The following is a 55587-nucleotide window of genomic DNA, read 5'->3' as shown; positions in this document are numbered from 1 at the left end:
GGCGCGCGGGCTTGCCAGATACAGGATCTGGTCGGCGATCTGCTGCGGCGTGACGTATTCCTTGATCGAGGTGTGCGAGAACGCCTCGCTCTCGGCCTGCTCGAAGTCGATGCCCCGGGCGTCGGCGCGCGATTGCAGCACCCGCCGTTGACGCTCGCCCGCGACCAGCCCGGGCAGGATCGCGTTCACCCGGATGCCGTCCCCGCCCAGTTCCATCGCCATGGACCTGGTCAGGCCGATTACCCCCCACTTTGCCGCCGCATAAGGGCTGCGCAGCTTGAAGCCCAGGCGTCCGGCCAGCGAGGAGATATTGACGATCGAGGGGTTGGCGCTGCTGCGCAGATGCGGGACGGCCCGGCCCGTGGTGACGAACTGGCTGGTCAGGCAGATGTCAAGGCATTGCCGGACGGCGTCCAGCTCCAGTTCCTCGATACGGCCGGTCGGCCCCGCGATGCCGGCGTTGTTGACGAGGCAGTCGAGCCCTCCCAGCGCCGCGATGGCATCGTCCATGAAGCCTGCCAGCGCGCCCGCGTCCTGCACGTCCACGCGGCGGCGGAACACACCTTCGGGAAGCGTCGCCAGACCCGCCTCGTCGATGTCGCAGGTGGCGACCTGGGCGCCCTCGGCAAGGAAGGCGTCCACGATGGCGCGGCCGATGCCGCCCGCGCCTGCCGTGACGATGATGCGGGCCTTGCCCAATGAAAGATCCATGTGCGTTTTTCCTTATCGGCCCGTGAAGACCAGCGAGAGCCAGGGCAGGAAGCTGATGATGGCCAGGTCGACCAGCAGGATGATCACGAAGGGCACCACCGCCCGGGCGATCTGCGGAATGCCGATCCCTGCGATCTGCGAAGCGATGAACAGGTTCAGGCCGACGGGCGGCGTGAACATCCCCATCGCAAGGTTCACCACCATGATGACCCCGAAATGCACCGGATCGATGCCGAAGCTGAGCGCGATGGGCAGCAGGATCGGGGTGAAGATCAGGATGGCGGCGGCCGCTTCGAGGAACATGCCGACGAACAGCAGCAGGATGTTGACGAGGATGATGAACATCCAGGCGCTGTCGATCGCACCGACGACGAACTCGGAAATAACCGTGGGCACCTGCAGCGACAGGATGATCCGGCCGTAAAGCCCGGCCGCCGCGATGATCGACAGCACGACCGCAGAAGTGATGGCGCTGTCGCGCAGGATCAGGGGAATCTCGCGCAGCGGCAGCTCGCGATAGATGATGCCGCCGACCAGCAGAGAATAGACGACCGCGACGACGGCGGCTTCGGTCGGGGTGACGATGCCGCCGTAGATCCCGCCGAGGATCAGCGTGGGCATCAGCAGGGCGAGGATGGCCGAGCGCCCGGCGCCCAGCACGTCACGGACGCCCGTCACCTCCTCGACCGGCATGTGAAGGTTGCTGGCGTGGATGCGGGCATAGATCAGAAGCGAGGCCACGACCACGAGGCCCGGCAGGAAGCCGGCCATGAACATGTCGCCCACCGACTGGTTGGCCGAGATGGCATAAAGGATCATCGGGATGCTGGGCGGAATGATGACGCCAAGCGCCCCGGCCGCAGCCTGGTTCGCGGCGGCGAAAGGCTTGCCGTAACCTTGGGCGGCCATCGCCGGGATCAGGATGGCGCCCACGGCGGCCGTGGTGGCTGCGCCCGAACCCGAGATCGCGGCGAAGAAGGCCGAGGTCACGATCGCGACCATCGCCAGCCCGCCCGTGGTGCTGCCGACCAGCGTCTTCGAGAAATCGACCAGCCGCTTCGAGATCCCGCCCGCCTGCATCAGGTTTCCCGCAAGGATGAAGAAGGGAATCGCCAGCAGCGGGAACGAGTTGACCGACCGGATCATCTCCTGCGGGGCGATCAGCAGGGGCATGATGTCGCCCTGCCAGATGGTCACGACGGCCGCGAGGCCAAGTGCAAAGGTGACGGGAACGCCGATCAGCAGAAGCAGAAGCAGAAGTCCGAACAGAAGCGCGATCATGCTGCCGCATCCTTCTTGCCAGAAAAGTCATCCGCGATGATGGCCAGTGCGTTCAGGAAGATCAGCGCCGCCCCCGCAGGCATCGCCCCGTAAAGCCAGGCCATCGAGACGCGGGTGCTGGGCGCGGTCTGTGTGGCCACCCGCTCGGTGATCGCCAGCCCGTACTTGAGCAGGACAAAGGCGAAGGTGCATGACGCCAGCGCGATCAGCAGGTGGACGACCCGGCTGACCTTCGGCCCCGACATGGACGTCAGCAGATCGACCGCGATCAGCGAGCCCTGCCGATAGGCATAGGCCGCCCCCAGCATCGTCATCCAGACCATCGAGAAGCGCGAGACTTCCTCGGAAAAGGTCAGCGAGCTGCCCATCACGTACCGGGCAAAGACCTGCCAGCTGATCAGGACCGTCATCACCAGCATCAGCGCGGCGAGAAGCCAGCCGACAAGCCAGTTTATGCCGTCCACCGTGCGGACGACCTTGCGCAGCGCATCACGCATCTGCGACCTCCTGAGGGAATGTAGGAAATGGGGGGCTTTCGCCCCCCTTGTCGTTACTGCGCCGCTTGGAAGTTCGCAGCGGCGTCGACCAGCTCGGTTCCGACAGTGTCCTTCCACTTGTCGATGACCGGCTGGACGGCCTCGCGGAAGGGCGCGAGATCGGGACGGGTGACTTCCATTCCCAAGGCTTCCAATTCGCCCACCAGACGCTCATCCATCTCGCGCGAAGCCGCACGCTGGACCGGAGTCGCGATCCTGGCGGCTTCGAGGACAATGGCCTGATCCTCGGGCGAGAGAGAGTCGAAAAGCTGCGCGCCGATCATCAGCGGCGCCGGCGAGTAGACGTGCTGGGTCATGGCCAGGTAGTCCTGAACCTCGTTGAACTTGACGTCGTAGATCGTCGGGATCGGGTTCTCCTGGCTTTCCATCACGCCCTGCTGCAGCGCGGTGAAGACCTCGGTCCAGGCCATGGGGGCGGCATTCGTGCCAAGCGCCGTCCAGGTATCGACCTGCACGCTGCTTTCCTGCGTCCGGTGCTTGATGCCCTTCAGGTCCTCGAGCGCATTGATCGGGCGGACGCTGTTGGTTTCGTAGCGGAAGCCGTTTTCCATCCAGCCGATGATCTTGACCCCGGCCGCTTCCTGCAGCCGCTGGGCCAGCGCGTCGCCATGCTCGCTGTCAAGGAAGCCGTGGGCATGGGCGTGGTCGCGGAAGATGTAGGGTAGGTCGAACAGCAGGAACTCGCTCGTGAAGCCGCCCATCGGGCCGGTCGAGGTGACGCCCATGTCGATCAGGCCAAGCCCGATGCCTTCGACCACCTCGCGCTCGGCGCCCAGCGCGTTGTCGTAATGGGGGCGGATCTTGAGCCGCCCTTCCGACAGGCGCTCCAGTTCCTCGCCGAACTTGTGGACGCCGACGGCATGATGCGACTGCGCGCCAAGCGCCAGGCTGACGTCGAACGTGCGGCTTTCCTGCGCCAGCGCCGTCGAGCCCAGCAGAGCCATGACGGTAGTGATTCCCATGATGTTGAAGTGCCGCATTTTCAGGACCTCCCCTCCTTCAAGCTGCGTAACAGGGCTCGTCAAAGCCCCTCATCTGTGATCTCAGTTACGCTAGTTTCCAAACCTCTGCCCCGTCAACCCACAAATATATTCATTATTTGCTGGACATTACTTGGGCCGAGGATCAGTTTGCGCCGAAACTGAGATCACACTCTGGTGGAGGAGACATGATCCGGGGCAGTGAATCAGACAGCTGGTCCCGGCTGGGACCCCTGACCTTCGACGAAGGCACGACGGCCCAGGCGCAGGTCTATGCGCGGCTGCGGGACGCCCTGATCAGCGGCTATTTCCGCCCGGGCGAGGAAATCAGCCTGCGCCGCGCCTCGACCGCGCTCGGGACCAGCGTGACCCCTGTCCGCGAGGCCCTGCGCCAGCTGGAAAGCGACGGCGGGCTCGAGGTCTTCGGCGGCAACCGCGTGCTGCGCGTGCCGGTCCTGTCGGAAGCCGAACTGATCGACATCCGCGACATCCGCATCAACCTGGAAAGCCTTGCGGCCGCCCAGGCGCTTGACGGCATCGGGCCTTCGCAGATGCGGCTCATCTCGAACGCCTGCGCCGTCATGCAGCGGGCGGCCGACACGGGCGACGCCGACCTCTATCTGGAAAGCAACTGGCGCTTCCATTCGCTGATCTACCGCGCGGCCGCGCGCCCGATCCTGATGGGCGTGATCGAACGGATGTGGCTGCGCGTCGGCCCCCTGATCCGGCTGGCGGTCACGGCCCCTAACCACTTCGGCCGCTCGATGGAAAGCCACCGCGCCGCCGAGCTTGCCCTGCGCAAGCGCGATGCCTCGGCCCTGCAGGCCGCCATCATCCGCGACATTTCCGATGCCGCGTCCGATCTGGGCCGGACGCTGTGCGACTACGGTCCGGCAAAAGTTGCCGGCAAGGCTTGAGCCCTGGAACGGGAGAAGGATCGATAACATGGCAAGGACCGTTTCCATCATCGGCTGCGGCCTGATCGGCAGAGCCTGGACAATCGTCTTTGCAAGGGCGGGACTGGAGGTCCGCGTGTGGGACGCCGACCCCGCAGCCCTGGCAAGCGCGAGGGACAGGCTGCAGGAGACCTGCGTCGAGGCGGGGGAAGACCCCTCGATCCTGGCCCGCGTCACGCTCGCCGCGGACATGCAGTCGGCGCTGGAAGGCGCGGAATGGGTGCAGGAAAACGGCCCCGAGCGGATCGAGATCAAGCGCCGCATCTATGCTGATCTCGACCGGCTGGCCGCGCCCGAGACGATCCTCGCCTCCTCCAGCTCGGCCCTTGTCGCCTCGCAGTTCGCCGAAGGGCTCGAAGGAAGGCACCGTATCCTCGTCGCCCATCCCGTGAACCCGCCCCATGTGATCCCGGTGGTCGAGCTCTGCCCTTCCCCGGACACGGCCCCCGAGGTCATGGACCGCGCCGAAGCGCTGATGCGGGACGTCGAGCAGGTTCCCGTGCGGCTGTCGCGCGAGATCGACGGCTTCGTCCTGAACCGCCTTCAGGCAGTGCTGCTGGCCGAGGCGCTTTCCCTTGTCGAACAGGGGATCGTCTCGCCTGAGGGCCTGGACGATACCGTCTGCCACGGCTTGGGGCGGCGCTGGACGCTGCTGGGGCCGCTCGCGACGATCAACCTGAATGCACCGGGTGGGGTCGCGGACTACCTCGACCGCTACGGCCCGACGATGGCGCGCCTCAGCGACAGCGCCGCGCGGGGCGAGGCCTTCACGCGCGAGGCCGGAGAGATCACCGCCGCCGCCCTGCCGGGCAGCGACCGGGTCGCCGAACTCAGCCGCAGCCGCGACAGGAAGCTGGCGGCGCTGGACAAGTTTCTGAAGTCCCTGAAGGAAGAGAAGTAAGCATGGCTGCCAAACGCAAGGTCATCATCACCTGCGCCGTCACGGGCGCGATCCATACGCCCTCGATGTCGGAGCACCTGCCGGTCACGGCCTCGGAAATCGCCGAAGCGGCGATCGGGGCTGCCGAGGCGGGCGCAGCCGTCGTCCACCTTCACGCGCGCGATCCGCAGGACGGCCGCCCCGACCAGACCCCCGAGGCCTTTGCGCCCTTCCTTCAGGTGATCAAGCAGCGCACGGACTGCGTGGTCAACATCACCACCGGCGGTGCGCCGACCATGACCATCGAGGACCGGGTGCGCCCTGCCGCGACATGGAAGCCGGAACTGGCATCGCTCAACATGGGCTCGATGAACTTCGGCCTGTTCCCGATGCTCGCGCGCTTCGAGGGTAAGCTGAAGCACGAATGGGAACGCGAATACCTCGGCAACAAGGGCATCCTGTTCCGCAACACCTTCGCGGACATCGAGCACATCATCACCACCCTGGGCGCGAACGGCACCCGCTTCGAGTTCGAGTGCTACGACACCGCGCATCTTTACAACCTCAAGCACTTCCACGATGCCGGGCTGGTCAAGGGTCCGCTGTTCATCCAGACGGTCTTCGGCCTGATGGGCGGGATCGGCGCGCATTACGACGACGTCATGCACATGAAGCGCACGGCCGACCGTCTGTTCGGCGACCAGTACCGCTGGTCCGTCCTGGGCGCCGGCAAGAACCAGCTTCCGGTGGCGGCGATCGCGGCGGCGCTGGGTGGTCACGTCCGCGTCGGGCTCGAGGACTCGCTCTGGGCCGGCCCCGGCCGCCTTGCCATCAGCAACGCCGAACAGGTCACCGCGGTCCGGCAGATCATCGAGGGCTTGGGCCTCGAGATCGCGAGCCCGGACGAGGCGCGGGACATGCTGGCGCTCAAGGGCGCTGACACGGTCGGCTTCTGACCCGCGACAAGGCCGGCCTGCCCGTCAGGCCGGCCAGTTTGGGGTTCGGGCACTTTGAGGCTGCCTTGGCCAATGTTCCGAACCTGGCACAGGGCTGACCAAGTTCCGAGCCGACCGGCATCCCGTGATCATGGCTCTGCTCTTTGTGCCTCGGCCGATCCACAGCGACGTGCTCTCGCGCTCATGCCTCCGGTCGAACAAAGCTCTGCGGCCCGCCCTGCCCTTGTTCCCGCCTCGCAAATTCCGGCGACAGCAGATCAACTGACTGGCGGGAGGCCGCCTCCTTTGAAGGTGCCGAAGCGATGCTCGGGGTCGGCGGTGGGATGAAGGACCTGCCATCCATGATGCCAACTTGGCACACCTTCTTTCCACGTTTCCCACTCACGATCCCATCGACGAGTACGGGCGCACGGACCTGACGGCTCTGACCGTGGCGGTGCTGTTCCTGCTGGCGACTTTCCTGGCACCTTCCGGATCGGTCCCCGCCGCGACATGGATCGCCGCCGCGCTGTTCGTCATGCGCTTCGTCTTCTTCGCCGAAGGCTGAGGCAGGAAGCGCCGGTGGGCGGATCGATGTTTCGCCTGCCGGGACCTCGGATGACTGCAGCCCCAAGGCGCGTTGGGGTCAGGAGCTTCGCCGCTGCGCCGGGATGATGCCTGAATGTGTAATGCTTCACTCAAGCAAGAAAAGCATTCCTCAGGCATGAGCCTTGAGGTCTCTCCTATGCCGACGCGCGTTCATGCTGAGGCTGGTCGACCCGATCAATCATTCCCGGACGAGCGAAGTCTCGATCAAAGCTCGACTCCGGCGCCGCGCGCTGTGTTGCGGACGTGATCGTGCATCCTTTCCCTTGCCGCCTGGCTGTCGCCGCGTTCCAGCGCCTCGACGATCGCCCAGTGCTCGGCGATGGATTGCAGCATCCGGTCGGGGTTCGTGTTCGGGATGGGGTGGCGCTGGGTTTCGGTCACCAGTTGCTGGACGGTCCGGTAGAGGTTCGTCAGCATCCGGTTGGGACAAGCCGTGGCGATGCCGAGGTGAAAGGCCAGGTCCGCCTCGACATGCGCCACCAGGTCACCGGCGGTCCAAGCCTCCTCGAAGGCCTGGGCGGCGGCGTTCAGATCCGCAAGGACCGAGGGCGTCATGGCCGTCGCGGCCAGGCGGCACAGTTCCGCCTCGATCAGGATGCGGGTCTGGAAGACGTCGCGCAGGTCATGCGCGTCGTCATACCGCCAGGCAGGCAAGGCCGGGCGGGACGCAGGGTCCAGCACGAAGGTGCCGCGCGCGGGCAGGGTCTGCACGAGGCCCAATGTTTCCAGCGTCAGCAGCGCCTCGCGCAGCGAAGGGCGCGACACGTTCAGCTGGTCCGCCAGCACCCGCTGCGAGGGAAGCTTCTGCCCCGGCTTCAGTTCGCCTGACCGGATCATCTGCTGCAAACGACGGGCAATCGCCTCGGTCAGCGGACCCTTGTCCCACATCATGTCCGTCATCCCTTCCTGCGGCACTTCCGGTCCCCCCTGCTGGCCCTTCAACATAAATGTTGCAAAGCCTTCCTGCGCATGGCTCAATACTGGTCAGACCGGTTTGCCCGGTCAAACCAAAAACAAGCACAACGGGGAAGTATCATGCGCGGGAACAGAATGCGACGGCTGGGACTGGCACTGGCGCTGCTGGCGGGCTCGGTGGGGGCTGCCGTGGCCCAGGACAAGCTGACGGTGGGCGCCAACATCGGCAACGTTCCGTGGGAGTTCCAGGACGACTCGGGCAAGTTCGTGGGCTTCGAGATCGACCTTGTCGCCGCCATCGCCGAGCGCCTGGGGGCCGAGGTCGAGACGGTGAACATCCCCTTCAACGGCCTGTTCTCGGCCGTGCAGTCGGGCCGCATCGACATCGCGACCTCGTCCATCACCATCACCGACGAGCGGCTGAAGTCGGTCAGCTTCGCGCAGCCCTATCACGACAGCGACCAGTCGCTGACCGTGGCCGAGGGCGGCCCCGCCTCGCTTGACGAGATGAAGGGCAAGGTCGTGGGCGTGGACACCGGCTCGACCGGCGACATGTGGGCCAGCGCGCAGCAGGGCACCTACGGCTTTGCCGAGATCCGCCGCTACGAGGGGCTCGCGCCCGCCATGCTGGATCTGACGGCAGGGCGGATCGACGGCTATGTTTCCGACATCCCAGCGCTGCTTTACTACGTCAAGGACAAGCCGAACCTGAAGGTCGTGGCACGGATCGAGACGGGCGAAAAGTACTCGATGATGTTCGCCAAGGACGCGGAACTGGCGACGCGCGTGAACACGGTGCTGGACGAACTGAAGACCAGCGGGTTCATGGCCGAACTGCACGAGAAATGGTTCGGCGTGGCACCCGACGCGGGCTCCTCGACCGTCACCGTGCTGCCGATGCCTTCGCTGAACTGATCCGGCGCGCGCGGGTCCGGGGGACGTCCCCGGGCCCGGCCTGCGGAGCACCGGCATAGGAATTACATGGATCTTTTCGACACCTTTCTGAACGCCGAGGTCATGCGGCGCAGCATGCCCATGCTGATGCAGGGCCTGTGGATCACGCTGCAGCTTGGTCTGGCCAGCATCGTGGCGGGACTTGCCCTGGGACTGGGGCTGGCGATGGTCCGGCTTTACGCCGCCGCCCCGCTGCGGGTGCTTGCGCGGGTCTACATCGACATCTTCCGTTCGATTCCGCTGCTGGTGCTGCTGATCGTCGTCTATTACGCCCTGCCCTTCGTCGGCCTGCGCTTGTCGCCCTTCGTGTCGGCCATGTCGGCGCTGACGCTGGTGTCGGGCGCCTATACGGCCGAAATCTTCCGCGCCGGAATCGAGGCGATCCCCAAGGGCCAGTTCGAGGCCTCGGCCGCCCTGGGGCTCAGCCCGACGCAGACCATGGTGGACGTGATCCTGCCGCAGGCGGTCAAGATCGTGATCCCGCCGCTGACCAACAACTCGATCAACGTGGTCAAGGATACCGCGCTGGCCTCGGTCGTGGCGATGCCCGACCTGCTGAAGCAGGCGACGCAGGCGCAGGCCCTGGCTGCGAACCCGACACCCCTGATCGTGGCCGCCGTGATCTACGTGGCCTTCCTGTGGCCCCTGGTCGCCGCCGTGTCGCGGATGGAACGCCGCTTTGCCGCAAGGAGGCGCTGAGATGACCGGCTTTGTCAGCATCCGGAACCTGCGCAAGTCCTATGGCAGCTTCGAGGTCCTGAGAGGCATCAACCTTGACGTCGCCAAGGGCGAGGTGGTCTGCGTAATCGGCCCCTCGGGGTCCGGCAAGTCCACGCTGATCCGCTGCATCAACCGGCTGGAAGGCTTCTCGCCCGAAAGCGAGATCCTCGTGGACGGCATCCCCGTCGCCACAGGCCGCGCGCTTGCCCGCGTGCGGGCCGAGGTCGGGATGGTGTTCCAGTCCTTCAACCTGTTTCCGCACCTGACCGTGCGCGAGAATGTCATGCTGGCCCCGCGCCGGGTGCGCGGCACCTCTCGCGCCGATGCCGCGCGGCGGGCCGACCAGCTTCTGGCCCGCGTGGGCATCGCCAACCAGGCCGACAAGTACCCCGAGCATCTGTCGGGCGGCCAGCAGCAGCGCGTCGCCATCGCCCGCGCGCTGGCCATGGACCCACAGGTGATGCTGTTCGACGAACCCACCAGCGCGCTCGACCCCGAGATGGTGGGCGAGGTGCTGGACGTGATGCGCGACCTCGCCCGCACCGGCGTCACCATGATCGTCGTCACCCACGAGATGGGCTTCGCCTCGCAGGTCGCCGACCGCGTGATCTTCATGGACGCAGGCCAGATCGTCGAGCAGGGCCCGCCCGCCCAGATCCTTTCCAACCCCGTCGAGCCGCGCACCCGGAACTTTCTCGGCGCCGTGCTGAACCATTGAAGGCAAAGAACAGATGACACCTTTAGACATGGACCATGTCCGGTCCCGGTTCCCCGGGCTGCGCGACGACTGGGCCTTCTTCGACAATGCGGGCGGGTCGCAGATCTGCCAGCCGGCGCTGGACCGGGTGGTCGAGTTCCTGACCCACCGCAACGTCCAGATCGGCGGCAGCTACGCGGTCTCGCAGGCTGCGGCCGAGGCCCTGCAGATGGGGCGCGAGGCCGCCCGGGTGCTGGTCAACGCCGCCCGCCCCGAGGAAATCGTCTTCGGCCCCTCGACCACGGTGCTGCTGCAGAACCTCGCCACCGCCATGCGCAGCCAGTTCCGCCCGGGCGACGAGGTGATCGTCACCATGGCCGACCACGAAAGCAACATCGGCCCCTGGATGCGGCTGAGGGACTTCGGCGTGACCGTAAAGGTTTGGCCGCTGAACCCGCAGACTCAGGACCTTCAACTGTCGGACCTCGCGCCCCTGATGACCGACCGCACGCGGCTGGTCTGCGTGACCCATGTGTCGAACATCCTGGGCAAGGTCCATCCGGTCGCCGATTTCGCCCGCTTCGTGCATGAGCGCGGCGCGCTGATCTGCGTGGATGCGGTCGCCTACGCGCCCCACCGGCTGATCGACGTTCAGGCTTGGGACGTCGATTACTATGTCTTCAGCCTCTACAAGGCCTATGGCCCTCATGGGGCGCTGATGTACGGGAAATACGACCTGCTGGCCGAGCTGGACGGGCTGTATCACTATTTTTACGGCAAGGACAAAGTCCCCGGAAAGCTGGAGCCCGGCAACCCCAGCTACGAATCCGCCTACAGCACCGACGGGATCGTGGACTACCTGACCACCCTTGCCCGCCATCACGGCGCTACCGGCGACCGCCGCGCGCTGGTCGCCGCCGCCTATGAGCTGATCACGGCGCAGGAGGACCTGCTGACCGACCGCCTGCTGTCCTGGCTGTCCTCCCGCAACGACTGCCGCATCATCGGCGAGGCGGCGAACCAGGGCAGCACCCGCGTCCCCACCATCGCCTTCAAGTTCGACGGCCGGGATTCGGGCGAGATCGTCCGCGCGGTGGACGACCACGGCATCGCCATGCGCTTCGGCGACTTCCACTCGCGCCGCCTGGTCGAGCACCTGGGACAGGATCACGCGGGCGGCGTCCTGCGCGTCTCGATGGTGCATTACAACACGGTCGAGCAGGTGGACCGGCTGACCGAGGCGCTGACCTCGATCCTAGCCCGGGCGGCGGCATGACCGCGCTGGACCTCGTCGTCCGAGGGGGAACGGTCGTCACCGCCTCGGACAGCTACCGCGCGGATGTCGGCATCCGCGACGGGCGCATCGTCGCGATCGGCGAGGCCCTGACGGGGGCCGAGGCGATCGACGCGGACGGCCTGCTGGTGCTGCCCGGCGGGATCGACGCTCATGTGCATCTGGATCAGCCAACTTCGGACGGCACGGTCATGGCGGACGATTTCGCCAGCGGCACGCGCTCGGCCGCGGCAGGCGGCAACACGACGGTCCTGCCCTTCGCCCTGCAGATCAGGGGCCAGTCCCTGCGCGCCTGCGTCGAGGACTATCACCGCAAGGCCGAAGACCGCTGCCACACCGACGTGTCCTTCCACTTGATCATCAGCGATCCAACGCCCCAGGTGCTGGGACAGGAGCTGCCGGCGCTGGTCCGGGACGGCTATACCTCGTTCAAGGTCTTCATGACCTACGACGACCTCGTGCTGAACGACGCCCAGTTGCTGGACGTCTTCGAGGTCGCCCGGCGCGAGCGCGCACTGGTGATGGTCCACGCCGAGGGGCACGACGCCATCAAGCACCTGACCCGCCGCCTGGAGGCCGAGGGCCGGACCCCCCCTTTCTTCCACGGCCAAGCCCATGCCCAAGTCGCTGAACGCGAGGCCACCCACCGGGCCATCAGCCATGCCCAGCTGATCGACGTGCCCATCGTGATCGTCCACGTCTCGGGCCGCGAACCGATGGAGCAGGTCCAGTGGGCCCGGGCACGCGGGCTCAAGGTCCACGCCGAAACCTGCCCGCAGTACATCGCGCTGACCGCCGACGACCTTCGCGGGCTGAACATGGATTTCGAGGGCGCGAAATACGTCTGCTCGCCCCCGCCGCGCGACGCCGACAGCCAGGCGGCGATCTGGCAAGGGCTGCGCGACGGCACCTTTGACCTTTTCTCCTCCGACCATTGCCCCTTCCGCTTCGAGGGGCCGGCGGACACCGGCAAGAACAATCCCCGCGCCCGAACCTCGTTCCGCTGGGTGCCGAACGGCATCCCCGGCGTGGAAACCCGCTTGCCGATCCTGTTTTCCGAGGGCGTGTCCAAGGGCCGCATCACCCTGCAGCGCTTCGTGGCCCTGACCTCGACGAATCCCGCGCGGCTTTACGGTCTGTATCCGCAGAAGGGCAGCATCGCCGTTGGTGCGGACGCCGACCTGACGCTGTGGAACCCGACCCTGACCCGCAGGATCCGGCAGGCCGACCTGAACCACGGCTGCGACTACACGCCCTACGAAGGGCTGGAGGTCACCGGCTGGCCAGTCCGCACCCTCCTGCGCGGGCGCACCATCGCGCTGGACGGCGTCCCGGTTGCCGAACCCACGGGGAGCTACCTGCCCCGTGGAACCAGCGAGGCATTTGCACAAGCAGGACATGGACTGGCCCCGGTCCTCTGAACCGGCAGACGACCCTCGGCTACGCTGCGTCGGACCCTGCCCCTCCGCCTGACCGCAGAGGCAGCGGAACGATGACTGTTGCCCTTGGCGAAGGCGGCGAAGCGCACCCTGCCCTCCTCCGGTTCGCTCTGAGCCGGGCACGATATTGTCCTGCCTGGTCAGGCGTCAACGAACGCCCTCTCCTGAAAGTTCATCGCCGCGCCCTGCTGAGGAACAGTCGCCGTGGTGCCTGCCGGAGGTAGACCCAAAACGTCGGAAAGCGTTCCATCACGGTCGGGAACTCGTCCCAGTTCTGCGCGCCCATGCAGTCAGCCGAGCCGAAATGGGCAGCGGTGCCCACCGGAGCCACGCGCTGCGAAAGTGCGATCGTTCCTCTCATCGTCCTTCAGCACCGGGCCGTGCGGGGCAGCGGCGATGATCAGTCCTTGTAGGGGTCGAACTCATTCCCTCCGGCCATGCAGACGATCAGCGGCCTGAGGGTGTGGATGATCCGGACGGTGCTGCCATGATGGGCCAGAACGTCGCCCAGCTTCTTGTAGACCTCGGGCGCCTCGTCAGCGCCCGCGCCGCGAAGATGGGTGCCGGATTGCGCGATCCTGAGCCGCACCGCTTCGAAGTCCACCGCTCCACCCTCGGTATACCACTCGGTGATCTTCTTGATCCTGCCGTCCGGCTGCCTCTGCTCGACGATGCGCTTGCGCCGTTTGCCGGCAGCCCTGGTGCGCGACATGATCCGTCCCGCGCCGTGGATGGTCGAATAGAAGGCCGCGCGTGACAGTTCGCTGTCCACGCCCTCGACGATGACCGACACGTCGCCCATCGAGGACCCGATGAAGCTGCGCTGACCGGGGAAGGCCGGGGTGGCGCCCTTCCGGACGACCCAGTAGCTCTCTCCGCCGTGGGTTTCCTGCCATGCGAAGTTGTGGTGGTTGTGGACTTCCTCGATGATCCTGCCGCCCAGGATGCCGACCACGGTCTCGCACACCCAGTCCCGACCGGCATAGGCATAGTCGCCCGCAAGCCGCATCGCCCGGATGTAGTCGCGCCCGTGGCGGCTGCCGACATCCAGCGTGTTCGGGGTCTCGTCCACGATGTTCGGGTTATCGCCGGCGCGCTTCATGAAATGCGTGGCAATGGCGTGGCCCAGCCCGCGCGACCCGAAATGCGCCCCGACCCAGATCCGGTCCGCCTCGTCGGCAAAGACGTCAACATAATGGTTGCCCGAGCCGATCGTCCCAAGCTGGTCCAGCGCCTTCTTCTTGAGATCAGGGTTGCTCTTGAGGAACCCGACCTCGTCCCAGGCCGGATCGTCGAAGACACGGTGAACGACAGGCGTGGCGTTCTTGCGCCCGATGCCGAAGGACAGGCTTGCATAGATCTCGTCGGCAAGCCGCGAAAGGCGGCCCTCGATGTCGCCGAGGCTGAGGTTCGTCAGGACGGCCTTGTTCCCGCAGGCGATGTCGAACCCCACGCCTGCGGGCGGAACCTTGTCCTTGTAGACTGCGACACCGCCGACGGGCATGCCGTAGCCCTTGTGGTTGTCGGCCATCAGCAGCATGGCCTCTGCCTCGACGGCGCAGCGCTCTGCCTGGGCGAGGGTGGCCGGGTCGGCCTTGCCGAAGACCCTGACCGTCATCGCCCGCGGCCCGCGCGCCTGGTTCCGTTCCGGGGTTCCCTCGGCATCCTCGGTCCTCGCTTCAAGTCGTCCCGACGTTCAAGTGCAGAGGCGCTGAACGGTTCCCCGGTCGAGCAAGCCGGTATGCCCATCGGCGGGCAGGATCTGGATGCGCCTCCTGGCCTTCGACCTCTCCCGCTGCACGGCTGGCGGACATGGCGACTCAGACGACTGAAGCCTGGAAATCTGATAAATCTAAGCTGCCGGCACCTGTTACGCCGGAGTTGGAGGGTTGATCGTGCTGAAAGTCCTGCTGCTCGGAGGAGTCGGGATCATGCCCCTGCTCTGCCCGGATGCCGTTGCCGCGGCCCCCTCGGTTGCGCGCGGCGAATACCTGGTCACGGGTCCGGCAGGTTGTGGCAACTGCCATACGCCGCTTGGTCCCGAGGGACCCGATTTCTCCAGAGCGCTCGGCGGACGTCTGGTGGACGAAAACCCGGCCTTCACCGCCTATGCACCAAACATCACGCCCGGCGGGCGGATGGCGCGCTGGACCGACGAGGAACTTGTCCGCGCGATCCGCGAAGGGCGGCGGCCTGACGGAACACTGATCGGGCCGCCGATGCCCTTCGCGCTTTATCGCGGGCTGTCGGACGATGACGTGCATTCCATCGTGGCCTACCTCAGGACGTTGCCGGCCGTGGAAGGCGAGCAGCCGGACAGTGTCTACAACATCCCGCTTCCACCCGACTACGGACCGCCGGTCGTCAGCGTCGCCCATCCCGAAGAGGGCGTGACGGTGGACTATGGCGCCTATCTCGCCGGACCCGTGGCCCATTGCATGGAATGCCACACACCGCATGGTCCGCAGGGGCCGATGCTCGAAACCCATGCCGGGGCCGGCGGCTTCGAGTTCCGCGGGCCATGGGGCGTTTCGGTTGCCGCGAACCTGACGCCCCATCCGGAGGATGGCATTGCCAGATACAGCGACGAGCAGTTGAAGGCGATGATCACGCAAGGCGTCCATCCGGACGGAACGCCGATGATGCCCCCGATGCCGTATGCCTATCTGGCAAGGATGACCTCGGACGATCTTGATGCGATCATACTGTACCTGCGCAGCCTGAAGCCGCTGCCGCTGCATCATTGACGCAAGTATCGCCGCAAAGACTGACACGGCGAGGAAGTCATCGCGGGGTCATCCGTCCTATTCGGGCGTTCCCGCCTCCCGCAGCGCATCCCCCAGCAATGTCCTCAGCGTGGCGTCCGTGAAGGGTAGCACCGTAAAGAATCTTTGCAGGCTTGCGCCGGGGTAGCGGGTGCGCAGGACGGCCTGCCAGGCCCGGGCGCCGGAACTGTCCCCTGCCCGCTGGCAGACCGCCACAGCGATCATCAGCATGGCAATGTGGGCATGGGGCGCCCGTGCGCCCCTGTTCGCCCAGACGACCGCCTCGTCAGGGCACCCCGCGGCAAGCAGGGCCACGGCCTTGCAGGCCTGCATCGCGCAAAGCATCGGGTCGAGCGGGCTCAGCGCGATGGCATGGTCCATGTCGGCAAGGCAGTCGGCGGTCCGGCCGGCCAGCATGGCGGCGAAGCCGCGCGAGTAATAGCCCTTGGCATAGCTCGGGCTGAGTTGCACGGACCGGTCGAGCCACGGCCTGCCGTCCTCGGGCCGGTCGAGCAGCAGGAACAGGCGTCCTTCGGCAAGATTTGCGAAGGGGTCCAGCGGGTCGAGATCGAGGCTGCGTTCGGCATGGGCCTGCGCCTGTGCCACGGCCAGGGGGCGGTCCTGCGTCCATCTCATCGCCGCCGACTGGTAGCTGGTGAAGGACAGGGCCGCGAAGGCGCTGGCGAAGTTCGGGTCCAGGCGCGTCGCGCGCTCGAAGTAGCCGGTGGCGATGGCATTGTCGGCTTCGGTGAAACGGAAGATGTGCTGCAGCCCGAGGTGATAGGCTGCCCAGGCGTCCAGTTGCTCGGTCGGGCAGGACCGGGCGCGCAGGGCCTCGTTCAGGGGGATCTGGATTTCCAGCGCGGCCAGAACGGCGGACGCGATGTCCGCCCGCGTCTGGTGGATGTCCTCCAGGCTGCCGTGAAACTGCTCGGCCCAGACGACGGCCCCGGATCGGAGGTCCGAAAGCTCGATCGAGGTCACGATCTTGCGGGCCACATGCTCGATCGTCCCCGAAAGCGCATAGGTCGCGCCCAGTGCGAGGGTGCTGGACTGCGGCGATTTCGTGCCTCGCAAGCGGAATGTCGTTTCCTGCGCCAGCACCTGAAGCCAGCGCAGACGCGACAGGCCGGCGATCAGGTCGGCCGGCACCGCGTCCGCGACAATCCCGGACCCGCCGGATGGCCCCACGTGGCGGAACGGCAGGATGGCGAGGCACGGCCTTGAACCACCCTGTCGGGCCTCAGTTGCCGCGCCGCTCTCCTCTGCAATCCGGGGCCGCCCCGCAGCCGGCTGGTTCGACACATCCGCCACGAAGCGGAAACCCCGTCCGCGCATCGTGCGGATGAACCGCTGCGCCGCGCCGTCGTCGCCCAGCGCCTTTCGCAGGGACTTGAGCACGGTCGAGACCGCCGCATCCGAGATGAAGCGCCCACCCCAGACGGCCTCGATCGCCTCTTCCCGCGTGACGAGCCGGTCCCGCCGTTCCACGAGCAGCAGCAGCAGGTCGTAGGCCTTGGGCTCAAGCGCGACCGGGCCGTGGGGTCCGGACAGTTCCGTGCGGCCCGTATCAAGGGAGAACTCGCCCAGGCGGTAGATCATCGCCCCGGTCCTTTGCAGGCCCCACGATCTTACCACGAAATCCCCACGCTGTCCTCAAGCACGGCCATAGGGCGACAGCTATCTTCGGCCCCGGTCCAGGACCCCGACAGACCGGTCCCGGACGCAAAGCCACCCCTTGGAGGACTCAGGCATGAACATGACATCGACCGCTCCCGACGTCTCCCATCCCGATTATGCCGCCATAAAGACCCGCCAGCAGGCTGCTTGGGCGTCCGGCGACTACGCCCGCATCGGCGTCACCCTGCAGATCGTGGGCGAGACGCTGGCCGAGGCGATGGACCTGCCCGCGGGCGCAAGTGCGCTGGACGTGGCCGCCGGCAACGGCAACGTGACCCTTTCGCTCGCCCGGCGCGGGGCGGCGGTGGTCTCCACCGACTACGTGCCTGCGCTGCTGGATCGGGGGCGCCAGCGCGCCGAGGCCGAAGGGCTGCCCATTGCCTTCCAGGTTGCCGATGCCGAGGCGCTTCCCTTTGCTGACGGCAGCTTCGACGCCGTGACCTCGACCTTCGGCGTGATGTTCGCCCCCGACCAGGACCGGGCTGCGGCCGAGATGCTGCGCGTCTGCCGCCCCGGAGGCCGGATCGGGCTGGCCAACTGGACACCCGACAGCTTCATCGGCGAGGTGTTCCGCACGCTCGGCCGCTACATGCCCCCGCCTGCGGGCCTGAAGCCACCGTCTCGCTGGGGCGACCGCGCCTGGATCGAGGCGACCTTCGGCCCGGCCGCCAGCGCGATCACCTTCACCCCGAAGTCATTCGTCTTCCGCTACGCCTCGCCGCAGGACTTCCTGGACGAGTTCCGCCGCTTCTACGGCCCGATCCACAAGGCTTTCCTGGCGCTCGATGCGGCAGGGCAGCAGGGGCTCGAGCACGACCTGCTGGCCGCGATGGCGCGCTTCAACTCGGCCACGGATGGCACCCTGCGGCTGCCTTCGGAATATGCCGAGATCGTGGTGACCAAGGCCTGACGAGCCACGCGTCTCGCGGCGCTGTCAGGCTGGAGCCCGGCACCTGTGCCAGGCGCTTCGTGTGGCGGACCAAGCCACCCAGCTTCCCAAGAGGACCGCCTTTGCCCGGCCCGGTTCACTCAGGGACAAGATGGGCAGCACGGTCCGTCATCCCGGCGTTGAGATTGAGGGCGCGGTGAGCCGTTTGGGTGGCATCGACACTTGCACACAGGACGACCGGCGGCCCTCCGCCGGTCGTCTTTCTCCGTGCACAGGGGTTCGGCATCTGCCGAGCTGTGGCGCTCACGAAGGATGATATCTGCGGTGTCAGCGCGGTGCTTCGAAACCGCGCGGCCACTGCCCTCAGCAGTAACGCTCGACGAAGGCCATCTGGTGATCGCCGTAGCGGTCGCCATGGGCAAAGCCGACCGGAAGGACGCGCTCGATCGCTGCAATGTCGGCGGCGTCGAGACGGGGAACCTGCCAGTCGTGCAGATGCTCCGCCTTCCGCGTGCCGGGGATCGGAATGATGTGATCCCCCTGCGCCAGAACCCAGGCAAGCGCCGCCCCCGGGACCGACCAGCCCCGCGCGGCGCAAAGGGCGCGGAAGGGCGCGATAGCCGCGAGGTTGGCCGAGAAGTTCGGCTCGGTGAAGCGCGGGTTGGTGTCGCGGAAGTCGATGCCGGCGCGGAAGGCACGCTTCAGGGGCTCGCGCCCGAACATCCCGCGGCCCAGCGGAGAGAAGGCGACAAAGGCCACGCCCAGTTCCCTGCAGGCCTGGATCAGGCCGAGCTGCGGCAGGCGCGTCCAGAGCGAGAACTCGTTCTGGACCGCAGTCACCGGATGCTCGGCATGGGCGCGGCGCAGGGTCGAGGGCGCGACTTCGGACAGGCCGTAGCCGCCGATCTTTCCCTCGTGAACCAGCCTGCCCATCGTCCCGGCGAGATCCTCGACGGGGATCTCGGGCTGGCGGCGGTGGATGTAATACAGGTCCACATGTTCGCGCCCGAGCCGCCGAAGCGAGGCCTCGAGGCATTGGCGGATGTAGGACTCGTCGTTGCGGACCGTCCGCGGCGGCCCGGTGACGATGCCGCACTTGGTGGCCAGATGGATGTCGCGGCGCCCCCACCTGCCGATGATCCGTTCCGAGATGCCCATGCCGTAGATGTCGGCCGTGTCGAAATGGGTGATGCCGGCATCCGCCGCCGCGTCGAGGCAGGCCAGCGAGGTCGCCTCGTCCGTAGGGCCGAAGATCCCGCCAAAGCTCATGGTGCCGAAGCCGATGGCCCCGACGTTGCGGGTACCGAGCCGTCTTTGTTCCATCTGCGCCTCCTCTTGCCGGGACGCGGCAGGGAAGCGTGCCCGGTCCTGCCCGTCAAGGGACGGCGGCCGCATCGCGCGCATTTGGCATTGCTCGGCAATCGGCCGTCCAGACGGCGCAGAGCGGATTTCCCAAATGAGCTATCCACACTGACACACCGGAAGGAAGCTGTCGATGGCATTCGCCTTGCGGGACGCGATAGCCCGCCGTGACAGGTTCCACCGTGCGGGAATGACAGAGTGTGGATGCCGGACCCGTCTTCGGTCCCCGTTCACAGCCTGGAGGGCAGCGGCCTGAGAGGGCGTATCGAGGTCCTGCTCGGGCCGAAACCGCCGCTCTGCCCGGGACCTCCGCGCGGGACCCTCGTCGTTCAGGCGCGACATCGGCTGCCTGCCTTCGGTCCTCCCCCGCGCCGCCTGACGCGGAGAAGATTGCAGCATGAGTGCTGCCGCTTATTCGAAATCGTCGCCGCCATCGTCGAAGCCGGCCTCGTCATAGCCGGCCTCTTCCTCCATCGGCTCCTCGGCGGGGGGCTCGGATGCGGCCGCGTCGCCGGCGAACATGCTGCCGATGGCGTTGCCCAGCAGCACGCCGCCCGCCACGCCCATGGCGGTCTGCGCCGCGCCCGCCATGAAGCCGCCGCCACCGCCTACCGGGCGGCCGCTGCTCCAGGGTCCGGCCCCCTGCCTCGGCAGGGGCGACTGCCCGTATCCCTGCCGTGCACGCGGCGCCATCGGCCGCTGCGGCTGGCCGCCGCCGAACAGGCGCCCGAACATGCCGCCGCCCTGCTGGGGCTGGCGCTGCATCTGCTCCAGCTCCTCGATCTGCTGCTGGGCCGAGTTCAGGGCGTGTTCCTGCACGATCACGGTCTGGGCCAGGTAGTAGGCCGCGCCGGGGTTGCGGGCGATCAGGTCGGCGATCAGGGCCTCGGCTTCAGGGTCGCGATGCGGCTGCGCGCGGCTGGCCTGCGACAGCTTGCCGAACAGACCCTCGATGGCCTGCCTGTCGTTGTGATCCATGACGTCTTCTCCTTCTTGTCTTGCGTCACTCGTCCTGCTGGCCGGTCAGGCTCAGCAGAAGCTGGAAGATGTTGATGAAGTTCAGGTACAGCGACAGCGCGCCCATCACGGCCAGCTTCTGCTGCGTCTCGGCGTCGTGATGCTCGGCATAGGCAAGCTTGATCGACTGCGTGTCCCAGGCGGTCAGGCCGACAAAGACCAGGATGCCGATGATCGAAATGGCGAACTGCACCGCCGAGGAGCCCAGGAAGATGTTGATGATGCTGGCGATGACCACGCCGATCAGGCCCATGATCAGGAAGCTGCCGAGCTTCGACAGGTCGCGCCGGGTGGTGTAGCCGTAAAGGCTCATGCCCGCGAACATGGCGGCCGCGCCGAAGAAGGCGCGCGCGATCGAGGCGCCGGTGAAGACCAGGAAGATCGAGGCGAGCGACAGCCCCATCACCGCGCAGAAGGCCCAGAACAGCGTCTGCGCCGTGGCGCCCGAGACGGTCTCGATCCGGAAGGACAGGAACATCACGAAGGCCAGCGGCGCCAGCATGACCACCCACTTCAGCGGCGTGCCGAAGATCGGCACGTAGATCGCCGGGACCGAGGCGACCAGCACGGCGACTAGGCCCGTCACCAGAAGGCCGAGGCCCATATAGTTGTAGATGCGCAGCATATGCGCGCGCAGGCCGTCGTCGCGGACGGCGGCAGGTGCGAAGCCGGCGCTGTGGCGGGTCTGGCGTAGGGGTTGCATGGCAAGCTCCGAAGATTGGGATCAGTAAAGCGTGTCCGACAGGCCCTGCGAGGCATCCAGCAGCGCCTCTGCCCGCCCTGCCCCGGCGATCAGGACATGGGCCGTTTCGCCGATCTGGAACCAGGTGATGCTCTGGTCCGCGGCCTCGTGCGCGCGCGGCATGGTGACCTGAAAGCCGCCCGTGCGCACCGCGAAGTGGCTGACCTGCCCCAGCCTGGGGGTGTCGAAGAGGATCTCGATCCCCGGCCCTTGGGGCGAGGGAAAGACCTGCGCGTCCCGCACTGTCCAGGACGGATCGAAGCCCGGCAGGCGGATGCCGGTTGCGGCGCGCAGTTCGTCGGGGTCCAGAAGCGCGCTTTCGGGCTGCGAGGACATGGCCGCGCGCAGAAGGCTGACCTCGTGCGCGGACAGGGCCGCCGTGACCATGGGCGGCGTCGGCGTGGAGGCCTGGCTTTCGCGCACCGACAGGGGCGTCAGCCCGGCATGGGCCAGCCAGCCCAGCGATACCAGCATGACTGCCGGGACAAGGCGCAGCATCCGGCGCAGCCGGGCGTCGCGCCGCCGTGCCCGCGCCAGTCGACGCCCGGCCTTCAACAGGGTCGGCGGTGCGGGTGGGGGCGCCAGCGCCCGGCGCAACTCGCGCTGCAGCGCCATGTCCCGCATGACGCGGGCCGCAGCCTCGGGGTTCCGGCCGAGGTGCGCCTCGATTTCGCAGCGCTGCAGGTCGGACAGCTGGTCATCGACATAGGCATCGAGGTCCAGTTCGGTGATCTGCGGATCATCTTTCAGCATCCTGACCTCCCACCAGCCTGAGCGAGGGCCGTGCGGGCGCCTCGCCTTCCTCGTAGGCCCGCAGCCGGGCGCGGGCGCGCGAGACGCGCGACATCACCGTGCCCGGCGGGACGCCCATCAGGGCGGCCGCCTCGGCGTAGGACAGCCCCTCGATGGCGATAAGCTGAAGCGCCTCGCGCTGGTCGTCCGGCAGGTCAAGGAAGGCCTGCCGCAACTGCGACAGACGCAGGACGCTGTCCTGCGGCGCCTCGATCGCGCAGGGGCTCAGTTCGGCATAAGCCGCCTCGCGGCGGCTGACGCTCTGGCTTTGGCGGCGTCGGTCGAGGAAGCGGTTGCGCAGGATGCCCCGCAGCCAGGGCCCGGGCGCCTGCCTCGCCGCCAGTTGCCGCCGCTGCTCGTGCCCGCGCAGAAGCGCATCCTGCACGAGATCATCGGCCTCGGCCCGGTCGCGGGTCAGGGCGAAGGCATAGCGCCGCAAGGGCGTCAGAAGTGCAAGGATCGGGTCGCGTCCGGTCATCTTGGAAAGATAGACGGAACAGACGGCGGCTTTCTTCCCGAGGGCCTAAAGATATTTTCGGACGCTCGGCGTCCCTTGCAACACGGTGGCTGCAACCGGCGTATGAATGGCGCCTGCCTAGCAGGCCGGAGGATGCTTGCGCGCGGACCGGTTGCAGAGACGCCCGTCACAGCCCGCCCACGCAGCGTTTCAGGCGCTTGAAGGTGTTTCCCGCCCCTGTCCGGGCCTTGAGAAAGCGCAGCTTTCCAGAAGGCGAGAGGGATGCCGCCCCGCTTAGCGCCGCCCGTTCACCACATGAAACGCAGCGTGCGCAGCACCTCGAACCAGTCGCTGCGGATGAAGCGAAGGCGGCGGGGCTCGGGATAGTCGACGCCGGGGAAGAAGCTGCCGCGATAAGCGTCGCGCGGGGTCGCGAACTCCACCTCGACCTCCCATTGGTCAGCCAGCGGGGGATGGCTGCGGGAAGGCAGGTCGGACAGGGCCGCCGCGACGCCCTCGCGGATCATTTCACGGGCGCGGACAGGGGTCACCGAGGAGGTGGCGGGGCCGAAGCCTTGGCTGACGGGAACCGTCACGATCCCCGGCGCCAATCCTGCCGCCGCCGCGCAGATGCCACTGTCGCCCGACAGGAAGGCCGAGGGCACGCCCAGCGACGCCGCGGTCAGCGCATTGACAGTGAATTCCGAGGCAAGCGCGCCGTTGATCGTCAGGCGCATCACCTTGCCGTTGAAGCTGTGCGCCAGCGGATTGCTGTCGGTGCCGGCCGCGTCGTGATAGCCGGTATAGATCGCCGCCGCGCAGTCGCCGTCGATGCCGAACATCATCGAATGCGGATGGCCTGCCCAGTCCCGGATGATCCGCACCTGCGGCGGCAGCCGGTCCACCAGCAGGTTGCGGCCGGTGTGATGTGCGTCCTTGATGACGATCTCGGTCGCGCCCGCCCGCAGGGCGCCCTCGCAGGCGGCGACCACCTCGGCGGTCATCAGTTCCTGGAACTCGGGATATTCAGGCTTGTCGCGCTCGGTCTCGGGCCAGCAGGTGATGCCTGCGGTGCCTTCCATGTCGGCGCTGATGAAGACTTTCATTCGTGGGCTCCCCGCCTTCGGCGAGGCGCGAGGCTGTGCCGGAGCCGCTGAAAACACAAGAAGAATTTTTCAGAGAGTTTCCTTGCCACCTCCGCGCCAACGGCTAACCTGCCCCGGACAGAACATCCCGGAGGATCAATGGGCCCGGTTGCGGATCTCGTCCTGAGAGGCGGCACAATCTGGTGCGGGGCGGGTTTGCCGGTCGCGCAGGCACTGGCGGCTTGGGGCGGCAGGGTTCTCGCGGTGGGAAGCGAGGCCGAGGTCGCGCCGCTGATCGGGGCGGACACGCGGGTCGTGGACCTGGACGGGCGCTTCGCCATGCCGGGGCTTTACGACGACCACCTGCACCTCATCTCGACCGGGCTGGTGCTGGGCCATGTCGATGCCTCGCCCCAGGCCGCGCCGACGCTGGACGCCCTGCTGGACGCGGTCCGGGCGCGGGCGGCCGTCACCCCCAAGAGCGAATGGATCCGGGCGCGGGGCTACGAGCAGCAGAAGCTGGACATCGGCCGCCACCCGCACCGGACCGAGCTGGACGCCGCGGCGCCCGATCACCCGGTGTGGCTGACGCGCGCCTGCGGCCATGTCTCGGTCGCCAACAGCCGCGCGCTGGAGCTGGCGGGCGTGACCGCCGCCACCTCCGCGCCCGAGGGCGGCGTGGTCGAGGTCGAGAACGGCACCCTGACCGGGATGCTGGCCGAGAACGCCCAGAACCTGGTCAGCAACCACATCCCGACGCCGGGCGTGGACGAGCTGATCGACGCCATCGAGGCGGGCGGGCGGCAGTTGCTGGCGCATGGCATCACCAGCTGCATGGACGCCGCCGTCGGCATGATCGCCGGCATGGACGAGATCCGCGCGTATCACCTTGCCCGGCGCGACGGACGCCTGCCCGTGCGCGTCTCGCTGACGCTGCTGGGCGATCCGGGCACCTCCATCGTCGAGCCCTGCTTTCAGGCGGGCCTTGTCACCGGGGTCGGGGACGAGATGCTGCGGGTGGGCGCGGTCAAGATCTTCCTCGACGGCTCGCTGGGGGGACGGACCGCATGGGTAAGCCGCCCCTATCGCGGCCAGCCCGACAACTTCGGCGTGCAGATGCTGCCGACCCAGCAGCTGGAAGGGCTGGTCGCGGATTACCATGTGCGGGGCTACCAGATGGCCTGCCATGCCATCGGGGACATGGCCATCGGCCAGCTGATCGGCGCCTATGAAAAGGCGCTGGCCGCCCATCCCGATCCCGACCGCCGCCACCGGGTCGAGCATTGCGGCTTTTCCACGCCCGAGCAGCACGCGCGCATGAAGGCTGCAGGCATCGCGCCCTCGCCCCAGCAGGTCTTCGTCCATGATTTCGGCGACAGCTATCTTGCCGTCATGGACGAGGAGGTGACGCGAAGCTGCTCTCCTCTGAAGACCTGGCTCGACATGGGCTTCCGGCCGGGGACGGGCAGCGACTCGCCCGTCTGCCGCACCGATCCGCGCCCGAACCTGCACCAGATGCTGACCCGCCGGACCTGGAAGGGCACGGTCATGGACGCGCGTGAGATCGTGGACAACGAGACCGCCCTGACCGTCTATACCGAGAACGGCGCTTGGCTGGCGCATGAGGACGGTTTCAAGGGCCGGCTGCAGCCGGGCATGGCGGCCGACATCGCCGTCTTCTCGCGCGATCTTCTGACCGCCATGCCCGAGCAGATCCTGAACGACACCGTCTGCGAACTGACGGTGCTGGGCGGCCGCGTGGTTTTCGACCGCAACGCCGCCTGACGACACAAACAACAATAAACTGGGGAGTAATGACGATGACGATCAGAGCCACCATCGGTGCCCTGCTGCTGGCGGGCACCGCGCTGTGCGCACCCGCGACCTGGGCGCAAGAGGTGCAACGGGGCGGGACGCTGAACTTCACGGCGCCCTATGGCAGCAGCGTGGGCACGCTGGACATCACGGCCTCGGCCGAAGTCCAGACCGAGATCGTGGCCCATGCGATGCATCGCAGCCTGTACAAGTGGAACCCCGAGACCGGCAAGCCCGAGCCCGACCTGTTCACCGAGGTGAGCGTCAGCGACGACGGGCTGACCTACACCTACAAGCTGCGCAGCGACGCGGTCTTCCACAACGACAAGCCCTTCACGGCTGACGACGTCATCTTCAGCTACAACCGCATAGCCACCCCGGCGACCGCCTCGCCCAGTGCGAACTTCATCTCGCGCATCAAGGGCTTCGACGAGGTCCAGGGCGGCAGCGCGACCGAGATGTCGGGCCTGAGGAAGATCGACGACCACACGCTGGAGATCACCTTCACGGCAAGCCAGGACCCCGGCTTCGACCTGATGCAGAACTACGTCCCGATCTATCCGTCGAACGTGGACGGCAGCACGCAGGCGACCCAGCCGGTCGGCCTCGGGCCCTTCCGCTTCGTCGAGCATGTTCCCGGTTCGCGCGTCAGCTTCGAGCGGTTCGAGGGCTTTTTCGGCCAGGATGACCAGCCCTACCTGGACCGCCTCAACATCATGATCATGGGCGAGGCGGCGGCCCGCGACGTGGCCTTCCGCAACCGCGAGATCGACGTCTCGGTCCTGGGCAGCCAGCAGTACCAGGAATACCAGGCCGATCCCGATCTGTCGAAGGGCCTGCTGGAGGTCGCCGAGCTGTTCACCCGCGTCGTCGGCTTCGACACCACGAAGCCGCCCTTCGACGACAAGCGCGTCCGCCAGGCGGTCAACTACGGCATCGACAAGCAGCTGATCATCGACAAGCTGGTCAAGGGCAAGGCCTTCCCGGCGGTGGGCTTCATGCCCACGACCTCGCCCGCCTTCGACCCGAACGCGCAGGGCTATGCCTATGATCCCGAGAAGGCCAAGGCCCTGCTGGCGGAGGCGGGCCACCCCGACGGCATCGACCTGCCGGTGATCGCCAACCAGAACGAAAGCTGGGGCGCCCCGATCGTCGAGGCGATCATCCCGATGCTGTCCAAGGCCAACATCCGCGCCAGCGTCGAGCCGGTCGAGAATGCCGTGCTGGAAGACCGCATCACGGGCGGTGACTTCACCTCGTTCATCTGGTCGCTGTCGAGCGGCCCTGACCCGCTGAACATCCTGCGGTGCTTCTACAGCAAGACCGCGCAGTCGGCCTGCAACTACACCAAGTTCAGCAACCCCGAGGTGGACAGGCTCTACGAGGCCGCCCAGCAGGAACGCGACGAGGCCAAGCGCAACGACCTGATCCGCCAGGCCGACGGCATCATCCGCGAGGAAGCGCCCTACTGGTTCTTCAACTACAACAAGGCGGTGATGGCCTATCAGCCTTGGGTGCACGGGCTGAAGGGCAACCCGCAGGAACTGGCGATTCAGGACTACGACAAGATCTGGATCGACGACAGCGCGCCCGCCGACCGCAAGCCGCAGTAAGGCCGGGGGTCCCGCGGCGTGCCGTCGCCGCGGGACCTTTCCTTCAACAACGACGAGGGACGGAAGAATGGGCCGTTACGTCCTGCGGCGGCTGCTGCAGATGATCCCGACATTGCTGGCGGTGGCCGCGCTGATCTTCCTGATCTTCAGCGTCCTGCCCGGCAGCTTTGCCGGTACCATGACGGGTGGCGGCCGACGGGCGCTGTCGCCCGAGCTGGTCGCCCAGATCAATGCCCAGTTCGGCCTGGACAAGCCGCTGCCGGTGCGGTTCTGGGACTATCTGGTGCGGCTGGTGCAGTTCGACCTGGGCACCTCGTTCCGCACGCGCGAGCCGGTGATCGATCTCATCGCAGCGCGCATCTGGCCCTCGCTTCAGCTGGCGCTGGCGGCGATGACGCTGGCCGTCACAGTCGGCATCCCCCTTGGCTTCCTGGCCGCCATGCGCCCCGGCAGCCTGCTGGACAGCGTCACGATGATCGGCGCGGTGTCCGGGCTTTCGATGCCGCAGTTCTGGCTGGGCCTGCTGCTGATGTATGTCTTTGCGCTGCAACTCGGCTGGCTGCCCAGCTTCGGTTATGGCGAGGGGCGGCTGCGCAACCTGATCCTGCCCGCGATCGCCCTGGGCTTTGCGCCGATGGCCCTTCTGGCGCGGACGACACGGGCGGGCGTGCTGGAGGTCATGTCCTCGGACCACATCCGCACCGCCATGGCCAAGGGCGACAGCCCCGCCCAGATGGTCCGCTGGCATGTCGTGCGCAACGCCATGGTCCTGATCGTGACCACGCTGGGCCTGCAGATCGGCTCGCTGCTGGGGCAGGCACTGGTGATCGAGAAGCTCTTCTCCTGGCCGGGCCTCGGCTCGCTGATGGTGGACAGCGTGGCGATCCGCGACATCCCCGTGGTGCAGGGCACGATCCTGGTGATCGTGCTGTGGTTCCTCGTCATCAACGTGCTGGTCGACCTGGTCTATGCCGCGATCGACCCGCGCATCAGCCTTCGGTGAGGACGCGCGTCATGCACATTCCCTTCCGCCTGAACCTGACGCTGGGGCTGGCGCTGGTGTCGCTGGTGATCCTTGGGGCGGTCTTCGCGCCCCTGCTGACCTCGCACGACCCGATCCTCGACGCCGACCTGATGAACTCGGAAATGCCGCCCTCGTGGGACCACTGGTTCGGCACCGACAGCCAGGGGCGGGACGTCTTCTCCCGCGTTCTTCATGGCGCCCGGGTCTCGCTGACGATCGGCATCGTGGCGCAGGCCATCAACTCGACCATCGGCATCGCCCTGGGCCTGTCGGCGGGCTACTGGGGCGGCTGGTGGGACGACGTGGTCAACGGGCTGACGAACCTGATGCTGGCCATCCCCTCGCTGGTCTTCGCGCTGGCCATCATGGCGGTGCTCGGGCCCGGCGTGATGAGCCTGCTGATCGCCCTCGGCCTCACCAACTGGAGCTGGAGCTGCCGCATCACCCGCAGCGCCGTCATGTCGCTGAAGTCGCAGGGCTACGTTCAGGCGGCGCGCACGCTGGGTTACGGCGACATCCGCATCATGCTGACCCAGCTGCTGCCGAACATCGTCGGGCCGGTCCTCGTCATGGCGACACTCGGCATCGGCGAGGCGGTGCTGGCCGAAGCGGCGCTGTCCTTCCTGGGCCTGGGCATCCGCCCCCCGGCGCCGTCCTGGGGCAACATGCTGACCGACGCGCGCGAGGCGATCCGCAGCGTCCCCTGGGCCACGATCTTCCCCGGCCTTGCCGTCTTCATCACGGTCCTCGGCTTCAACCTGCTGGGGGACGGGGTGCGCGACTGGCTGGACCCGCGCATGCAGGTGCGCGCATGAGCGGACCCCTGCTGGACATCCGCGGCCTGACCATCGGCATCCCGAACCGGGCCGGTCCCCCGCTGGAGATCGTCCGCGACCTCAGCTTCGACATCATGCCGGGCGAGGTCTTCGGGCTGGTGGGTGAATCGGGCAGCGGCAAGTCGGCCTCGGCGCTGGCGCTGATGGGCCTGAACCGCCGCCCGCTGACGACCTTGCGGGGACAGGCGCTTTACGGCGGGCAGGACCTACTGGCGATGCCGCGCCGGTCCATGCGCAAGCTGCGCGGCAACCGCATCTCGATGATCTTCCAGGAGCCGATGACGGCCCTGAACCCGCTGGCCCGCATCGGCCGCCAGATCGCCGAGATGTTCGTGCTGCACCGCGGGCTCTCCTGGTCCGAGGCGCGCCCCAGGGCGGTCGAGGCGCTGGCCGCCGTGCAGGTCCCGAACCCCGAGGACCGCGCCCGCGCCTACCCGCACCAGCTGTCGGGCGGGTTGCGGCAGCGGGTGATGATCGCCATGGCGATGGCCTGCCGCCCGGACCTGCTGATCGCTGACGAGCCGACGACCGCACTGGACGTCACTGTCCAGGCCGAGGTGCTGCGCCTGATCCGCGAGTTGTGCGAGCGAGAGGGCACGGCCGTGCTGCTGATCAGCCACGACCTTGGCGTGATCGCCCAGATGTGCCAGCGGGTCGGCGTCATGGCGAACGGCCGCCTGCTGGAACTGCGCGACGCCAGGGCCCTGTTCACCGACCCGCGCCACCCTTACACGCGCGGCCTCCTCGCTGCCCTGCCCCGCCTCGGCAGCCGCGCCACGGAAGGCCGCCACCGGCTGGCCGATCTCGACATGACCATCGACCGCAATGCCCCCGACTTCGCCGCGACGCACCTGATCCCCAGGGGAGAACCCGCATGAGCGCCGCACCCGATCCCGCCGGCGCACCGATCCTGAAAGTCGAGGACCTGCACGTGCGCTTTCCCGTTTCGGGCGGTCTGCTGGGGCGCAAGCGGACCCTCCACGCGGTCAGCGGCGTTGACCTTTCGGTCCAGCCGGGCCAGTGCCTCAGCCTTGTCGGGGAAAGCGGCTGCGGCAAGTCCACCACTGCGCTGGCGATCATGGGCTTGCAGCCGCCCAGTTCCGGCGCCATCACGGTCGAGGGGCGCCCGGTCTATGGCCCCGGCGCGCCCGACCGGCGGGCGCGGGCGCGGCTGGCGCAGATCGTCTTCCAGGACCCCTTCTCGACCCTGAACCCACGCGAGACGGTGGGCCGCGCCCTGTCCCAGCCCCTGATGCTGCATGGCGTGCGCAGCCGCGCAGAACGGGCCGAGCGCGTGGCCACTGCCTTGCGGCAGGTCGGCCTGCTGCCCGAGCACGCCGCCCGGTATCCGCACGAATTCTCGGGCGGCCAGCGCCAGCGCATCGGCATCGCCCGCGCCCTGATCTTGGGCCCCCGCCTGATCGTCCTGGACGAGCCGGTCAGCGCGCTGGATGTCTCGATCCGCGCGCAAATCATCAACCTGCTGATGGACCTGCAGCAGAACCTCGGCCTCAGCTACCTGATGATCTCGCACGACCTGGGCGTGGTCGAGCATGTCTCGGACCGCGTGGCGGTGATGTTCGCAGGCCAGATTGTCGAGGAAGGCGGCTGGCGCGAGGTCTTCACCGCGCCCGCCCATCCCTATACCCGGCGGCTGATCGAGACGATCCCGAATCCCGCCCGCCTGACCGGCGGCGCAAGCGAGATCCTGCCCCCCGCCCCCGAGCCGCCGTCAGGCAGCATCTTCTGGCCCCCCGTGGACCGCCGCCCCGACATCAGCCAGCCGCCCGAGCCCAGTGCCCTCGTGAGCATCGGAGAGGACCACCGGGCGCGGGTGCGCCCTGTCTGATCGCCGACATCAGTGGCCAAGCAAGCAACCTGCTGGCCACCGCATGATAATTTTACCGGCCAGAGCCCCGGCTGCCGGGGCGTGCTGGCGAGAGTTCCTGGTATCCACCCTGCCGAGACAGTGTGTGAGTGAGGAGCGCCATAAGGACTGGCGGCCTGGTCAGGCAGCGCTGCTTCACCGGCTACGCCCGGCGGAGCCTGTGCCTTCAGGCCAACCCTCTACCCGTGACGCGCAGGGTCTTCCTTACCCGTGTTTCCGAAGCCAGTCGGACAGCAGGGGACGCGCTGCTCCATCGCGTCCAGTAACCGCCGTCGCAGCACACATCGCGTTCAGGATGGCCTCCTCGGTCGTCTCGCAGGCCGCTCGGAAGGCGTCGTCGATGCGGTCGTCGGACATGCGCTCGAGGAACGAGACCTCGCTGGATGGCTGATGCGCGATGCGGTTGCGGGTGGTGAAGCCGAGGACGATGTCGCCACTGCCGTGGCCATAGAACGCCCCCGTCCGCGCAATCCCGGCCCCGGCCCGCCGGCAGATGCGCGCCAGCTGCCTCTGGTCCACGGGAAGGTCGGTCGCCAGGACCACGATGATCAAGCCCTTCTCCGCGTCCGGCGCCACTCTCGGATCGGGCCTGCGCCCGTCGGGCAGGATCAGGTCCCCGGCCTTGCCGAAGTTCGCCAGGACCAGTGCGCCCAAGACATGCTCGCGATCCTGCAGAACGATCCTGCGCGAGGCCGTGCCGATCCCGCCCTTGAAGCCGAAGGCGGTCATGCCGGTGCCCGCCCCGACCGAACCTTCGGCCACTTCCTCGCCCGCAAGTTCGATGGCGCGCAGTGCGTCGGCTTCTGTCACCGCCATCGCCTGGATGTCGGAAAGCACGCCGTCGTTGCATTCGCAGACGACCGGGTTAACCGTCGAGGTCGTGCGCCCGATCCCGGGGTTCTGGCCGACGGCATGCCGGATAAGCGCGTTGCAGCAGGTGCCGACGCCGAAGGTGTTGGTCAGCAGGATGGGCGTCTCGAGGCTGCCCAGTTCGGCCACCTGCACCAGGCCCGCGCTTTTGCCGAAGCCATTGATCACGTCCACGGCGGCGGTCAGCTTGGCCTGGAAAAGGTTCCCGGGCTGCGGGAGGATGGCCGTGACACCCGTATTCACGGCACCTACCGAGATCGTCACGTGGCCGACGCGCAGCCCCGGCACATCGGTGATGGCGTTGCCCCGACCCGTCGGCATTATCCCCGGAATGATCCCGAACTCGCGTATTCTGATCTTGTCTGCCCCCCAAGGTGGTACGTTTTCGGTCTTAGTGCATGACGGTCCTGGCGCTACCTTTGGGGTATTCTGCCGCCCTTGAAAAGTGGTCCTCCCTGAAGCCGGCTGTCGAGCCGGATGGAGGACGGAAGGATGCGCCAGAAGAAGCACAAGCCCGAGGAGATCGTTGTCAAGCTCAAGCAAGTGGACGTGCTGATGTCGCAGGGCCATTCGGTGGCCGACGCGGAGAAGGATCTTGAGGGAAGCTGCCTCGAGAAACTATTGAGCCCTGCCCGCCGACGTCGTGGCATCGATCACGTCCGGCGGATGTGTCGGCGGGAGTGAGGAGGATCAGGAAAGGCCCCGGTGGGGCGCCTCCCCGACGAAGCTGAAGGTGCTGCAAAGGCACCCCAAGAAAGCGAGGCTCTGGCTCAACGACGGGTCGTGCATCTGTCTGCAGCCAAAGCGGCTGAATTACGTCTACTGTTGTGAGCTCGTCGAGGCCCAAGCCCGTGACGGCAGGAAGTTTCGCATGCTCAACCTGATCGACGACCTCACCCGGGAATGCCTGACGATCCGGATCGATCGCAATTCTTGATAGACGGATGCCATCGATGTGCTGTCGGATTGGTTCATGCCTCACGTGGCGTGCCCGGACCCATGCGGTCCGGCAACAGCCCTGAGTCCGTGCCCACTGCAGTGCGCAGCTGGATCACCGCCTTCGGTGCCAGAACGGCCCATGTTGAGCCCGGATCACCTTGGAATGGAGGAAGCATAAAGCCAAGCTCCTCGCTCGTGTCCGCCGCCTGAAAGGGCAGATTGAGGCTGTCGAGCGGTCCCTAGAGGCTGACGCACCCTGTGGCGAGGTCCTGAACCTGGTCGCCTCCATCCGCGGCGCGGTCGGCGGCCTGACCGCGGAGCTGATCGAGGACCACATCCGCGAGCACGTTTCCAATCCGGCCCGGGACGAGGACGCCGCGCACGGACAGGCCGCAGGCGAGTTGATGGACATCATCAGGACTTATCTCAAATGAACATCCGCATCGCGGCTGACCAGCCCGCACGAGCATGTCTATCTCGGCGACAATCACGAGCGTAACGAACGCCGGACCTGGCTGGTCATAGCCATCACCGCCACGATGATGGTGGTCGAGATCACCGCCGGAAGCATCTTCGGCTCGATGGCGCTGGTTGCGGACGGCTGGCACATGTCGACCCATGCGGGGGCCATGCTGATTGCTGCACTCGCCTACGCTATGCCCGTCGCAACGCCCGCAACGAACGGTTCAGCTTCGGCACGGGCAAGGTGGGGGACCTGGCGAGCTTCGCGAGTGCGGTGGTCCTGGCGCTGATCGCGCTGCTGATCGGCTGGGAAAGCCTGATGCGGTTCTACAGTCCGGTTGCCACCAGCTTCCGCCAAGCGATTTTCGTGGCCGTGATCGGCCTGATCGTCAATCTGATCTGCGCCTGGCTGCTGCGCGAGGATCACGCGCATCACCACCATGCTCATAGCTATGAGCATAGTCACAGCCATGGACATGACCATCATTCCAACAGTCACGGTCATCATCATGAGCATGCAACCGACAACAACTTGCGCGCCGCCAACCTGCACGTCCTAGCCGATGCTCTGACTTCCATGCTGGCGATTGCGGCCCTGACGCTTGGCAGCCTGTATGGTTGGAACTGGCTGGATCCGATGATGGGTATTGTAGGGGCGGCAGTGATCGCCCGCTGGTTTTGGGGGCTGAGCCGCGATACGGGCCGGATCCTGCTCGACTACATGTCAGAGGATGAGGATTTGCCTGATGAAATCCGCTCCGCCTTGGAAACTGGCTCGGATCGGGTGACCGATCTGCATGTCTGGCAGCTTGGGCCGGGTCACCACGTCGCGATCGTCGCGATCCGGTCCAGGGAGCCGCTGGAGCCCGCTGCCTACCGCGCCAAGCTCTCGCATATCCACGACCTCTCGCATCTGACGATCAAAGTCGAGCGCGCCGCCTGAGTGAGGAAGAGCGATGGAAGGGGCTCATGAGGCCCGCCCACCGCCGCCCAAAGGCTTGCGGTCCATGCTGCACGGCTGTCTTCCTCAGCCGCGACGAATGTTCGGCTGACGTGTGATAGCTTGACGTCTACAGCCTCGCGATTTTAACTCGTCCCCATGGGGCCTGCGACCGCCCCACGAGGCGCCAGCTGAAGTTCGCGTTCCGGATCGATCATGATCGGCCTTCCAGGGGAGGAACGCCCATGCCGGCACCCATTGCGCTACCGCCCGACAAGCTGGCGCGGCTGATCGGCACAGTCCGCGCATCGGTCATTCTGGACGTCCGATCGGATGAGGACCTTGCCGCCGATCCCCGGCTGCTGCCAAGCGCAATCCGTGCCGACGACCGGGCGCTTGCCGATGTGCCCTCGCTTCCGGGCGGGCCGGCTGTTGTGCTTTGCCAAGCCGGCCATCGCCGCAGCCAAGGGGCTGCGGCCTGGCTGCGCGCAGGGGGACGATCTGCCGAGTATCTGGAGGGCGGTTTCCAGGCGTGGCAGGAGGCCGAGCTACCCTTGATCAATCCCGGGACTTTGCCGGCCTGGAATGCGCAGGGACGCACGGTCTGGGTCACCCGCGCCCACCTCAGGATCGACCGTGTTGCCTATCCCTGGCTGATCCGCCGCCTTGTCGATCCGCGTGCGGTGATGCTGTTCGTTGCCCCTTCCGAGGTCGAGGGCGTGACGGAGCGACACAACGCTGCGCCCTTCGACATCGAGGGCGCGTTTTTCAGCCATCGGGGCGAACTGTGCAGCTTCGATATGATGCTGATGGAGTTCGGCCTCTCCCTTCCAGCCCTGGACCGGCTGGCCACTATCGTGCGAGGCGCCGACACCGCCCGCCTTGATCTGGCGCCCGAGGCAGCCGGACTGCTCGCCGCCTCGTTGGGCCTGTCGCGCATGCATGCCGACGACCTGGAGCAATCGGAGGCCGGGATGGGCCTCTACGATGCCTTCTGTCGTTGGGCGCGGGACGCCGCGGCCGAGACCCACAACTGGCCCAATGCCAAGGCGGGAGTTGCGCTGTGAGCGATGTGGGAACGTCCTCTGAAGCAAGGCTGTCCAGCGACTCCGCTGCTCCAGCCCCGCAGCCCGAGTTTCCCTCGCTGACCGAGGCCACCCGGACCTGGGCACGCATTGCGCTGTTGTCCTTTGGCGGCCCGGCCGGGCAGATCGCTGTCATGCACCGCATCCTGGTCGAAGAGAAACGCTGGATTGGCGACGGGCGGTTCCTGCATGCGCTGAACTTCTGCATGCTTCTCCCGGGACCCGAGGCGCAGCAGCTTGCCACCTATATCGGCTGGCTGATGCACGGAACGCGCGGTGGCCTGATCGCGGGCGCCCTGTTCGTGCTGCCCGGCGTGGTGGCGATCATGGCCTTGAGCTGGCTTTATGCCCTTTATGGTGACGTGGGTCTGGTGGAGGCACTGTTCTTTGGCCTCAAGGCCGCCATCCTTGCCATTGTGCTGCAGGCCGTGGTCCGCATCGGTCGTCGGGCGCTGAAGAACGATGCCATGCGCGTGCTCGCGGTGCTGTCTTTCCTGGCGATCTTCGCTTTCGATGCGCCATTCCCCTTGATCGTGCTCACCGCTGCCCTGGTCGGCTTCCTGGGCGCCCGAACCGGACTGCGCGCCTTCGCCCCGGGGGGCGGCCACGGCTCCGTGGGTGGCGCCCATGTCGACGATGCCGAGACACTCCTGGGCGAGGAGATGGCTGAGATGCCGGCCGCGGCACGGCGGAGCGCGCTCAAGGCGGGTGTGGCGGCGATAGCGCTCTGGCTGGCACCCGTCGCGCTCCTGGTGCTTGCCTTGGGCGGTGGCAACGTCTTTGCCGAGATCGCCGTCTTCTTCTCGAAAATGGCAGTTGTGACTTTCGGCGGCGCCTACGCCGTCCTTGCCTACGTGGCCCAGGAGGCTGTCGGGACCTATGGCTGGCTCCGCCCCGGCGAGATGCTGGACGGCCTTGGGATGGCCGAGACAACGCCCGGCCCCCTGATCATGGTGCTGCAGTTCGTGGGGTTCATTGGCGCCTTCCGGGAAGCGGGATGGGACAGCGCACTCCTGGCGGGCACATTGGGTGGCCTGCTCACCACCTGGGTCACCTTTGCCCCCTGTTTCGCCTTCATCTTTCTCGGCGCCCCCTACATGGAGCGGCTTCGCGCCAATCGGGATTTGTCCGCAGCCCTGACGGCCGTTACCGCCTCGGTGGTGGGCGTGATCCTGAACCTCGCGATCTGGTTCGCGATCCATGTGATCTGGCGCGAGGTGCAGCGTATCGAGGCAGGGCCTCTCTCCCTGGAGTTACCCGTCCTTGGCTCCATCGACTGGATCGCCGCCACGCTGTCAGCGCTTGCCTTGGTCGCCGTGTTCCGGCTGAAGCTCGGGATGACCACGGTGCTGGCCGGGGCGGCAGCGCTTGGCATCGTTCTCTACGCTGCGGGAGTGCTGGCTTAGGCGTCCCACTGCAGATGCATCCTCTACCGGTTCGTGATCGGCGAGTGTAGACTCTTCGCGTCGCTCCAGAGCGCCGGTGCGGCCTGCTAGATCGTCACGCAGATCTTCCCGAAATGAGAGTTGGTCTCCTGGTGACGAAAGGCGTCTGCCAGTTGGGCAAGGTCGAAGCTCCGGTCAATCACCGGACGAAGGCCGGTTGCATTCAACGCGGCCACGAAATCCTGCTGATGCCTGCGCGATCCGACAAGCAGACCTTGCAGCCGCTGCTGCCTCGCCATCAGTTGCGCTGTCGGCACATCGCCACTGGTGCCGGTCAGGACCCCGATCAAGGAGATAAGCGCACCTGGCCGGCCAGCCGTAACCGATTGCGCCAGCGTTCCCGGCCCGCCCACTTCGATGACGTGATCGACGCCGCCACCGGTCAGGCGGCGCATCTCCTTTCCCCATTCGGGTGTCGTCCGGTAGTTGATGACGTGATCCGCGCCCAAGGCACGAAGCCTGTCCAGCTTTTCATCCGAGGAGGATGTGGCGATCACCTGCGCGCCCATGGCCTTGGCGATCTGCAAGGCATAGATCGAGACGCCGCCGGTCCCGAGAGTGGCCACGACGTCCCCGGCCTTCAGCTTGCCCTCAACGATCAGCGCGCGCCACGCGGTAACTCCCGCCGTCGTGATCGTGGCGGCTTCCTCATGGCTCCAGCCGTTCGGGGCGCCGGTGAACCAGGTGGCGGGAAGGGTCACTTGTTCGCGCGCATAGCCGTCAATGCCATCCCCTGGCACTCGCCTGAAATCCGAGGGACGCTTCTCGCCATCCTGCCAAGTGGGAAAAAAGCATGAAACCACATCGTCGCCCGGCGCGAACTCGGTCACACCTTCGCCGACGGCCTCGACCGTTCCAGCACCATCACTCATCGGGATGCGGCCATCGTCCGCAGGAATCGTCCCGCAGGCGACAAGATAGTCATGAAAGTTCAGGGAGCTTGCCCTGAGGCGGACCCGGACCTCCCCGGCGCCGGGCTTCGGAGGCTCGGCGGTGTCGCCCACTACCAGATTCTCCAGACCGCCAGGGCTCTTGATCGTGACCTGTCTCATCGCGGGACCTTTCGTGTTGCATTGAAAGACAGCACCAGCCTCGGGAGTGTCACTCACCTTGGTAACGATCTGCCTTGGCCTGCCTGCCAACGTCGGTGCGCAACCCGGATTGAATCGCGCAAACTGGAACTCCCGTCGATGGCTGTCAGACCATGATCGCAAGTCGCGGATGGGGGAGCAAGGTTCGATGGGTGCTTCTGCCAAACGGCAGACACATGCCCCGCGTCAAAATAGTCGATCGTGCAGCAAGAGGCTTGGGGATTATCATGTCATCAAAGGAGTCGTCAGCCTAACTGATTAGAGTGTTCGCCCCTTGCGTGCTCAGCGGCACAGGTCGACGAGATTGAAACTGCATCCAGGGCACCGGTCTTCAACCGTGCAACAATGCCCTTCTCAGGTCGAACTTCGTAGAATTGACTAGCCAAACAAATGGTAGTTTCGCACTTCGTCGATAGGAGAGGTGGGCATCCTCGACGATCGGTCCGTCGTTGTGGAGTTTCGGCATCATACGTCTCACAGGGATCTTCAGGCCGGCTCAAGCAAGCAGCTTCTAACGTGATCATGGCAGTCCAATGGTGCTGTAGATTCATTATATCCTAGCATTTCAGGATCATCGCCAGAGAAATCCTAAGGCTCCGAAGAATGAACCTGATGCAGGAGATGCTGTAGGTGAACCAAAGACGCCGTGACCATCTCTTTCCGACTTAGGCATCAGAATTCTTTCTTCTGATTGCAGGCACCAGGCATGATCCAAGCAGCCACGTCAGTTCTCATCGTACACGGCTGCTTGCCTCGAATCAGCGGGGAACGGGCCGTGGCAATCATGATTGGACGGCTCGGAATGGAGGACTTCCTGCTTGGAGGAAATGGAGAAGCCAGCCTGCTCACGGACGATGCGGATACTATTGTCAGCATCAGCCAAGGCGGAAACGACTGCAGGCCCTGACATGCGCCGGAAGAAATTGCGGAAGGCGATGCCACGCGGAGCACTTAAATGGTCTGTTGATCGTACGAGCAGTTCTGCTGTCTGTGAAAAATATCTCTCGCTTGATACTGCAGTTGCGGGCACAAACGTCATTAAGAAGGATTTGGTTGAAAGCTCAGAAGGGCTGGACGACGAGTTCTACCTTTCTGCTGAGGCAGATTACAAGTCACGTGGCTGGCCGATCATTCGTCGGTCCGTGCATTCTATGGAAAATCATAGATATTGCGCAGCAAACAGGATTCCTCGGCGTCGGTTACTTACTAGCAGAACCGCCGCTACCAAACCGAACGAGTTCGGAGTACCCCCATGCAGCCGCGGGCTCATGAAAAGCGCGGCGTCGATGTCGACCAATTGTCTTTGCGATTCATGCCTTTCTCGCAACTCTGCGATCCAGCCCAAAATGGCGCCAATCAGGCGTGAACGACCGCTGGATCATGATAATGCTCGCCGCCCGTCAGCATTGCCAAGATGCAGCGCGCCATCTTGTTGGCCAGCGCGAAGGCCGCGACTATCGGCAGTTGGCGTTTCAACATGCGCTTCAGCCACAAGTTGCGTGGTGCGCTCCTAAGAAGGGCCCAGCGGATCACCGCTGCCCCGCCGGTGACAAGCAGTCGCCGGGTGTCCGCTGCCACCTCTTCCATGTCTTTCTCGGCCTCTGCTTGTCGTCCAGAGAATGCTCTCGCTGCACCAACCCGAGTCATGGGGCGAAATTGCGGCCGCGTTGGAACTGATCAATCGACGGCGCAGGCTGGTGATCGGCGGCGAGCGGAGGTGATCCGGGCGCGGGGGGGGCAGGCATGTGCGCCGGACCGGCGAGACGCCGCTGAACATGGCGCTTGAGGTGAGCCGAGAGCAGAGCGCGTCCGACAGACCGACGGCATTGCCAGCCTGAAGCGCCCTGTCGCGGCGACGTTGTCCCCTCCTCCCTCGGAGCGCCGCGCCCCTGCCCCATTGGAACCAGGCTTGGACCTACATCAGGCTGTCGGCCCAGGAGTCGCCCATTGCCGGGATCATCCCGTTGGCGAGAAGCGCACCGTCTGCAACTTGTTCCTCCGGAAAGGACAGGCCCATCGCGGCGGCAAGCCATTGGCCGACCTCCGTATTGTCAACGCTGCCCTCCAGAAGGTCGGCTCCCGGGCCGAAGGCATGCAGCGAGACATCGGCGCCGGTGTGACCGGTCGTCGTGTACTCGACCCCTCCCCTGGCATTCAGAAGCGAGCCGAGTTCCAGGACCGCCTCCTCGACGCTCGAGGCGTCCAGGATCGAAAGGATCTCGTCCCGTTCCAGCCGGACCAATCCCCCGGTCAGATCGAAGATCGTGTCCCGGACCGCCCTGATGACGGATCGAGGGCTGAGGCTGAAGCCGAGGTCGGCGACGGCTTCCATCGCCTCATAGAACATCTCCACATAGGGCGCCTCATACGGCCGGAACGCCGCGGGCGTTCGATCGCCGTCCGGATCGAGGCGCATGCCGCCCGTCTCGTGATCGGCGACCGTGACCACAAGCGTGCCCGGGTTGCTTGCAGCGTAGTCAAGCGCCACCTGCATGGCATTCTCGTATTCCGCCGCCGCGCGCATGACCGAGGCCGCGTCGTTGGCATGTCCCCAGGTGTCCGTGCCGGCCGCCTCTATGACAAGGAAGAAGCCGTCCTCGTCGGCATCCAGCCGATCCAGCGCGGCGTCGGTCATCTCGGCCAGGGTGGGTTCGCTCGAGCGGTTGCCGACCGGCAGTCCGAGGGGTCAGAAGTTGAAAAGCCCCAAAACGCGCTCGCTTTCGGACGCATCAAGCTGATCGGCCGTGGTGACGTAATCGAACCCCGCCGCCTCGGCCTCGCGCAGCGTCGACATTCCGTCCCTGTCGGGGTCCGCCCGGAAATCCTCGCGGCCGCCGCCGAGAATGACCGTCAGTTCATCCCGGTCGATGTAATCCTGGGCGATCTCGGCGGTATCGTCGCGATCATCTTCCGAGGCCGCGAAGGCGGCGGGCGTGGCGCCGGTCACGACATCCGTGGTCACGATGCCCGTCGATTTCCTGGCGTCATGGGCAAGGCTCAGGATCGAGACGAGCGCATTGCCCTCGGTGTCCACGGCGACTGACCCGTTGCTGGTCTTCACTCCGGTCGCATAGGCGGTGGCCGCCGCAGCCGAGTCGGTGACGGCACTGCTGGCCGAGGCGGTCCGGACATGCGCCTGGAAGCCGCTTTTCCAGACAGGATCGCTGCCCTTGTAGAGTTCGTATGCCTCTGCGGCCACATCCCCGAAGCCGTCTGGCACAATGAAGATGACGTTTGTCGCAATCTCCTGGGCTACGGGGCCGGTCCCAGCAGGTGCGGCACTTCCAGGATCGAGGTTCTCGTTCACCATGACCATGCCTCCACAGGCTTTCATAGAAGTCGAGGAGCACAGGATACCAGAAAATCGGGCATGATGGGGGCGTCACCTCACCCTGCCGGATACACTTGGACCAGTCCGCGCCGAAACCGCGATCGGAACGACCAGCCCTCACGGCGCTGCGGTCATTCCCGGCTGAGCGCGTCCACCGGGTCCAGGTGGGCCGCGGAGCGCGCGGGCAGGAAGCCGAAGACGATGCCGATCAGGGTCGAGGACAGAAAGGCCAGCATGATCGTGGGTGCCGAATAGACCAGCCGCAGGTCGGCCTGAAGCTGCCCCAGCAGGACACCGCCCCCAAGCGCCAGCGCGACGCCAAGCAACCCGCCCAGCAGGCAGACCAGCACCGCCTCGGTCAGGAACTGCGCCACGATGTCCGAGCGGCGGGCGCCGACAGCCATGCGGACGCCGATCTCGCGCGTCCGCTCGGTCACCGACACCAGCATGATGTTCATGACCCCGATGCCGCCGACGATCAGGCTGATGACCGCGATGGACGAGATCAGCATTGTCAGCGTCTGCGTGGTCGAGGTGATGGAGGAGCGGATCGTGTCCGAGTTCATCAGGAAGAAGTCCTTCTTCCCGTGCCGCTCGGTCAGCAGCGCCTCGATGCCCGCCTCGGCCTCGGCCATGTCGGCCTCGTCGCGAACGCGGACCGAGATGGAATCGACCACCGTCTGCCCGGTGATCCGCATCGCGACTGTGGTGTAGGGCACGAAGATCCGCGGGGTCGTGGGGCCGGGTCCGGCCGAGGTCAGGGTGGCGACGCCGATCACCTCCAGGGGCACGCGGCCTACCATCAGCACCTGTCCGATGGCCAAGGCGGGGTCAGGGAAGAAGGCGGACGCAGCTTCCGTATCCAGCACCGCGACCTGCCTGCGGCGGGCCAGCGCCTCGCGGCCGAAGGCCTGCCCCTCCTGCACGGTGAACCCGCCGACGTCGAAATACTCGACCCCGACGCCGCGCACCGAAACACTGGCCGAGGTGCCGCGCCAGGTGACATTGGCGCTGGTCTGGATCTCGGGCGATGCCGAGGCGGCCCAGGGCTCGGCCGACAGGGCATCGGCGTCGGCGGCGACCAGCGTGTCGATGGCCCGCGCGCGGCGGTCGCCGAAGCCGGACCCCGGCCGGACCGTGATCGTGTTGGTGCCGAGCGAAGAGATGTTTTCCAGCACCCTTTCCTTGCTGCCGGTCCCCAGGGCCACGACCGACACCACCGAGGCGATGCCGATGATGATCCCCAGCATGGTCAGGAAGCTGCGCAGCCGATGCGCGTTGAGCGCCCGGACCGCCATGGTGAAGGCTTCGGCCAGCCGGCCCACGCGCGCCGCGAACCCGGCTCCCTCTCCCGTTGCGGGAGTGCGCTGCGGGGCCGACACGGTCGCACGGTTGCAGCTGTCCGAGATGATGCGGCCGTCGCGCATCTCGATTACCCGGCCAGCGCGGGCGGCGACCTCGCGGTCATGGGTGACGATGACGACCGTGTGCCCTTCGGCATTCAGCTCCTGCAGCAATTCCAGCAGTTCGGCGCCCGAGCGGCTGTCCAGCGCGCCGGTCGGCTCGTCGGCCAGGATCACCTCGCCCCCGTTCATCAGCGCGCGGGCAACGGACACCCGCTGCTGCTGGCCCCCTGACAGCGCGCGGGGCGGGTGGTCCATGCGCTGGCCGAGGCCAAGGCGTTCCAGCAGCATCGCGGCGCGGCTGCGGCGCTGGGCTGCAGGGTGGCCGGCATAGATCGCGGGGACCTCGACATTCGCCAGCGCGTCGAGGTCGGGCAGAAGCTGGTAGCGCTGGAAGATGAAGCCGAAATGCCGCCGCCGCAGCCGGGCGCGACCTTCCTCGGACAGCGCACCGACATCCTGCCCGCTGTAAAGATAGGTTCCGGCGCTGGGGCGGTCGAGACAGCCGAGGATGTTCATCAGCGTGGACTTGCCTGAACCCGAGGTGCCGATGATCGCCACCATCTCCCCCGCCTCGATGGTCAGGTCGATCCCGTGCAGGACGGTCAGGGTCTCGTCGCCCGACGGAAAGTCGCGGCGGATGCCCTTGAGCTGGATCAGGGGGTTCATGGTCAGAAAAGCCTCGGCGCGCCGCCCATGCGCCCACCGGAACGGCCAGCCTGCGCGGGCTCTCCGCCGCCTGCGGGACGGGCGCGGCCGGTGACGACAAGCTCGCCCTCCTTCAGCCCTGCGCGGACTTCGGTCAGGGTGGCCGAGGCGATGCCGGTCTCGACCTCGCGGCGCTGCGTCTCGCCCGTCGCGGGATAATGGACCTGCACCGTGGCGCGCCCCTCGGGGGTGCTGCGGACAGCACTGCCGGGAACGGCCAGAACGTCCTCGGCCTCGGCCAGCACCAGCGTGACCTCGGCGGTCATGCCGATCCGCAGGGTGCCGTCGGGATTCGGCACGTCCAGCGCGGCGCGATAGTAGATGGCGGTGCTGGTGTCGATCTCGTCGGCGTCGGCAATGACGGCGGGAGCGGGTTCCAGCGCCCGAAGCGTCGCCTGGTAGGTGCGGCCGGGGTCGCCCGCCAAGGCGAAGCTGGCCTTCTGGCCGGGGCGGACATGGATGATGTCGGCCTCGGAGACTTCCGCCTTGATGACCATGGTGTCGAGATCGGCGATCTTGATCAACGTGGGGCTGGACTGGTTGGCGTTGATCGACTGCCCCTCGCGCACGACGATGGCGACCACCGTGCCATCCACGGGGGCGACAATGCGGGTGCGTTCCAGGGCCACGCGCGCAGCCTCGACGGCGATCCCGGCCTGCGCGCGGGACGCCTCGCTGGCCTTCACATTGGCCTCGGCCACGGCCAGTTGCGCCTCGGCAGCCTCCAGGTCCTGGGTCGTCAGCAGCCCGCGTTTCGCCAGTTCGCGCTTGCGGTCGAGCGCCAGCCGCGCCTCGACGTTCGAGGCCTCCTGCGCGGCGATCTGCGCCTCGATCTGCGACAGCGCCGCCTCGGCCCGCAGCAGGTCGTTCTGCTGGTCCTCGGGGTCGATCTGGGCCACGAGGTCGCCCGCCTTCAGCCGCTGCCCAAGTTCGACGGGAAGCGAGCGCACCTGTCCGCTGACCAGCGCCCCCACGGACACCAGCCGCGACGCCTCGATCACGCCCGAGGCCAGCACCGTCTGCCGCACGTCCTGCCGCGTGACCGCAGCGGTTGCAGGCGCCTCGGCGACCGCGGCACTCGAGCGCGAGGTCCACCAGGCCCAAGAGCCGAGGACAACTCCGAGAATGACAATGATGCCGAGCCAGCGTCTGCGCGCCATGATGTTCCTGCCTTGCTTGCGCCATTCCGGCGGCCTTCTAGCCCGACCTGCCCAAACCCAAAGGAAACGGGCGTTCCGTACTCGCGCAAGATTTCGCGATGCGCGGCAATGGGGCTGGGGGCCTGCTTTCGGGTTACGTCCGTCCCCTGTTCTTCGGGAAAACTGGCCTGCCCCCTGCGACCCGGGCTTTCAAGCCCGAGGGAGGACAACGAAACGCGCAGGTCAGTTCCGGGCCGAAGCCGCGCGGCCGGCCGGCGGCATCCATCTCACCCGCTGCAGGTGCCGCAAGAAAGGCGGCGCCCGGCTACAGCTTTCTGATCCGGCTGTCGTAAAGCAGGCCGGCCGCCTGGATCGAGGGATAGCTTGCCGAGGCAATGTGCGAATTGATGCGGTGCAGGTCGCGCACGATGTCGATGAACAGCGCGCTTTTCCGCAGCGAGGTCCCCAAGGCTTCGGCCGTATTTCCGAGGTGGTCGCTGACGATCTTGTCCTCGATCCGGCGGAACAGGTCCTTCTGCCGCGCCAGGCGAGCGGCCGCGCCCACGTCATTCGAGGCCACGGCGGCCGGGATCAGCCGCAGGGATTCGGCTGTCACGGCGTGAAGCTGCGCGATCGCCTCGCGCGGGGCCGGCGTGAACTCGACATCCAGCCGGACCTTGGCCCTGATCCGGTCCGCCAGGCTGTGCTTGATGACATCGCCCGCATGTTCGAGATGGCTGGCAAACAGCATGATCTCCAGCGACCTGCGCCCCTCGTCGGGACTGAGCCTGGCGCGGGACAGCTGCGCCAGATAGCCATGGACCGATCTCAGGTAATGCCCGATGCGGTCGTCCGTGGCCTCGATCTCCTTGAGCCCTTCAAGGCGGTGCGTGTCCAGCGCGTCGAAGGCCGTGGCGAACATCCGCTCCAGCAGCTCGCTCATCCGCACCGTCTCCACCGCCGCATTCGACAGGGCGGCGGGCGGAGACGAAAGCGCCGCCGTATCGAGGTATCGGGGCACTGACAGTTGATCGACACGGTGCGGCGGGTCCGGCAGGACCTGCGAGACCAGCGCGCCCACCCGTCCCGACAAAGGCAGGAAGACCACCGCGCAGAAGATGTTGAAGGCCACATGCAGGACCGCCGCCACATGGACGGGGGCCAGCGGCAACTGATCGGCCGCACGGACCAGCAAGGGCGTCAGGCCCAGCAGGACAAGCGCCAGCGTGCCGCGGCAGGCGAGGTTCGAAAGCGGCAGGCGCCGCGCCACTGCCGGCTGATCCAGCGTGGCGGCCACTGCCGGAAGGCCGCCGCCGAAGTTGACACCCAAGACGACCGGCAGCGCGCCCGCGATCTCGAGGCTGCCGTTCAGAAGCAGGGAGGCGACGAGCAGCACGACCGCGAGTGTCGAGTGACAGGCCCAGGCGAGTCCGGCCCCCAGAAGAAAGCCCAGCACCGGCTCTCCGGTGACCGAGCCCAGCACCTCGTGGAACAATGCGGCCTCGCGCAGGGGCGCGGTGGCGCCGACGATGCCCTTCAGGGCCAGCAGCATGAAGCCCAGGCCCATCAGCAGGCGACCGATGTTGCGGGGCCTGAATTCGGTCGAGGCGCCGAAGGTGACATAGCCCGCGAAAAGAAACAGCGGCGCCAGACCGGCCGCCGCAGACGACCCCGAGGCGAAGATCCCCGAAACAAGGGCCGAGCCGACATCCGCGCCCAGAAGCACCGCCAGACCCGTGGGGCCGCCGATGGCCCCGTTTCCGGCCAGCCCCGCCACGATCAGCGCCATCGCCGTGGAACTGCCCAGAAGCGCAGTGACCGCCACGCCTCCGCCGAAGGCTGTCATGCGACTGGACAGCCGCTGCTCGATGAAGCTGCCGAGCCGCTCGCCCCAGCCACGCATGACGGCGGTCCTGACCATGCGGACACCCCAGAGCAGCAGGGCGACGCCGCCCAGCAGCTCGACGATCATGGATGTGCCCGGGGCCATGCCGATCTCCCGTCTGGCGGACATCGGCCGCTCGCGAGGAGTTGCCGATGCGCCGCGTTGGTCCGGTCAGGGGGCGCTCAAAGCCCGTCGCTGTCAATCAGCCGCGCCGGGGAAGACGGCCCGCGCCTTTCCAGAGCATGGGCCCCGGTCACACCCGCTTTCCGGTTGCAACCGAAAACAGGTGCAGGCGGCCGTCTTCCGGCAGGACGCCCAGACGGTCGCCCCGCTTGGCCGCAGAGTTGCCGGGCAGCCTGACCGTCATCGGAACGTCCGTGCCCTCGATCAGGCCATAGCCGAAAGCATCCGCCCCCAGCCGCTCGACCGAGCGCAGTTCGACCGGAATCGCGCCTTCGGTCGACTCGGCAACGCGCAGGTCCTCGGGCCGCATGCCCAACCGGAACTCTCCCGCGCCAGGCAGGCCCGGCAGGGGCAGGCGCCGGTTGCCCGGAAGGATGGCCGCACCCTCGCTGACGGTCACGGTGAGAATGTTCATGGCGGGCGATCCGATGAAGCCCGCGACGAATTCGGTGGCGGGACGCTCATAAACCTCCAGCGGCGTCCCGATCTGGTCGGCAATGCCCGCGTTCATCACGATCAGGCGGTCGGCCAGCGTCATCGCCTCGACCTGGTCGTGGGTCACGTAAAGCGTCGTCTGCCCGGTCCGCAGGTGCATTTCCTTGATCTGAAGCCGCATCTGCAGCCGCAGCTTGGCGTCGAGGTTCGACAGCGGCTCGTCCAGCAGGAAGGCCGCCGGATCGCGCACCAATGCCCGCCCCATGGCGACCCGCTGGCGCTGGCCGCCCGAAAGCGCGCGCGGCTTGCGGTCCAGATAGGGTTCGAGCTCAAGCATCTTCGCGGCGCGCATCAGGCGCTCCTCGATCTCGGCCCTGGGCATCTTGGCGATCTTCAGGCCGTAGATCATGTTCTCGCGTACGCTCATGTGCGGGTAGAGCGCATAGTTCTGGAACACCATGGCGATGTTGCGGTCGCGCGGCTCCAGGGCGTTGACGACCTTGCCGCCGATCTCGATCGTGCCCGAGGAGATGCCCTCGAGCCCTGCCACCATCCGCAGAAGCGTGGACTTGCCGCAACCGGACGGGCCGACGATCACCACGAACTCGCCGTCGGCGATGTCCATCGTGATGCCGTGGATGACCTCCTGCCCGTCATAGGTCTTGCGCAGGTCGTTCAGCAGGATGCGGGCCATTCACTTCTCCGTCTCGACAAGGCCCTTCACGAACCAGCGCTGCATCAGCACGACGACCAGGATCGGCGGCAGGATCGCAAGGACCGAGGTGACCATGACAAGGTTCCAGGGGGTCTCGGCATCGGCGAAGGAGATCATCTTCTTCAGCGCGATGACGATGGTGTTCATTTCGTTCGAGTTGGTGACCAGCAGTGGCCACAGATACTGCGTCCAGCCGTAGATGAACTGGATCACGAAGATCGCCGCCACGTTGGTCAGCGACAGCGGCCACAGGATGTCGCGGAAAAAGCGCCAGGGCCCTGCCCCGTCCACCCGCGCCGCCTCCAGCAGCTCGTCGGGGATGGTCATGAAGAACTGCCGGAACAGCAGAGTCGCCGTGGCCGAGGCGATCAGCGGCAGGATCAGTCCCGGGTAGGTGTCGATCAGCCCGAGATCCACCATGACCTTGTAGGTCGGCTGAATGCGCACCTCGACCGGCAGCATCAGCGTGATGAAGATCAGCCAGAAGCAGACCATGCGCAGCGGAAAGCGGAAGAACACGATCGCATAGGCCGAGGCCATGCTGATCACGATCTTGCCCACCGCGATGCCGACCGCGATCAGCGTCGTGTTGCCGAGCAGCCGCCACAGGCTGACCCCGCCGATCTGCCCGATTCCGCCCGAAAGCGCGTCGCCGTAGTTCGCTAGGCCCTCGGGCCCCGGCAGAAGTGGCAGCGGCGGGCGCAGGATCGTCTGCGTCGAGTGGGTCGAGGCGATGAAGACGTAATAGACCGGGAAAACCACCAGGATGACCCCGAGGACCATCCAGAAATGCGCCCAGATCCGCGACGCCCCGCGCGAGGCGAAAGGGCTTTCAGCCATAATGCACCCGCCGTTCGATATAGCGGAACTGGACGGCGGTCAGCGCGATCACGATCAGCATCAGGATCACCGACTGTGCGGCAGAGTCGCCCATGTTCAGGTTCACGAAGCCGTCGTTATAGACCTTGTAGACCAGCGTCTCGGTCGCCTTGCCCGGACCGCCCCCCGTCACCGCATGGATGATGCCGAAGGTGTCGAACAGCGCATAGACCGTGTTGACCACCAGCAGGAAGAACGTGGTCGGCGCCAGCAGCGGGAACACGATGGTCCAGAAGGCGTGACGGCGGCTTGCGCCGTCGATGGCCGCGGCTTCCAGCAGCGAATGCGGAATCGCCTGCAACCCCGCGACAAAGAACAGGAAGTTGTAGCTGATCTGCTTCCATGTCGCCGCGGCGACGACCAGGATCATCGCATGGTTCGGGTTCAGCAGCGGGTTCCAGTTGATGCCCAACTGCTTCAGCGGCCAGGCCAGGGTGCCGAAGCTCGGGTTGAACATGAACAGCCACAGCATCCCCGCGATGGCCGTGGCCACCGCATAGGGCCAGATCATCAGCGTGCGATACAGCCCCTTGCCGCGGGTGATCTTTTCGGCCTGCACCGCAAGGAACAGGGCGATGGCCATGGGAATGAAGGCGACCAGCAGCGAAAACACCACCGTCACCTGCAAGGCGTTCAGATAGCCCGGATCGCTCAGCACGCGGCGGAAGTTCGCCAGCCCCACGAAGGTGGAACTCAGTCCGAACGGGTCCTCCTTGAGCATCGACTGGCGGAACGCCTGGCCTGCCGGCCAATAGAAGAAGATCAGGGTGACCAGCAGCTGTGGCGCAAGCAGCAGCCACGGCAGGAACTTGTGGGGAAAGACGGTTCTTCGCATCCGGGGTCTCTTGACGGGGAAGGGTTGCGGATGGGCGCATGGCCCATCCGCATCTCAGGGGGTGGCGTCAGCCGCCCACCGCCTCCCGGATCGCGGCGTTACCGCGCGTCACCGCGTTCTTCAGCGCCTCCTCGGCAGTCTGCTGGCCAGCCAGCATCTTCTCGTATTCCTCGTTCTGGATGTCGCGCAGCTGCGGCAGGTTGGGCGCGCGCACCCCTTTCGAGTTCTCGGTCGGCGCCTTGCCCGACATCTGCAGCAGCGGCGTTTCGCGGCCGGGGTTCTGTTCATAGAAGCCCGAGGCCTTGGTCGCCTCATACGCCGCCATCGTCACCGGCAGGTAGCCCGACTGTTCGTGCAGGAACTGCTGCACCTCGGTCTGCGAGAGATAGTTGAAGAACGTCGCGACGCCCTTGTAGACCTCGTCCGACTTGCCGGCCATGACCCAAAGCGAGGCGCCGCCCGGCGTGGTGTTCTGGGGCGCGCCTTCGGCCGTCTCGTCATAGGGCAGCTTGCCGATGCCGTAGTTGATCCCGGACTTGACCACGTCGCCCAGGCCGCCCGAACTTTCGGTCAGGATGCCACATTCGCCAGAGGTGAAGTTCTGCTTGGCTTCCGAGGTCCGGCCGCCGTAGACGAACACCCCCTCCTTGGCCAGGTCGGCGATTTCCTGGAAATGCTTGACGAACAGCGGCCCGTCGATCTTCAGCTCCGGGGTGCCGGCAAGGCCGTTCTCGTTCGTGGCCCAGGACACGTTGTTCCAGGCGGCGAAGTTCTCGGTATGGATCCAGGTCAGCCAGGTCGAGGTATAGCCGCAGGTCGCGGCCCCGCTTTCCTTGATCTTGCGGGCCGCGGCCCAGACCTCGGCCCAGGTCTGGGGCGGCGCGTCCACGTCCAGCCCGGCCTTCTCGAAGATGTCCTTGTTGTAATACAAGATCGGCGAGGACGAGTTGTAGGGGAAGGACAGCATCTCGCCCTCGGGGGTCGAGTAATAGCCCACGATCCCCGGCAGGTACTGGCTCTTGTCAAAGGTGAAGCCGCCGTCGGTCAGGACCTTGCCCACGGGCACGATGGCGCCCCCCGCACCCATCATGACGCCCGTTCCGACATCGAAGACCTGCATGATGTCGGGCGCCTGGCCGGCACGGAACGCGGCGATGCCGGCATTCAGCGTTTCGGGATAGGTGCCCTTGAAGACCGGCTTGACGACATAGTCGGACTGGCTTGCGTTGAAGTCGCCGGCGATCTTCTCGACCACCTCGGCGTTCGCGCCGGTCATGGCGTGCCACCATGAAATCTCGACCTGCGCATGCGCGGCGAACGGCATGACGGCAAATCCGCTAAGCCAAAGGCTTGTCAGCTTCATGAAGTACTCTCTCCCCTCGTGGTGTGCCCGCCCGGGAAGCCACCGCGACTATCGCGCCGACCTTCCCTGCGACCGAGTTTGTCCCGGCATTCGGAGCCACCTTAACCCGAGCGCTGCAGCCAGAGTCAATTCTTGCCGCAGGAAGGCCTGGCACCGCCGGGCAAGACCCGCCTGCCAGATGAGAAGCTGCCGCCTCACCTTTCCTGCAGAAGCCGACGCGATCTTCTTTTCTGGGTCTTACCCGAGATCATCTGCTTCAACAGGTTGTATGGAAGTACGGCGAGGGGCACGGGCCTGACATCCAGCCTTCTCCACCGGAACCGCTCTCCCTGGCCTCACGACAGAAGCAGCCCTTGTTCATCCACAAGCCAATCATGGGGCATCTTGCCAAGCCTCTGTATCTAGGGCTGATGAACCACAGCCACGCGCGAGTTTCTTCGAATGCCTGGCTCGCTCACCGGATGTCCTTCAGTACGGCCTTGGCGGGGGCCTTCTTGGTTGGCCGGGATGTCGGCTTCATCTTCGCTCCTTGGCGGCTACAATGAACCAGCCATCCTCCTCTCATGAAATGACCCGGTCTGTCTCATGGGCGCTGATCCGGAACACGCTTGGACTGATAACGCGTCCGCTGGTACCAGGGCTGTCGGAGCGAGCGTGAACTATCCTCGCGATCCAGTGGCGCGGACAGAACTGATGCCCTCTACGTCCCGCAATTGCTTGAGGCTGGTCTCGATGATGTCGACCTCCGTTCCGAAGTGGCGCACGAAGCGCTTGTCTGTGACAGGGCCGATGCTGCAGATTATGCCTCGGGCCGGGATATTTCTCGATGCCCTCGGCAGCTGTAGGCGCGGATGTCTTGAGGAACTGCGCCCTGAATCGTAGGCCGTGCGTGCGATCGTTGATCCACTGCCCCGCGGCGCTGATACATTCGCCCCTCGAAATCGCTGTGGCATGGCTCACTACCGCCACTAGGTTGCGGTGCTCAACCCGCACAAGCCGGAGCGGGCGCGGCATTCCGCCGCGCGCAGCGTACGACTGTTGCCCATGTCAAACAACAGCTTCGATCTGGTGGACGCAGCTGTCAGCGCAGCCCGCCGGACCTGAAAGGGCGATCCCTCGGGCAATAGATGCGCCTACAACAAGGCGGGCGTCATTCTCTATGATCTTGTAGGCGGATGGGACAGGCCGGAACTCCTGTCCCTGCCCGATCGTCCTCGGGATGCCAGACTGATGGATGCGCTTGATGCACTAAACGACCGCTTCGGCAAGAAGACGATTGTGCTGGGCCGCGAAGGCTTTGGGGGTGAGTGGCGCCTGCGCGCCGATCACCGTTCGCCCCGCTACACCACCCGGATCAGCGATCTGCGGTCCTTGCAGGTCTAGCAGCAGGGACCGCAGGCCTGCTCAGTTGATTCGGAGAGACGATGCGGGTGCCACGGCTGGCAGCAAAGGCCTTGACCTAGGCGTGCGGCAGTTGTCGGCTGACAATCTGTGCTGCGTAATGCGTTCCTTGATGGCATCCGTTCCGTAATGGGGCGGCTTTGAGAGAAAGCACGGACATGATCACGGGAATGGCGCTGCTCGTCCGAGCGTGTCTGATCTCCTTCGCATTCTGCCTGGCCGTCTGCACGGCTGCCTGCGCTCAGGACGACGACAGTGAGGCCGCTCCGTTCGCGTACCAGGTCGACCAGATCAACGCGGGACTTCCGCCGGTGGAGAGACAGCTGCGCCTCGATACCCCTCGCTCCACGATCGACAGCTATCTCGAGGCGATCGAGGACGACGATTTCGCGCGTGCCGCGCATGTCCTGAATCTCTCGGCGATACCGCTTGAGGAGCAGGCAGAACAGGCACCCCGGCTTGCCCTGATGCTCGCCTTTGTCCTGCGCCGCCATAATCTGATCGACTGGTCGGAGCTGCCGGACCAGCCGGACGCGCGCGTCCTGCCGGACCTGGCTCAATCGGGCAGTCCCTACAGCCGCCGGTCAATCGAACTGGGCGAGGTCAGGCTGGACGGACGGCCCGTGCCGATCAGCCTTCAGCGATTCCAGGCAGGCGAGGATGAGCCCGTGTGGCTGTTCTCGCCACTCACCGTCGAGCGCACGCCCGAGATCTTTGCCGAGATCCGGCCGGGCCTGCTGGGACGGTGGATCCCGCTGGAAGAGCGCCTGGACAACCTAGGAAAGGACTCGTCCTGGGAACTGCTGGCGGCAGCCCTTCTGCTGGTGGCGGGTATCCTTTCCGGCGTAACGGTCTATTACGGCTTGCGCGCCTTGGCGAAGCGCCTTTCCTGGCTCCGGTCGGGACGAAAGATCGGTCTTACCCTGTCGATCCTCGTGGCCGCGATCGCCATCCGCTTCGGCGCGACCGATCTGGTCCTGCTGACAGGGCCGATTGCCTCGAACCTGGCGATCGCTTCGGAGGCCGTGGGATTGGCGGCGGGGGGCTGGCTCTTTGTTCAGGTCGTGGCAGCCGTGTCGCTGGGCTTGAGCCGGCGCTATGTCGTTCCGCTGGAGATCGACGATCCCGGGAACCGCCGCATCAAGACCACGGTCTACGTGATGCGGCGGATGGCGCTGGTCTTTGTCGCCCTGCTCTGGCTCGGCTACATCATCCACCGGGTCGGGGTGTTCGACAGCTTCGGCCTGTCGGTTCTGGCATCGGCCGGTGCGCTGGGGGTGCTTGTCACCATTGCCGCGCGGCCGCTCCTAGGCAACATGGTGGCGGGCCTGCAGATCGCGCTCACCGATCCCCTTCGGGTAGGCGATGTCGTTGTCTATGACGGCCACTGGGCGACCGTCGAGGACATTGCCTTCGCCCATACCGTCCTGCGGACCTGGCTCGATACCCGCCTGATCGTTCCGCATTCGGATTTTTTGTCGAAGCCCTTCGAGAACTGGTCAAAGGAAGGGGAGGAAGTCCGCCGCATTGTGAAGATCCCGGTCGACTATCGGATCGAGGTTGACCAGGTCCGCCGGAAGGTCGAGGAAATCGTCGAGGGTGACCCGCGTTCGACCAGCGCGCCGCTGGTGGAACTGGTGGAGGCGGACGCAGAGACGGCGGTTCTCTGGATCTGGATTTCGGGCTCGACGTCCTTCACCTCGTGGTACCTGCACAATGAGATCCGTGAAAAGGTCATCGCCTTCCTGAGAGACCTGGAGGACGGAGCTTATCTGCCGCGGCAGCGGCATGTCCTGCTTCGTGGCGATCCGCGCCGCAGCTGACCCGTTACGGCTGAGGACCACCCCAGAAGATCGCCGGCGCTAGTTTCGTTGCAGGTCGCTTGAGCCTCGATGTGAAGTAATCGGCTTGGCGGCTTACCCAATTGGAACGCGCTGTACTAGGAGGCGCTGGAAGGCATTGCATTTGTAGTAGCTGTGGCGCTGCATGGGGTTCGTACGAGCGCCAACCTGCCGATGCGGCCCCTTCCAGAAGGCGGGCAAGCCGCAAGCCAGCATTGCTGCCTTCGGGCCGCCCTAGGGGTCCGCCCCCATCCCGACCTCGCACTCCTGCTGCAGACCTCGGGCAGTACCGGACAGGGCAAGGGCGTGCGGCTCTCGGGCCAGGCGCTGGAAGCCAACGCAGCAGCCATCGCCGAGTATCTGGAACTCGCTCAGGACGACCGGGCTGCACTGGCTCTGCCGCTTTACTACTCCTATGGACTGTCCGTGCTCACCTCTCATCTCGCTGTCGGGGCGAGCGCCTGGCTGCATCCCTGCTCGGTGCGCACGCTTGGCTTTCTCGAAGGGCTTGCCGAGGCGCGCTGTACCAGCCTTGCCGGTGTGCCGCATACCTATGATCTTCTGGAAGGCATCGGCTTCCGCGAGGCGTCCCTGCCGGACCTGCGGCTGACGACGGTAGCGGGCGGGCGGCTTTCGCCCCACATGGTGCGCCTTTACGCTCGCCACATGAAAGAGCGGGATGGCCGGTTCTTCGTCATGTACGGCCAGACCGAAGCCACGGCCCGGATCGCCTATCTGCCACCCCATCTTGCCGACACGCATGCTGACGCGATCGGCCGAGCTATTTTTGGCGGCCGGATGTCACTCAGGGGCCCGGACGGGCACCCCCTCGACCAGCCCAAGGCCAAAGGCGAGCTGATCTACGAAGGACCCAAAGTCATGATGGGGTATGCGGAAGGCCGCGAGGACCTGTCCCGCCCGGCTGAGGTGACCGAGCTTGCCACCGGCGACCTGGCCCGGCGCGACCGCGAGGGAATCTACCGCATCGCAGGACGCCTTCGGCGGATGTCCAAGATCGGCGGACACCGCATCGGCCATGATGCGGTCGAGGCGGCGCTGGCCACGCGGGGGATTACGGCGGCGATGGTGGGCGACGATCGGCGGTTTCTCGTAGCCTTCACGTGTCCCCGGCCGGACGACGAGGTCGCTGCACTTGCGGCCTCGATCTCTGGACTCACCCTTCGTCATGTAACGGCTCTGCGGCTTGTCGAACTGCCGCGGCTGGCCTCGGGCAAGATCGACCATGCCGCGCTGCGGGCGCGCCTTCAGGACCGCGGCCCCGATCTTGTGCGGGCATTCCGCGACTGCTTTGCCCTCTGCGGGTAGGCCCAGACGACAGCTTCGCTAACCTTGGCGGCGACTCGCTGCGCCATGTAGAGCCTAGCCTGGAGCTTCAGCGCACGCTAGGCCATGTGCCAGCTGGCTGGGAACAGATGAGCCTGGCCCAGCTTTCCGCGCTTGAGATGTCGCACAGCCAAGTGACCTAGCTCGGCAGCGACATCATCCTTCGGGCACTGGCGATTTTGGCAGTGGTCACACAGCATCAAATCGGCTGGCCAATCTATGGCGGCGCGGCGGCCATGGTAGTGCTGGTGGGACTGGGGCTTGGCCGGTTCGGACGCGCGGCCTTGTCCAAGGCAACTTCCTGCGTGTTGATTTCCACTTGGAACTGACCCGGGTTGGCGCCTGATTTCCACTGAGATTTGACCCATGTGACCCTTCCCCCGAGCGCGGTGAGCGATGG

At 66.3% G+C, this 55587-nt stretch carries 50 protein-coding genes and 2 pseudogenes (1 of these 52 only partly in view); 25 read left to right on the top strand and 27 right to left on the bottom strand.

What is annotated here, in order from left to right; translation table 11 throughout:
• The 4 genes in view from BLQ03_RS14265 to BLQ03_RS14250 are tightly spaced (at most 53 nt apart) and all read right to left on the bottom strand, a layout consistent with a single transcriptional unit that may run on beyond the window.
• A protein-coding gene (locus tag BLQ03_RS14265; protein WP_090757002.1) for an SDR family oxidoreductase crosses the window boundary here: on the bottom strand, window positions 1-711 show its 5' portion. The gene continues 57 nt to the left of window position 1, outside the view; only the first 711 of its 768 coding nucleotides appear in the window; the start codon lies at window positions 709-711; its stop codon lies beyond the left edge, outside the window.
• A gap of 12 nt (window positions 712-723) precedes the next feature.
• Window positions 724-1992, bottom strand: a complete 1269-nt coding sequence (locus BLQ03_RS14260) for a TRAP transporter large permease (protein WP_090757001.1) — start codon at window positions 1990-1992, stop codon at window positions 724-726.
• A complete protein-coding gene (locus BLQ03_RS14255) occupies window positions 1989-2489 on the bottom strand; it encodes a TRAP transporter small permease (protein ID WP_090757000.1) in 501 nt (166 codons plus the stop codon). Before BLQ03_RS14255 ends, BLQ03_RS14260 begins: the two co-directional genes overlap by 4 nt.
• Window positions 2490-2542: 53 nt before the next feature.
• Window positions 2543-3529, bottom strand: a complete 987-nt coding sequence (locus BLQ03_RS14250) for a TRAP transporter substrate-binding protein (RefSeq protein WP_090756999.1) — start codon at window positions 3527-3529, stop codon at window positions 2543-2545.
• A gap of 188 nt (window positions 3530-3717) precedes the next feature.
• On the opposite strand from BLQ03_RS14250, the gene BLQ03_RS14245 reads away from it, so the two are divergent.
• The 4 genes from BLQ03_RS14245 to BLQ03_RS14230 all read left to right on the top strand — a co-directional run bounded on the left by BLQ03_RS14245 (window position 3718) and on the right by BLQ03_RS14230 (window position 6868).
• A complete protein-coding gene (locus BLQ03_RS14245) occupies window positions 3718-4446 on the top strand; it encodes a GntR family transcriptional regulator (RefSeq protein WP_090756998.1) in 729 nt (242 codons plus the stop codon).
• Window positions 4447-4474: 28 nt separating this feature from the next.
• Window positions 4475-5386 carry a 3-hydroxyacyl-CoA dehydrogenase gene (locus tag BLQ03_RS14240; RefSeq protein WP_090756997.1) on the top strand — a complete coding sequence of 304 codons (912 nt, stop codon included), beginning with the start codon at window positions 4475-4477 and terminating at the stop codon, window positions 5384-5386.
• Window positions 5387-5388: 2 nt separating this feature from the next.
• Entirely contained in the window at window positions 5389-6321 is a 933-nt protein-coding gene (gene kce, locus BLQ03_RS14235) for a 3,5-dioxohexanoate:acetyl-CoA acetone transferase (RefSeq protein WP_090756996.1), read from the top strand.
• Window positions 6322-6673: 352 nt separating this feature from the next.
• On the top strand, window positions 6674-6868 hold the full coding sequence (locus BLQ03_RS14230) for a hypothetical protein (protein ID WP_090756995.1): 195 nt from the start codon (window positions 6674-6676) through the stop codon (window positions 6866-6868).
• Window positions 6869-7113: 245 nt separating this feature from the next.
• Here BLQ03_RS14230 and BLQ03_RS14225 read toward each other — a convergent pair whose 3' ends face one another.
• On the bottom strand, window positions 7114-7809 hold the full coding sequence (locus BLQ03_RS14225; protein ID WP_217629768.1) for a FadR/GntR family transcriptional regulator: 696 nt from the start codon (window positions 7807-7809) through the stop codon (window positions 7114-7116).
• 135 nt (window positions 7810-7944) lie between these two features.
• Here BLQ03_RS14225 and BLQ03_RS14220 point away from each other — a divergent pair, with 135 nt between their 5' ends.
• The 5 genes from BLQ03_RS14220 to hydA all read left to right on the top strand — a co-directional run bounded on the left by BLQ03_RS14220 (window position 7945) and on the right by hydA (window position 12910).
• Window positions 7945-8739, top strand: a complete 795-nt coding sequence (locus BLQ03_RS14220) for a transporter substrate-binding domain-containing protein (RefSeq protein WP_090756994.1) — start codon at window positions 7945-7947, stop codon at window positions 8737-8739.
• 66 nt (window positions 8740-8805) lie between these two features.
• Window positions 8806-9477, top strand: coding sequence for an amino acid ABC transporter permease (locus BLQ03_RS14215; protein ID WP_090756993.1), 672 nt, complete (start codon window positions 8806-8808; stop codon window positions 9475-9477).
• 1 nt (window position 9478) lies between these two features.
• Window positions 9479-10216 carry an amino acid ABC transporter ATP-binding protein gene (locus tag BLQ03_RS14210; RefSeq protein ID WP_090756992.1) on the top strand — a complete coding sequence of 246 codons (738 nt, stop codon included), beginning with the start codon at window positions 9479-9481 and terminating at the stop codon, window positions 10214-10216.
• 13 nt (window positions 10217-10229) lie between these two features.
• Complete coding sequence (locus tag BLQ03_RS14205; RefSeq protein ID WP_245688931.1) at window positions 10230-11471, top strand: cysteine desulfurase-like protein; 1242 nt, start codon at window positions 10230-10232, stop codon at window positions 11469-11471.
• Window positions 11468-12910: a dihydropyrimidinase gene (gene hydA, locus BLQ03_RS14200; RefSeq protein WP_090756990.1), complete on the top strand. Its 1443-nt coding sequence runs from the start codon at window positions 11468-11470 to the stop codon at window positions 12908-12910. Before BLQ03_RS14205 ends, hydA begins: the two co-directional genes overlap by 4 nt.
• Before the next feature lie 418 nt (window positions 12911-13328).
• Here the strand turns inward: hydA and BLQ03_RS14190 are convergent, their stop codons facing one another.
• Window positions 13329-14546 (bottom strand): RtcB family protein, encoded by a 1218-nt coding sequence (locus BLQ03_RS14190; protein ID WP_090756988.1) that lies wholly within the window; start codon window positions 14544-14546, stop codon window positions 13329-13331.
• Between the two features lie 313 nt (window positions 14547-14859).
• On the opposite strand from BLQ03_RS14190, the gene BLQ03_RS14185 reads away from it, so the two are divergent.
• A complete protein-coding gene (locus BLQ03_RS14185) occupies window positions 14860-15675 on the top strand; it encodes a c-type cytochrome (protein WP_090757009.1) in 816 nt (271 codons plus the stop codon).
• 57 nt (window positions 15676-15732) lie between these two features.
• On the opposite strand, the gene BLQ03_RS14180 is transcribed toward BLQ03_RS14185, so the two are convergent.
• Window positions 15733-17295 (bottom strand): winged helix-turn-helix domain-containing tetratricopeptide repeat protein, encoded by a 1563-nt coding sequence (locus BLQ03_RS14180; RefSeq protein ID WP_090756987.1) that lies wholly within the window; start codon window positions 17293-17295, stop codon window positions 15733-15735.
• 151 nt (window positions 17296-17446) lie between these two features.
• Here BLQ03_RS14180 and BLQ03_RS14175 point away from each other — a divergent pair, with 151 nt between their 5' ends.
• Window positions 17447-18283: a class I SAM-dependent methyltransferase gene (locus BLQ03_RS14175; protein ID WP_245688929.1), complete on the top strand. Its 837-nt coding sequence runs from the start codon at window positions 17447-17449 to the stop codon at window positions 18281-18283.
• Window positions 18284-18625: 342 nt separating this feature from the next.
• Here the strand turns inward: BLQ03_RS14175 and BLQ03_RS14170 are convergent, their stop codons facing one another.
• From BLQ03_RS14170 to BLQ03_RS14145, 6 genes are all read right to left on the bottom strand, one after another.
• Complete coding sequence (locus BLQ03_RS14170; protein ID WP_090756986.1) at window positions 18626-19585, bottom strand: aldo/keto reductase; 960 nt, start codon at window positions 19583-19585, stop codon at window positions 18626-18628.
• A gap of 450 nt (window positions 19586-20035) precedes the next feature.
• A complete protein-coding gene (locus BLQ03_RS14165) occupies window positions 20036-20602 on the bottom strand; it encodes a DUF2076 domain-containing protein (RefSeq protein ID WP_090756985.1) in 567 nt (188 codons plus the stop codon).
• A 25-nt stretch (window positions 20603-20627) separates the two neighbouring features.
• Window positions 20628-21344, bottom strand: a complete 717-nt coding sequence (locus tag BLQ03_RS14160) for a Bax inhibitor-1/YccA family protein (RefSeq protein ID WP_090756984.1) — start codon at window positions 21342-21344, stop codon at window positions 20628-20630.
• 21 nt (window positions 21345-21365) lie between these two features.
• Window positions 21366-22136 carry an anti-sigma factor family protein gene (locus BLQ03_RS14155; protein WP_090756983.1) on the bottom strand — a complete coding sequence of 257 codons (771 nt, stop codon included), beginning with the start codon at window positions 22134-22136 and terminating at the stop codon, window positions 21366-21368.
• Window positions 22123-22653: a sigma-70 family RNA polymerase sigma factor gene (locus tag BLQ03_RS14150; RefSeq protein WP_090756982.1), complete on the bottom strand. Its 531-nt coding sequence runs from the start codon at window positions 22651-22653 to the stop codon at window positions 22123-22125. The genes BLQ03_RS14155 and BLQ03_RS14150 overlap by 14 nt, the downstream gene beginning before the upstream one ends.
• A 287-nt stretch (window positions 22654-22940) precedes the next feature.
• Window positions 22941-23738 (bottom strand): M55 family metallopeptidase, encoded by a 798-nt coding sequence (locus tag BLQ03_RS14145; RefSeq protein WP_090756981.1) that lies wholly within the window; start codon window positions 23736-23738, stop codon window positions 22941-22943.
• Between the two features lie 138 nt (window positions 23739-23876).
• Between BLQ03_RS14145 and BLQ03_RS14140 the strand changes: the two genes are divergently transcribed.
• The 6 genes from BLQ03_RS14140 to BLQ03_RS14115 all read left to right on the top strand — a co-directional run bounded on the left by BLQ03_RS14140 (window position 23877) and on the right by BLQ03_RS14115 (window position 30854).
• Window positions 23877-25502, top strand: a complete 1626-nt coding sequence (locus BLQ03_RS14140) for an amidohydrolase (protein WP_090756980.1) — start codon at window positions 23877-23879, stop codon at window positions 25500-25502.
• Window positions 25503-25537: 35 nt separating this feature from the next.
• Entirely contained in the window at window positions 25538-27145 is a 1608-nt protein-coding gene (locus BLQ03_RS14135; protein ID WP_090757007.1) for an ABC transporter substrate-binding protein, read from the top strand.
• A gap of 67 nt (window positions 27146-27212) precedes the next feature.
• Window positions 27213-28148, top strand: a complete 936-nt coding sequence (locus tag BLQ03_RS14130; RefSeq protein WP_090756979.1) for an ABC transporter permease — start codon at window positions 27213-27215, stop codon at window positions 28146-28148.
• Window positions 28149-28159: 11 nt separating this feature from the next.
• Window positions 28160-28984 carry an ABC transporter permease gene (locus BLQ03_RS14125; RefSeq protein ID WP_090756978.1) on the top strand — a complete coding sequence of 275 codons (825 nt, stop codon included), beginning with the start codon at window positions 28160-28162 and terminating at the stop codon, window positions 28982-28984.
• Entirely contained in the window at window positions 28981-29883 is a 903-nt protein-coding gene (locus BLQ03_RS14120; RefSeq protein WP_090756977.1) for an ABC transporter ATP-binding protein, read from the top strand. Before BLQ03_RS14125 ends, BLQ03_RS14120 begins: the two co-directional genes overlap by 4 nt.
• Window positions 29880-30854 (top strand): ATP-binding cassette domain-containing protein, encoded by a 975-nt coding sequence (locus BLQ03_RS14115; RefSeq protein ID WP_090756976.1) that lies wholly within the window; start codon window positions 29880-29882, stop codon window positions 30852-30854. Before BLQ03_RS14120 ends, BLQ03_RS14115 begins: the two co-directional genes overlap by 4 nt.
• 243 nt (window positions 30855-31097) lie before the next feature.
• Here the strand turns inward: BLQ03_RS14115 and BLQ03_RS14110 are convergent, their stop codons facing one another.
• Window positions 31098-32084 (bottom strand): DmpA family aminopeptidase, encoded by a 987-nt coding sequence (locus BLQ03_RS14110; RefSeq protein ID WP_090756975.1) that lies wholly within the window; start codon window positions 32082-32084, stop codon window positions 31098-31100.
• 171 nt (window positions 32085-32255) lie between these two features.
• Between BLQ03_RS14110 and BLQ03_RS14105 the strand changes: the two genes are divergently transcribed.
• Both BLQ03_RS14105 and BLQ03_RS14095 read left to right on the top strand, forming a co-directional pair.
• Window positions 32256-32447, top strand: a complete 192-nt coding sequence (locus BLQ03_RS14105; protein WP_090756974.1) for a hypothetical protein — start codon at window positions 32256-32258, stop codon at window positions 32445-32447.
• A 413-nt stretch (window positions 32448-32860) separates the two neighbouring features.
• A complete protein-coding gene (locus tag BLQ03_RS14095) occupies window positions 32861-33136 on the top strand; it encodes a metal/formaldehyde-sensitive transcriptional repressor (RefSeq protein WP_090756972.1) in 276 nt (91 codons plus the stop codon).
• A 53-nt stretch (window positions 33137-33189) separates the two neighbouring features.
• On the opposite strand, the gene BLQ03_RS19210 is transcribed toward BLQ03_RS14095, so the two are convergent.
• Window positions 33190-33333 (bottom strand): hypothetical protein, encoded by a 144-nt coding sequence (locus BLQ03_RS19210; protein ID WP_425415740.1) that lies wholly within the window; start codon window positions 33331-33333, stop codon window positions 33190-33192.
• Between BLQ03_RS19210 and dmeF the strand changes: the two are divergent.
• The 3 genes and pseudogenes from dmeF to chrA all read left to right on the top strand — a co-directional run bounded on the left by dmeF (window position 33272) and on the right by chrA (window position 36595).
• Window positions 33272-34107 (top strand): annotated as a pseudogene (dmeF, locus tag BLQ03_RS14090) (CDF family Co(II)/Ni(II) efflux transporter DmeF). The gene BLQ03_RS19210 and the pseudogene dmeF sit on opposite strands and share 62 nt — an antisense overlap.
• Window positions 34108-34349: 242 nt before the next feature.
• Entirely contained in the window at window positions 34350-35171 is an 822-nt protein-coding gene (locus BLQ03_RS14085) for a chromate resistance protein ChrB domain-containing protein (protein ID WP_090756971.1), read from the top strand.
• A gap of 29 nt (window positions 35172-35200) precedes the next feature.
• Entirely contained in the window at window positions 35201-36595 is a 1395-nt protein-coding gene (gene chrA / locus BLQ03_RS14080) for a chromate efflux transporter (protein ID WP_090757006.1), read from the top strand.
• A gap of 86 nt (window positions 36596-36681) precedes the next feature.
• Here the strand turns inward: chrA and BLQ03_RS14075 are convergent, their stop codons facing one another.
• The 11 genes and pseudogenes from BLQ03_RS14075 to BLQ03_RS19205 all read right to left on the bottom strand — a co-directional run bounded on the left by BLQ03_RS14075 (window position 36682) and on the right by BLQ03_RS19205 (window position 51615).
• Window positions 36682-37686, bottom strand: a complete 1005-nt coding sequence (locus tag BLQ03_RS14075; protein ID WP_090756970.1) for a zinc-dependent alcohol dehydrogenase family protein — start codon at window positions 37684-37686, stop codon at window positions 36682-36684.
• Window positions 37687-39081: 1395 nt separating this feature from the next.
• On the bottom strand, window positions 39082-39312 hold the full coding sequence (locus BLQ03_RS14070; protein WP_090756969.1) for a hypothetical protein: 231 nt from the start codon (window positions 39310-39312) through the stop codon (window positions 39082-39084).
• A gap of 328 nt (window positions 39313-39640) precedes the next feature.
• Window positions 39641-41035: pseudogene (locus tag BLQ03_RS18910) on the bottom strand (alkaline phosphatase).
• 152 nt (window positions 41036-41187) lie between these two features.
• A complete protein-coding gene (locus tag BLQ03_RS14055) occupies window positions 41188-43128 on the bottom strand; it encodes a MacB family efflux pump subunit (protein WP_090756966.1) in 1941 nt (646 codons plus the stop codon).
• Window positions 43129-43130: 2 nt separating this feature from the next.
• Window positions 43131-44327 (bottom strand): efflux RND transporter periplasmic adaptor subunit, encoded by a 1197-nt coding sequence (locus BLQ03_RS14050; RefSeq protein ID WP_090756965.1) that lies wholly within the window; start codon window positions 44325-44327, stop codon window positions 43131-43133.
• Window positions 44328-44631: 304 nt separating this feature from the next.
• Window positions 44632-46296, bottom strand: a complete 1665-nt coding sequence (locus BLQ03_RS14045) for a Na/Pi cotransporter family protein (RefSeq protein ID WP_175558885.1) — start codon at window positions 46294-46296, stop codon at window positions 44632-44634.
• Between the two features lie 148 nt (window positions 46297-46444).
• Window positions 46445-47503, bottom strand: a complete 1059-nt coding sequence (gene ugpC / locus BLQ03_RS14040) for a sn-glycerol-3-phosphate ABC transporter ATP-binding protein UgpC (protein ID WP_090756963.1) — start codon at window positions 47501-47503, stop codon at window positions 46445-46447.
• A complete protein-coding gene (ugpE, locus tag BLQ03_RS14035) occupies window positions 47504-48364 on the bottom strand; it encodes a sn-glycerol-3-phosphate ABC transporter permease UgpE (RefSeq protein ID WP_090756962.1) in 861 nt (286 codons plus the stop codon).
• Window positions 48357-49238 (bottom strand): sn-glycerol-3-phosphate ABC transporter permease UgpA, encoded by an 882-nt coding sequence (gene ugpA / locus BLQ03_RS14030; RefSeq protein WP_090756961.1) that lies wholly within the window; start codon window positions 49236-49238, stop codon window positions 48357-48359. Before ugpA ends, ugpE begins: the two co-directional genes overlap by 8 nt.
• Window positions 49239-49305: 67 nt before the next feature.
• On the bottom strand, window positions 49306-50601 hold the full coding sequence (gene ugpB / locus BLQ03_RS14025; protein ID WP_090756960.1) for a sn-glycerol-3-phosphate ABC transporter substrate-binding protein UgpB: 1296 nt from the start codon (window positions 50599-50601) through the stop codon (window positions 49306-49308).
• Window positions 50602-51162: 561 nt separating this feature from the next.
• Entirely contained in the window at window positions 51163-51615 is a 453-nt protein-coding gene (locus tag BLQ03_RS19205; RefSeq protein WP_425415738.1) for a YrrC family ATP-dependent DNA helicase, read from the bottom strand.
• Window positions 51616-51831: 216 nt separating this feature from the next.
• Here BLQ03_RS19205 and BLQ03_RS14020 point away from each other — a divergent pair, with 216 nt between their 5' ends.
• From BLQ03_RS14020 to BLQ03_RS14010, 3 genes are all read left to right on the top strand, one after another.
• Entirely contained in the window at window positions 51832-51984 is a 153-nt protein-coding gene (locus BLQ03_RS14020) for a DUF4113 domain-containing protein (protein ID WP_090756959.1), read from the top strand.
• Between the two features lie 188 nt (window positions 51985-52172).
• The gene (locus tag BLQ03_RS14015; RefSeq protein WP_175558884.1) at window positions 52173-53825 is read left to right on the top strand and encodes a mechanosensitive ion channel family protein; all 1653 of its coding nucleotides are present in this window, start codon (window positions 52173-52175) and stop codon (window positions 53823-53825) included.
• Window positions 53826-54017: 192 nt separating this feature from the next.
• Window positions 54018-55169, top strand: coding sequence for an AMP-binding protein (locus BLQ03_RS14010; RefSeq protein ID WP_090756957.1), 1152 nt, complete (start codon window positions 54018-54020; stop codon window positions 55167-55169).
• A gap of 235 nt (window positions 55170-55404) precedes the next feature.
• Here the strand turns inward: BLQ03_RS14010 and BLQ03_RS18680 are convergent.
• On the bottom strand, window positions 55405-55587 hold a 183-nt coding region (locus tag BLQ03_RS18680; RefSeq protein WP_217629766.1), incomplete at its 5' end, for a hypothetical protein.

Source organism: Paracoccus chinensis, assembly GCF_900102885.1.
Lineage (GTDB): Bacteria > Pseudomonadota > Alphaproteobacteria > Rhodobacterales > Rhodobacteraceae > Paracoccus > Paracoccus chinensis.
This window is presented reverse-complemented; position numbering and strand designations above follow the sequence as displayed.

What these genes read in the sequence shown, in the direction of transcription:
- BLQ03_RS14260 (WP_090757001.1), bottom strand. Translation starts at nt 1,992, where the DNA reads ATGATCGCGCTTCTGTTCGGACTTCTGCTTCTGCTTCTGCTGATCGGC.
- BLQ03_RS14255 (WP_090757000.1), bottom strand. Translation starts at nt 2,489, where the DNA reads ATGCGTGATGCGCTGCGCAAGGTCGTCCGCACGGTGGACGGCATAAAC.
- BLQ03_RS14250 (WP_090756999.1), bottom strand. Translation starts at nt 3,529, where the DNA reads ATGCGGCACTTCAACATCATGGGAATCACTACCGTCATGGCTCTGCTG.
- BLQ03_RS14245 (WP_090756998.1), top strand. Translation starts at nt 3,718, where the DNA reads ATGATCCGGGGCAGTGAATCAGACAGCTGGTCCCGGCTGGGACCCCTG.
- BLQ03_RS14240 (WP_090756997.1), top strand. Translation starts at nt 4,475, where the DNA reads ATGGCAAGGACCGTTTCCATCATCGGCTGCGGCCTGATCGGCAGAGCC.
- kce (WP_090756996.1), top strand. Translation starts at nt 5,389, where the DNA reads ATGGCTGCCAAACGCAAGGTCATCATCACCTGCGCCGTCACGGGCGCG.
- BLQ03_RS14225 (WP_217629768.1), bottom strand. Translation starts at nt 7,809, where the DNA reads ATGACGGACATGATGTGGGACAAGGGTCCGCTGACCGAGGCGATTGCC.
- BLQ03_RS14220 (WP_090756994.1), top strand. Translation starts at nt 7,945, where the DNA reads ATGCGCGGGAACAGAATGCGACGGCTGGGACTGGCACTGGCGCTGCTG.
- BLQ03_RS14215 (WP_090756993.1), top strand. Translation starts at nt 8,806, where the DNA reads ATGGATCTTTTCGACACCTTTCTGAACGCCGAGGTCATGCGGCGCAGC.
- BLQ03_RS14210 (WP_090756992.1), top strand. Translation starts at nt 9,479, where the DNA reads ATGACCGGCTTTGTCAGCATCCGGAACCTGCGCAAGTCCTATGGCAGC.
- BLQ03_RS14205 (WP_245688931.1), top strand. Translation starts at nt 10,230, where the DNA reads ATGACACCTTTAGACATGGACCATGTCCGGTCCCGGTTCCCCGGGCTG.
- hydA (WP_090756990.1), top strand. Translation starts at nt 11,468, where the DNA reads ATGACCGCGCTGGACCTCGTCGTCCGAGGGGGAACGGTCGTCACCGCC.
- BLQ03_RS14190 (WP_090756988.1), bottom strand. Translation starts at nt 14,546, where the DNA reads ATGACGGTCAGGGTCTTCGGCAAGGCCGACCCGGCCACCCTCGCCCAG.
- BLQ03_RS14185 (WP_090757009.1), top strand. Translation starts at nt 14,860, where the DNA reads ATGCCCCTGCTCTGCCCGGATGCCGTTGCCGCGGCCCCCTCGGTTGCG.
- BLQ03_RS14180 (WP_090756987.1), bottom strand. Translation starts at nt 17,295, where the DNA reads ATGATCTACCGCCTGGGCGAGTTCTCCCTTGATACGGGCCGCACGGAA.
- BLQ03_RS14175 (WP_245688929.1), top strand. Translation starts at nt 17,447, where the DNA reads ATGAACATGACATCGACCGCTCCCGACGTCTCCCATCCCGATTATGCC.
- BLQ03_RS14170 (WP_090756986.1), bottom strand. Translation starts at nt 19,585, where the DNA reads ATGGAACAAAGACGGCTCGGTACCCGCAACGTCGGGGCCATCGGCTTC.
- BLQ03_RS14165 (WP_090756985.1), bottom strand. Translation starts at nt 20,602, where the DNA reads ATGGATCACAACGACAGGCAGGCCATCGAGGGTCTGTTCGGCAAGCTG.
- BLQ03_RS14160 (WP_090756984.1), bottom strand. Translation starts at nt 21,344, where the DNA reads ATGCAACCCCTACGCCAGACCCGCCACAGCGCCGGCTTCGCACCTGCC.
- BLQ03_RS14155 (WP_090756983.1), bottom strand. Translation starts at nt 22,136, where the DNA reads ATGCTGAAAGATGATCCGCAGATCACCGAACTGGACCTCGATGCCTAT.
- BLQ03_RS14150 (WP_090756982.1), bottom strand. Translation starts at nt 22,653, where the DNA reads ATGACCGGACGCGACCCGATCCTTGCACTTCTGACGCCCTTGCGGCGC.
- BLQ03_RS14145 (WP_090756981.1), bottom strand. Translation starts at nt 23,738, where the DNA reads ATGAAAGTCTTCATCAGCGCCGACATGGAAGGCACCGCAGGCATCACC.
- BLQ03_RS14140 (WP_090756980.1), top strand. Translation starts at nt 23,877, where the DNA reads ATGGGCCCGGTTGCGGATCTCGTCCTGAGAGGCGGCACAATCTGGTGC.
- BLQ03_RS14135 (WP_090757007.1), top strand. Translation starts at nt 25,538, where the DNA reads ATGACGATCAGAGCCACCATCGGTGCCCTGCTGCTGGCGGGCACCGCG.
- BLQ03_RS14130 (WP_090756979.1), top strand. Translation starts at nt 27,213, where the DNA reads ATGGGCCGTTACGTCCTGCGGCGGCTGCTGCAGATGATCCCGACATTG.
- BLQ03_RS14125 (WP_090756978.1), top strand. Translation starts at nt 28,160, where the DNA reads ATGCACATTCCCTTCCGCCTGAACCTGACGCTGGGGCTGGCGCTGGTG.
- BLQ03_RS14120 (WP_090756977.1), top strand. Translation starts at nt 28,981, where the DNA reads ATGAGCGGACCCCTGCTGGACATCCGCGGCCTGACCATCGGCATCCCG.
- BLQ03_RS14115 (WP_090756976.1), top strand. Translation starts at nt 29,880, where the DNA reads ATGAGCGCCGCACCCGATCCCGCCGGCGCACCGATCCTGAAAGTCGAG.
- BLQ03_RS14110 (WP_090756975.1), bottom strand. Translation starts at nt 32,084, where the DNA reads ATGCCGACGGGTCGGGGCAACGCCATCACCGATGTGCCGGGGCTGCGC.
- BLQ03_RS14105 (WP_090756974.1), top strand. Translation starts at nt 32,256, where the DNA reads ATGCGCCAGAAGAAGCACAAGCCCGAGGAGATCGTTGTCAAGCTCAAG.
- BLQ03_RS19210 (WP_425415740.1), bottom strand. Translation starts at nt 33,333, where the DNA reads ATGGCCCCCGCATGGGTCGACATGTGCCAGCCGTCCGCAACCAGCGCC.
- BLQ03_RS14085 (WP_090756971.1), top strand. Translation starts at nt 34,350, where the DNA reads ATGCCGGCACCCATTGCGCTACCGCCCGACAAGCTGGCGCGGCTGATC.
- BLQ03_RS14075 (WP_090756970.1), bottom strand. Translation starts at nt 37,686, where the DNA reads ATGAGACAGGTCACGATCAAGAGCCCTGGCGGTCTGGAGAATCTGGTA.
- BLQ03_RS14070 (WP_090756969.1), bottom strand. Translation starts at nt 39,312, where the DNA reads ATGGAAGAGGTGGCAGCGGACACCCGGCGACTGCTTGTCACCGGCGGG.
- BLQ03_RS14055 (WP_090756966.1), bottom strand. Translation starts at nt 43,128, where the DNA reads ATGAACCCCCTGATCCAGCTCAAGGGCATCCGCCGCGACTTTCCGTCG.
- BLQ03_RS14050 (WP_090756965.1), bottom strand. Translation starts at nt 44,327, where the DNA reads ATGGCGCGCAGACGCTGGCTCGGCATCATTGTCATTCTCGGAGTTGTC.
- BLQ03_RS14045 (WP_175558885.1), bottom strand. Translation starts at nt 46,296, where the DNA reads ATGGCCCCGGGCACATCCATGATCGTCGAGCTGCTGGGCGGCGTCGCC.
- ugpC (WP_090756963.1), bottom strand. Translation starts at nt 47,503, where the DNA reads ATGGCCCGCATCCTGCTGAACGACCTGCGCAAGACCTATGACGGGCAG.
- ugpE (WP_090756962.1), bottom strand. Translation starts at nt 48,364, where the DNA reads ATGGCTGAAAGCCCTTTCGCCTCGCGCGGGGCGTCGCGGATCTGGGCG.
- ugpA (WP_090756961.1), bottom strand. Translation starts at nt 49,238, where the DNA reads ATGCGAAGAACCGTCTTTCCCCACAAGTTCCTGCCGTGGCTGCTGCTT.
- ugpB (WP_090756960.1), bottom strand. Translation starts at nt 50,601, where the DNA reads ATGAAGCTGACAAGCCTTTGGCTTAGCGGATTTGCCGTCATGCCGTTC.
- BLQ03_RS19205 (WP_425415738.1), bottom strand. Translation starts at nt 51,615, where the DNA reads ATGCCGCGCCCGCTCCGGCTTGTGCGGGTTGAGCACCGCAACCTAGTG.
- BLQ03_RS14020 (WP_090756959.1), top strand. Translation starts at nt 51,832, where the DNA reads ATGGATGCGCTTGATGCACTAAACGACCGCTTCGGCAAGAAGACGATT.
- BLQ03_RS14015 (WP_175558884.1), top strand. Translation starts at nt 52,173, where the DNA reads ATGGCGCTGCTCGTCCGAGCGTGTCTGATCTCCTTCGCATTCTGCCTG.
- BLQ03_RS14010 (WP_090756957.1), top strand. Translation starts at nt 54,018, where the DNA reads ATGCGGCCCCTTCCAGAAGGCGGGCAAGCCGCAAGCCAGCATTGCTGC.